A 41,088-nucleotide genomic window follows, 5' to 3' on the forward strand; every position below is an offset into this window, starting at 1 on the left:
CCCCCCCCCCCCCCCCCCCCCCCCCCCCCCCCCCCCCCCCCCCCCCCCCCCCCCCCCCCGCCCCCCCCCCCCCCCCCCCCCCCCCCCCCCCCCCCGGGCCCTTCGACGTCAAGCCGTGGGGCTTAGCTGAACGAGTCGCCGCAGGCGCAGGAGCCGGTGGCGTTCGGGTTGTCGATCGTGAAGCCCTGCTTCTCGATGGTGTCGACGAAGTCGATGGAGGCGCCGCCCAGGTACGGGGCGCTCATGCGGTCGGTGACGACCTTGACGCCGTCGAAGTCCTTCACGACGTCGCCGTCGAGGGAACGCTCGTCGAAGAAGAGCTGGTAGCGCAGGCCGGAGCAGCCGCCGGGCTGGACGGCGACGCGCAGCGCGAGGTCATCGCGGCCTTCCTGCTCCAGCAGGGTACGGACCTTCTCGGCGGCGGCGTCGGACAGGAGGATGCCGTCGCTCACAGTGGTCTTGTCGTCCTGTACGGACATCTGCATTCACTCCCGAAGTGGGCGGCTCCCCGCCGGTGGCTGGGGAAACGTCGGACTCTTGCCGTCGATGGCAACCAGCGGGACCGCGGTTTCATTCCGGGTCCGGCGCCTCGTTTTCTCGATTCATGCTCGCACACCCCGGCGGCCCGGTGGACCCCGCGACGAGGACCGGTGGAGTGGCGTACCCCGCACGGGGCGAATGCGTCACATCGACACTATCGGCATCGTCAAAGTGACGTGAAGCAGCTATGATAGATAGCGTCAAATAGACGAGAAGTGTCGATCAAAACCCCCCGCAGTCCCAGATTTCCTTGTCGCAGAACAGAAAGGGTGCGTGTCGTGACCACCGCCCAGCCTTTGGACGTCCAGCCGACGCCCCTTGCCCTGCTGCTGCTCGGCCGTGAGGCCGACCCCAAGAGCGAGCGCGGGGTGGAGTGCCCCGGCGACCTTCCCTCGCCGTCCGACCCGGACCTGGTCTCGCGCGCCCGCGCCGCCAAGGAGAAGCTCGGCGACAAGGTCTTCATCCTCGGCCACCACTACCAGCGTGACGAGGTCATCGAGTTCGCCGACGTCACCGGCGACTCCTTCAAGCTGGCCAAGGACGCGGCCGCCAAGCCGGAGGCCGAGTACATCGTCTTCTGCGGCGTGCACTTCATGGCCGAGTCCGCGGACATCCTGACCTCGGACGACCAGAAGGTCGTCCTGCCCGACCTCGCGGCCGGCTGCTCGATGGCCGACATGGCCACCGCCGAGCAGGTCGCGGAGTGCTGGGACGTGCTGACCGAGGCCGGGATCGCCGGTACGACGGTCCCCGTCTCGTACATGAACTCCTCCGCCGACATCAAGGCCTTCACCGGCAAGCACGGCGGCACGATCTGCACCTCGTCCAACGCGAAGAAGGCCCTGGAGTGGGCCTTCGAGCAGGGCGAGAAGGTGCTCTTCCTCCCGGACCAGCACCTGGGCCGCAACACCGCGGTCCGCGACATGGGCATGTCCCTGGACGACTGCGTCCTCTACAACCCGCACAAGCCGAACGGCGGCCTGACCGCCGAGCAGCTGCGGAACGCCAAGATGATCCTGTGGCGCGGCCACTGCTCGGTCCACGGCCGGTTCTCGGTGGACTCGGTCAACGACGTGCGCGAGCGCATCCCGGGCGTGAACGTGCTGGTGCACCCCGAGTGCAAGCACGAGGTCGTGGCGGCCGCGGACTACGTCGGCTCGACGGAGTACATCATCAAGAAGCTGGAGGCGGCCCCGGCCGGCTCCAAGTGGGCCATCGGCACCGAGCTGAACCTGGTGCGCCGACTGGCGAATCGATTCGCCCCGGAGGGCAAGGAGGTCGTCTTCCTCGACAAGACGGTCTGCTTCTGCTCGACGATGAACCGCATCGACCTCCCGCACCTGGTGTGGACCCTGGAGTCCCTGGCCGAGGGCAACCTCGTCAACCGGATCCAGGTCGACAAGGAGACGGAGAGCTTCGCGAAGCTCGCGCTGGAGCGGATGCTGGCGCTCCCGTAGGGAGGTCGCGCCCGCGCCGCGAACGCCCGAAGGGGCGCCCCGATGGGGCGCCCCTTCTGCGTTGGGCCCCCGGGCCGCCCCCGTCGGGCGGCCCGGGCCCGGCCCACCGGGCCGGTCAGGCGTCGGCCGGGGCTTCCTCCCGGGCCGGGGGAACCACCTTCAGCTTGGCCACGCGGCGCGCCGAGCGCTTCGCGCGGCGGCGTTCCTTGCGGAGCTCGATCATCGTGTAGAGCGTCGGCACCAGGAGCAGGGTCAGCAGGGTCGAGCTGACCAGGCCGCCGATCACGACCACCGCGAGCGGCTGCGAGATGAACCCGCCCTCGCCGGTGACGCCCAGCGCCATCGGGAGCAGGGCGAAGATCGTCGCCAGGGCCGTCATCAGGATCGGGCGCAGGCGGTGGCGGCCGCCCTCGACGACCGCTTCGACGACGCCCAGGCCCTGTGCCCGGTACTGGTTGACCAGGTCGATCAGGACGATCGCGTTGGTGACCACGATGCCGATGAGCATCAGCATGCCGATCATCGCCGGGACGCCCATCGGGGTGCCGGTGGCGATGAGCAGGCCCAGCGCGCCGGTGGCCGCGAAGGGGATGGAGACCAGCAGGATCAGCGGCTGGACCAGCGAGCGGAAGGTCGCGACCAGCAGCATGAACACGATCGCGATGGCCGCGAACATGGCCAGGCCCAGCGAGGCGAAGGCCTCGTCCTGGTCCTCGGAGACGCCGCCGATGGCGGCGGTGGCGCCCTCGGGCAGGTCCAGGGCCTTGAGCTTGGTCTGGAGCGCCGAGCTGACCGCGCCCGTGTTGTCGCCGACCGGCTTGGCGGTGATGGTGGCGGCGCGGGCGCCGTCGATCCGGGTCATCGCGACCGGGCCGGGGACCTCCTTCACCTCGGCGATGTCGCCGAGCTTGGCGGGGCCGACCGGGAGGGCCTGGAGCTCGGCCAGGGTCGCGGCCGGCTGGGCGGAGCGGATGACGATGTCCCGCTCGGTGTTGTCGAGCACGGCCTTGCCCACCGGGTTGCCGCGGACGGCCTGGGCGACGACCGCGCCCAGCGCGGCCTGGTTGAGGCCCGCCTCGGCGGTCTTGGGGGTGGCGGTGACGGAGATCCGGGGCACCGACTGGGCCAGGTCGCTCTGGACGTCGGTGACGTCCTCGAGGGTGGCCACCTCGGCGCGGACCTGTTCGGCGGCCTTGGCGAGGACGGCGCCGTCGCCCGCCTTGACGACCACGCTCAGGTTCTGGCTGCCGAAGCCGCCGCCCGCCGAGATGGAGGTGTCGCCGATGCCCTGGAGCTTGCCGAGGGCGTCCTGGATGCGCTGCTTGACGGCGTCGGACTGGCCGGCGTCGTCCAGGGTGACCTGGAAGGAGGCCTGGTTGGTGCCCGTACCGCCGCCGAAGGCCGCGAGGAATCCGGAGGAGCCCACGGTGACCTGGTGGTCCTTGACGCCCTCGATGGACTCCAGGGCCTTCTCCACCTTGCGGCTCGCCTCGTCGGAGGCGGCCAGCGAGGTACCGGCCGGCAGTTCCTGCTTGACCGTCAGGACGTCCTGGTCGCCCTGGTCGAAGAAGTTCGTCTTCAGCAGCGGGGTCATCCCGAAGGTGGCGACGAGGACGACGGCCGCGATCGCGACACTGGTCATCCGGCGGCGGGTGGCGAAGCCGAGGACCCGTACGTAGAAGCGCTGGAGGCGGCTGTTGGCCTCCTTCTCCTCCGCCTCGCGGCGGGCCTTCGCACGGCTCTCCGCATCCGCCGACGAGACGCCCTTGGGGGCGCGCAGGAACCAGTACGACAGCACCGGCACGACCGTCAGGGACACCAGCAGCGAGGCCAGCAGGGCGGCGGTGACGGTGAGCGAGAAGGAGCCGAAGAGCTCGCCGATCATGCCGCCGACGAGGCCGATCGGCAGGAAGACGGCGACGGTGGTGAGCGTGGACGAGGTGACCGCGCCGGCCACTTCCTTGACGGCGGTGGTGATCGCGGCCTCGCGCTCCTCGCCGTAGCCGAGGTGGCGCTTGATGTTCTCCAGGACCACGATCGAGTCGTCGACGACCCGGCCGATGGCAATGGTGAGGGCGCCCAGCGTCAGCATGTTGAGGGACAGGTCGCGGGTCCACAGCACGATCAGGGCGAGGACCACGGACAGCGGGATGGAGACCGCGGTGACCAGCGTCGAGCGGATCGAGGCCAGGAAGACCAGGATCACGATGACGGCGAAGGCGAGGCCGAGCAGGCCCTCGGTGGTCAGGCCCGAGATGGAGCGGGCGACGGCCGGGCCCTGGTCGCTGACGACGGTCAGCTCGGCGCCGGAGCCGAGCGTGGAGCGCAGCTCGGGGAGCTTGTCCTTGACGGCGTCGGAGATGGCGACGGCGCTGCCGTCCTTGTCCATGGTGAGGACGAGGGCGAGGCTGGGCTTGCCGTTGGTACGGGTGATGGAGTCGGCCTTGGCCGGCTCCTGCTTGACGGCGGCCACGTCACCGAGGCGGACGGCGGGCTTGCCGGGGCCCGCGGTCAGCCGGAGGTCCTCCAGCTGGGCGAGCGAGGTGTAGCCGGAGCCCACGCGGACGGTGCGGTTCTTGCCCTGCTCGTCGAAGGAGCCGGCGGGGACGGTCGTACCGCCCGCCTTGAGGCCCTCGGCGAGCGCGGCGCCGTCGAGGCCGGCGGCGGCGAGCTTGGCGTTGTCGGGGGTGATGGTGACCTGGAGGTCGCGCACACCGTCCACGCTGACCTGGCCGACGCCCTCGATGTCCTCCAGGACGGGGACGACGGAACGGTTCAGCTGGTCGGCGAGCGCCTGCTGGTCCTTGTCGGAGGTGACGGCGAGGACGACGGTCGGGATGTCGTCGGTGGAGCCGGCCACGACCTGCGGGTCCACCTCGGCGGGCAGCCGGACGCGGGCCCGGTTGACGGCCTGCTGGACGTCGGCGACGAGCTGCTTGGTGCCGCTGTCGCCGTAGTCGAAGCTGGCGCGGATGAGGGCGTTGCCCTCGCTGGCGGTCGAGGTGATGCCAGTGATGCCGTCGACGCCCTTGAGGGTGTTCTCGATCGGCTCGATCACCTGCTTCTCGACCACGTCGGGCGAGGCGCCCTGGTACGGCGCGAGCACGGAGACCATCGGCAGCTCGATGGAGGGCAGCAGCTGCTGCTTGAGCTGCGGGATGGCTATGGCACCGAACAGGAGCGCCACGATCGACACGAGGCCGACCAGCGCTCTCTGGGCGAGGCTGAAGCGGGACAGCCAGGACATGGGTGTGGGATCTCTCTGCTGGTCGTTCGCGAGGGCCCCTCCAGCCTTCCGCACCCGGCGGGCCCGGTGCGTCGCTCCCAGGTGCCGTCCTTATGTGCGGCATACCGCGTCCGCAGTACTCCGCTCTACTGCGGTCCGCCGCGGGTCAGTCGGCGCGCGGCCGGACCAGTCCCGATTCGTACGCGATGACCACCAATTGCGCCCGGTCGCGGGCCCCGAGCTTGGCCATGGCCCGGTTGACGTGGGTCTTCACGGTCAGCGGGCTCACCTCCAGCCGGGCGGCGATGCCGTCGTTGGACAGCCCGCCGGCGACCTGTACGAGGACCTCGCGCTCGCGTCCGGTCAGCGCGGCGAGCCGTGCGGCGTGGGCGGAGCCGGCGGCGGGGGCGCTGGCGCGGCCGCCCTGGGCGAGGAAGCTGGCGATGAGGCCTTTGGTGGCGGCCGGGGAGAGCAGGGCCTCGCCGGCGGCGGCGACGCGGATGGCGTTGAGGAGTTCCTCGGGCTCAGCGCCCTTGCCGAGGAAGCCGGAGGCTCCGGCGCGCAGGGCCGCGGCCACGTACTCGTCCACCTCGAAGGTGGTCAGCATGACGACGCGGACGTCCGACAGCTCCGGGTCGGCGCTGATCATGCGGGTGGCGGCGAGACCGTCGGTGCCGGGCATCCGGATGTCCATGAGGACGACGTCGGCCCGCCGCTCGCGGGCGAGGGCGTACGCCTGGGCTCCGTCCGAGGCCTCACCGACGACCTCCATGTCGGGCTCGGAGTCGACGAGCACCTTGAACGCGCTGCGCAGCAGCGCCTGGTCGTCGGCGAGCAGGACCCGGATGCGGGCGGGGGCGGCGTCGGCGGGATCGGTCATACGGTCAGGGTAGGCGGCGGACCGGTGCACCGGTCCGCCAGGTGGCGGCTCCCCAACGGCCCGCGCCGGCAGGGCCCGTGGGCGGGCGCGGCCGGCTTCAGCCGAGGGCGAGGACCAGCAGGACGGCGGTCGCGGCGACCTCGCAGACGGCGCCGAAGACGTCCCCGGTGACCCCGCCGAAGCGGCTGAGGCAGCGGCGGAGCAGGAGTTCGGCGGTGAGCAGGGCCGCGAGGACGGCGGCCGCGTGCTGGGCGGCGGCGAGCGGGCCCGCCGGGAGGGCTGCGAGGGCGGCCACCGCGACGACGGCGGCGGCCACGCAGGCGGCCGCCCGCTGCGGGACCACGCCGGCCACCGCCGCGCCGAGCCCCTCGGGCCGGGCGGCGGGGACCCCCTCGCGGGAGGCCAGGGTCATCGCGAGGCGGGCGGCGACGGCGGCGAGTACGGCGGCCAGGGCGCCCCGGGTCCAGCTGTCGGCGTACGCGTTGGCCAGGGCGGCCACCTGGACGAGGAAGACGACGAGGAGGGAGATGACCCCGAAGGGGCCGATGTCGGACTGCTTCATGATCCGCAGGGCGTCCTCGGCGGGCTTGGCGCTGCCGAGCCCGTCGGCCGTGTCGGCCAGGCCGTCCAGGTGGAGCCCGCGGGTCAGCGCCGCCGGTACGGCGACGCTGACGGCCGCGGCGAGCAGCGGGCCGCCGCCGAGGAGCAGCAGGAGCGTCCCGGGGACGGCGGCGAGCAGGCCGACGGCGAGGCCGGCGAGCGGGGCGCAGGCCATGCCGGTGCGGGCGGCGGGCCGGTCCCAGCGGGTGATGCGCGCGGGGAGAACGGTCAGCGTGCCGAAGGCGAAGCGGATCCCGTCGGACAGGGAGGCGCGTTCCCCGGGCGGCCGCGGCAGTGGATCATCGGTCGAGTCTGTCATCGGCGCGAACGCTACCCGCTTACGGTGAGCGGTAAATTGCTCAATACGTGTCATATCGGGAGCTGGTGTCGTGGGTCACTGGTGGGAACGCAACATCATCGAGCCGGGCAAGCTCCCCCTGCTGCTCGCCCTGCTGTCCTTCGTGCTGTCTTTCCTGGTCACACGGGTGATCACGAGGCTGATCCGGGCCGGGCGGGGGCCCTTCAAGAACATCACCCCGGGCGGGCTGCACGTCCACCACGTGGTGCCGGGCGTGGTCCTCGTGATCATCGGCGGGTTCGGTGCGGTCGGCAGCGCCGGGCACAGCTTCGGCGCGGGCCTGTCGGCGGTCCTCTTCGGCCTGGGGGCGGGCCTGGTGCTGGACGAGTTCGCGCTGATCCTGCACCTGGACGACGTCTACTGGAGCGAACAGGGCCGCAAGAGCGTGGAGATCGTGGTGCTGACGGCCGCGGTGGTGGCGCTGGTGCTGGGCGGCTTCCTGCCCTTCGGGGTCAACGAGCTGTCGCCGGAGGAACGGCACAGCCGCGGGCTCGTCGTCATGAACACCGCCACCAACTTCTTCCTCGCCCTGATCGCCCTGTGGAAGGGGAAGCCGCGCACCGCGATATTCGGGCTGGTGATCCCCTTCGTGGCGCTCATCGGGGCGGTGCGCCTGGCCCGGCCCGGTTCCCCGTACGCCAAGCGCTTCTACGCCAGGCGTCCGCGCGCGCGGGCGAAGGCGGGGCTGCGGGCCTTCCACCACGACCGGCGCTGGGCACGGCCGCGGCGCAAGTTCGAGAACTTCATCAGCGGGCTCTCCGACCCGGAGAAGCATCCCGCCGAGCGGCGCGAATAGCGCGAAGGGCCCGCCCCCGTGCGGTACGGGGGCGGGCCCTTCGCGGTGTCGGTGTGCCCCGGCCGCTTCAGCCCGGGATGAGGCCGTCGTCGCTGAGCATGTCCCGCACCTCGTCGAGCGTGGCCCCGGGCGCGGGCAGGATCAGCTCGGACGGCTCCAGCGCCTCGTCCGGCAGCGGGCTGCCGAGGCGCCTCACGGCGTCGAGCAGCGCGCCCAGCGTGCGCCGGAAACCCTCCTGGTCGCCGGATTCCATCTCTTCGAGGAGCTCGTCGTCCAGCTTGTTCAGCTCGGCGAAGTGCTCGTCGGCCAGCTCGACCTGGCCCTCCCCCATGATGCGGACAATCATGACGGGCCCCTGTCCTACTGCTTGTCGAACCGGTGCTGGGTCTGGTGCGGCTGCGCGGTGCCCGGGGCGCCGCCCTCGATGGCCTGCTGCTGCGCGGACGGGCCGCCGGCCAGCTCGGCCTTCATCCGCTGGAGCTCCAGCTCGACGTCACTGCCGCCGGAGAGGCGGTCCAGCTCGGCCTGGATGTCGTCCTTGGAGCCGAGACCGCTCTGGTCGTCCAGGGCGCCGGAGGCGAGGAGCTCGTCGATCGCGCCGGCGCGGGCCTGGAGCTGGGCCGTCTTGTCCTCGGCCCGCTGGATGGCGAGGCCGACGTCGCTCATCTCCTCCGAGATGCCGGAGAAGGACTCCGCGATGCGGGTCTGCGCCTGGGCGGCCGTGTAGGTGGCCTTGATGGTCTCCTTCTTCGTACGGAAGGCGTCCACCTTGGCCTGGAGGCGCTGTGCGGCCAGCGTCAGCTTCTCCTCCTCGCCCTGGAGGGTCTGGTGCTGCACCTCCAGGTCGCTGACCTGCTGCTGGAGGGAGGAGCGGCGGGACAGGGCCTCGCGGGCCAGGTCCTCGCGGCCCAGGGCGAGGGCCTTGCGGCCCTGGTCCTCCAGCTTGGCGGACTGGCTCTGGAGCTGGTTCAGCTGCAGTTCCAGACGCTTGCGGGAGGTCGCCACGTCGGCGACGCCGCGGCGCACCTTCTGGAGCAGCTCCAGCTGCTTCTGGTACGAGTAGTCGAGGGTCTCGCGCGGGTCCTCGGCCCGGTCCAGGGCCTTGTTCGCCTTCGCGCGGAAGATCATCCCCATACGCTTCATGACACCGCTCATGGGCTTCGCGCGCCCCCTTCTAGACGGACTGTGCTCCAGGTCACCGACAGGACCCACAGTACGGGCCCTGTCTCTATTACCGCACTGTTCGAGTACGGATGCGCTCCTCCTCCAGGACGAGTACCCCGGTGCCGTATCAGGCGTAAGGAGTAGGTGATCCCCGAGACCCCCGAGGACCGGAATCCCCGGCACCGGAAAGAGGCCCGCACTCGGTAGACGCCCGCCGTTGCCGGATCGTTCCCCGCCGGGGTGGGGCCCGTGGCCCCGACCACGTACGCTTGGGTTTTGTGTTTGGTAGCCGCTCCTCCAAGGAAGAGAAGGCCTCCGCCACCGACAAGGTGAGCGCCGGCCCCTCGCAGCCCCGTGACCCGCAGGCCCCGAAGGGCCGCCCGACGCCGAAGCGTGCTGTGGCCCAGTCGCAGCGCAAGGCCGTGGTGGCCTCGACCGGCAACCGCAAGGAGGACGCCAAGCGAGCCCGCGAGCGTCGCCGCGAAGAGATGGCCAGGCAGCGCGAAGCGCTGGCCAACGGCGACGAGCGCTATCTGCCCGCCCGCGACAAGGGACCGGTGCGCCGGTTCGTCCGCGACTTCGTGGACTCCCGCTTCTCGGTCGCCGAGATGTTCCTGCCGCTGGCCGTGATCATCCTCGTGCTGAGCATGATCCGGGTGCCCTCTATCCAGAACATCGCGCTGATGCTGTGGCTCGGCGTGATCGTCCTGATCATCCTCGACTCCATCGGCCTGTGGTTCCGGCTGCGGAAGGCGCTCAACGAGCGCTTCGCGGACGAGCCGCGCCGCGGCGCCGTCGCCTACGGCCTCATGCGCACCCTCCAGATGCGTCGCCTGCGCCTGCCCAAGCCGCAGGTCAAGCGCGGAGAGCGGCCCTGACCGGAGCGACGCCCGGAGCATCAGGGGCATCGTCGGGGGAGGGCTTCTCAGGGGGAGCCCGGCTGTGGCTGGAGGGACTGGGCGGACTGCGCAACGCCGTCCGCCAGGAACTCGTGGGCCGGCAGGTCGAGGAACAGATCACGCACCGCTTCCCGGTCGGGCAGCGGCTGCGGGTCCTCGACGTCGGCATGGGCCAGGGCACCCAGGCGCTGCGCCTGGCCCGGGCGGGACACCGCGTCACCGGCCTGGAGCAGGACGCCGCCATGCTGGCGGTCGCACACGCGGCGCTGGCCGCCGAGCCGGCCGGGATCCGCGACCGGGTCGAGCTGGTGGAGGGCGACGGCCGGGAGACCGGCGCGCACTTCGGACCGGGCAGCTTCGACGTGGTGCTGTGCCACGGGGTGCTGATGTACGTGTCGGAACCCGACGCGATGCTCGCCGGACTGGCGCGCATGCTCGCCCCCGGCGGGCTGCTGTCGCTGCTGGTGCGCAACGGCGACGCGCTCGCGCTGCGGCCCGGCCTGTCGGGCGACTGGACGGGGGCGCTGGCCGCCTTCGACACCGTCGACTACACGAACCGGCTGGGCCTGGACGTACGGGCCGACCGGCTGGCCGACCTGACCGCGACCCTGTCGGGCATCGGCGCGCCGCTGCACACCTGGTACGGGGTCCGCGTCTTCACCGACGGCACCGAGGCCGCGGCGGAGCTGCCGCCGGACGAGGAGCTGGAGCGGCTGCTGGCCGCCGAGGAGCGGGCCGGGCGCACCGATCCCTACCGGGGGGTGGCGGCGTTGCTGCACCTGTGCGGAGTGCGCGGGTAGCGCGGCAGCGCGCCTTGTACGTGCGGAACCCCGGGGGGACTCCCCCGGGGTTCCGTCGTATTCCGAGCGTCGCTCGACCCCGTCGCGGACCTGCCCGGCCGCTGCGCGGAGCTGCTCCGCGGGTAGGCGACGGGCGCCGCAGGCCACCCGCAGGGGCACCGGCGGCGGGCCGCAGGGCCTGACCCCCGGCCGGGGGTCAGGCCTCGGTGGCCGCCCGCAGGCTCATCGGGTAGATCTGGGTACCGTCCTCGAAGAGGGTCACCGTCTCCGCTCCGCCGTCCAGGAGCTCCTTCCAGACCTCTCCGATCCAGGACTCCGCGTCCCCCTGCGTGGTGAACTCCTCCGGCTCCACCGCCGGGGCCACCTCGCTGCCGTCGGCCGCCTCGAACCGCCACGTCCACGCCATGTCCGCCTCCGTTGCTCGTCCGCGATCTCACGCTTCTCGCCTTGAGTGTGCCCGCAGAGTAGCCGGGCGCGCACCACTACCGGCGACGCGGGAGGATCTCTGTGTGGAACTCACTCTGCTCGGCACCGGTACCCCTGAAGGACTGCCCCGCCCCGGCTGTCCCTGCGCCGCCTGCGCGGTCTCCGTGGGCAGCCGGTCCCGCGGCGCGACCTCCGTCCTCGTCGACGGGGCGCTGCTGCTCGACCTGATCCCCGGGGCGGTACTGGCCGGGGCCCGTGCGGGGCATTCGCTGGCCGGCGTACGGCAGGTGCTGCTGACGCACCCGCACGACGGGCCCGCCGTCGAGCTGCCGCCCGGACTGCCCGCCGCCGGGCGGGTGCCGGACGGGCGGGAGCTGTCGGTGATCAGCGGGCACCGGGTGCGGGCGGTGCCGATGGACGCCCCCGGCACCGGGTACGAGGTCACCGGACCCGACGGCAGCCGGCTGCTGTACCTCCCGCCGGGCGGAGCCCCCGCCGGGACCGCCCGCGCAGACGCGCAGCGGCCGTACGACCTGGTCCTCGCGGACGTGCTCGGCCGGCCGGAAGCGCTGGCCCGGCTGCGCGCGAGCGGCGCCGTCGGCCCGGCCACCGACGTGATCGCCGTGCACCTGGACCACGACACCCCGCCGGGCCCGGAACTGGAGCGCCGGTGCGCCGCGGCCGGGGCGCGGGCCGTGCCGGACGGCACCACCGTGGTGGCCGGCGAGTACCGGGCGGTACCGGACGTACCGCGCCGCACCCTGGTGCTGGGCGGGGCCCGCTCCGGGAAGTCCTTCGAGGCCGAGCGGCGCCTGGCCGGCTTCCCCGAGGTGGTCTACGTCGCCACCGGCGGCACCCGCGACGGCGACGCGGAATGGGCCCACCGGGTCGGCCTCCACCGGGAGCGGCGCCCGGCCACCTGGCGGACGGTGGAGACCTGCGAGCTGGTGCCGCTGCTGGAGCGGGGCGGCCCGGCGCTGCTGATCGACTGCCTCGCGCTGTGGCTCACCGACGCCATGGACCGGGCCGGCGCGTGGGACGACGCGGTGTGGGCCGCCGAGGGCCGCAAGCGGCTGCGCGCGCGGGTCGACGAGCTGGTGGCGGCGGTCCGCGCGACCCGCCGCCCGGTGGTGCTGGTGAGCAACGAGGTGGGGGCAGGAGTGGTGCCCGCGACCGCGTCGGGGCGGCGGTTCCGCGACGAGCTCGGCCGCCTCAACAACGCGGTCGCGGGCGAGTGCGAGCACGTACTCCTGGTGGTCGCGGGGCAGGCTCTCGTCCTCAAGGGACGACCGAGGTGAAGCGGAGCCGGTACACCCCCTGAGGGAGGGCCCGGGCGGCTGTAATCTCTGGCAGATGACCACGCTGAATCTCGACGACTTCTCCGATCTGATCGAACGCCCCGACGGGGGCGTCCGGCGTGACGCCGAGGAGCGTCGTGAGCGGCTGGCCGTGCCGCCCGGCGCCCTGGGCCGGCTCGACGAGCTCGCCGAATGGCTGGCCGCCGCGCAGGGCCGGGTGCCGGTCAGGCCGATCCAGCGGCCGCGCGTCGTGCTGTTCGCCGCCGACCACGGCATCGCCGCCCAGGGCGTCTCCGCCCGGCCCGCGGGCAGCGCCCACGAGCTGGTGCGCGCCGTCCTCGACGGGACCAGCCCGGTCTCCGTGCTGGCCGGCCGGTTCGGCGCGGGCGTGCGCGTCGTGGACGCGGGCCTGGACTGCGACCCGGAGCTGCTGCCCGAGGACGTGGTACGGCACCGCGTACGGCGCGGCAGCGGCCGGATCGACGTCGAGGACGCGCTGACGGCCGAGGAGGCCGAGGACGCGCTGCGGCTCGGGATCCAGATCGCCGACGAGGAGGCCGACTCCGGTACGGACCTCGTCGTCCTCGGCGACCTGAGCGTGGGCGGCACCACGGTGGCGGCCACGCTGGTGGCCGCGCTCTGCGGGACGGACGCGTCCGTGGTCACCGGCCGCGGCGGACTGCCGATCGACGACCTGGCCTGGATGCGCAAGTGCGCCGCCATCCGCGACTCGCTGCGCCGGGCCCGCCCGGTGCTCGGCGACCAGCTGGCGCTGCTGGCGGCGGTCGGCGGCGCGGACGTCGCCGCGATCACCGGCTTCCTGCTGCAGAGCGCGGTGCGCCGTACGCCGGTCATCCTCGACGGGGTCGTCTCGGCGGCCTGCGGGCTGGTGGCCCAGCGGGCCGCCTTCCGCGCCCCCGACTGGTGGCTGGCCGGGCAGTCCAGCGGGGAGCCGGGCCAGGCGAAGGCCCTGGACCGGATGGCACTCAACCCGGTGCTCGACCACGGCGTCACAGTAGGAGAAGGAACCGGGGCCCTGCTGGCGCTCCCCCTGGTCCAGGCGGCCGCCGCGCTCGCGGCGGAACTCCCGGAGAGGGCTGCTGCGGAACAGCCGACGGACTGAGACACCGGGCACTACGGGCCTGACCAGTCCGCAGTGCTCGCACTGCGCTGCGGACCGGTGACGCCCCATATCATCGCTTTTCATGGGAGAGGTCCGCTTGACCAGCGTAGAAACCGACCGGAGCCCCGATCAGGCTTCCGGCAAGGGTTCCAACAACAAGAAGGAGCAGGGAGGGGAAGCGGCCGCGAAGCCGGAGAGCCGCAGGGGCACTCCCAGGTCGCGGCGCGGTGCCGCCTTCGCCGTCTGGTACCTGCGGATCGTCACCTTCGTGAACTTCCTCAGCGCGGTGTGGCTCTCGCTCGGGCAGGACCTGCGCCGGCACAACACCGCCGACTTCTACACCCCGTACCTGCTGACGGCCGGGTTCGCCTCCGGGCTGTTCTCGCTGCTGCTCGCGGTCACGATGGGCCGCCGCAAGCGGGCCGCCTGGATCCTGAACCTGGTGGTCAGCGGGATGCTGCTGCTGGCCTTCGCGGTCGCCGCCTTCGCGCCCTGCACGAGCGGCGAACTGAGCATGTGCTACCCGGAGTTCCGCCAGCACGCGCAGAACTGGGTCTCGCTCGCCCTGACCGCGGCCTTCGTCGGCGCCCTGCTGCTGGGCCGCCACGAGTTCTACGCGAAGGGCGACCGCTCCAACCCGAAGCTCGCCACCGCGGTCGCCGCCGTCGGCCTGCTCCTCACCTCGCTGATCGCCGCCCTGCTCGTCGGCGCCACCAACACCGACGCCGACCGCGCCGACGCCACGTTCCTGGCGCGCTGGCGGTACGGCGTGATGCGGCTGATCACGCTGGCGCCCGACGACAAGGCCTACCGCGCGATCACCACACCCGCCTGGGTCGACGTGGCCATCAACGTGATGTCGATGCTGCTGCTCCTCGCCGTGCTGTTCGCGGCGTTCCGCTCGCGGCGCGCCGTCGACCCGATCACCCCCGAGGACGAGGAGCGGCTGCGGGCGCTGCTCGCCAAGCAGGGCGACCGCGACTCGCTCGGCTACTTCGCGCTGCGCCGCGAGAAGTCCGTGATCTGGTCCCCGACCGGCAAGGCCGCCGTCACCTACCGCGTCGTCGGCGGGGTCTCGCTGGCCTCCGGCGACCCCATCGGCGACCCCGAGGCCTGGCCCGGCGCGATCGAGCCGTGGCTGGCCGAGGCCCGCGAGCACGGCTGGGTGCCGGCCGTGATGGGCGCGAGCGAGGAAGCCGGGCAGATCTACGCCCGGCACGGCCTGGACGCCCTGGAACTGGGCGACGAGGCCATCGTGGAGACCGACGAGTTCACGCTGGAGGGCCGCGCCATGCGCACCGTCCGGCAGGCGTACAACCGGGTCAAGCGGGCCGGCTACACGGTCCGCATCCGCCGACACGCCGACATCCCCGCCGACGAGATGGCCGTGCTGCTGGAACGGGCCGACGACTGGCGCGACGGCGCGACCGAGCGCGGGTTCTCCATGGCGCTGGGCCGCCTGGGCGACCCGGACGACGGCCAGTGCGTGATGCTGGAGTGCACCGACGGCAACGGCGACCTGCGCGCCGTGCTGTCCTTCGTGCCGTGGGGACCCAAGGGCCTGTCCCTGGACCTGATGCGCCGTGACCGGGACTCCGAGAACGGCCTGATGGAGTTCATGGTCATCGAGCTGCTGGAGCGCTCGAAGGAGATCGGCGTCACACAGGTCTCGCTCAATTTCGCGATGTTCCGTTCCGTCTTCGAGCGCGGGTCCAAGCTCGGCGCGGGTCCGGTGCTGCGCATGTGGCGCTCGCTGCTGAGCTTCTTCTCCCGCTGGTGGCAGATCGAGTCCCTCTACCGGGCCAACGCCAAATACCGCCCGATCTGGGAGCCGCGGTTCATGCTCTTCGAGAAGAGTTCGGACCTGCTGCGGATCGGCATCGCGGCGGGTCGGGCCGAGGGCTTCCTGGAGGCACCCGGCCTGCCCAAGTGGCTGCACCGCAAACACCTGGAGACGATTCGTTGACGTCGTGGAAGACGGAGGTCCGGCAGTTCGCCCGCCGTGAGTGGGGCCCTCTGCTGCTGACCGTGCGGGACGCGCTCGTCCGCGACAGGTGGCGGGCCGTCCCGATGACCCTCGGGGCGGTCGCCCTGACCTCCGTCTTCCAGATCGTCCAGAACACCTCCTGGGGCTTCCAGCCCGTACAGGACCTGGGGTCCGTGAAAGCCGCCGACCCGCTGTGGCTGGCGCTGCTGCGGACCCCGCTGTCCCTCTTCGTCCCCGCCCTCGACCTGCCCGTGTGGGGGGCGCTCGCGCAGATCCTGCTGGTCTTCGGCATCGCGGAGATCTGCATCGGCTGGTGGCGCACCCTGCTCATCGGCTACGTCGCCACCATCGCCGGGACCACGTACGCCCGGATCGGGCTCTCCCTGGGCCCCGACCACCCCTTCGGGCTGCCGGTGTCCGACCGGGTCGTCAACGACACCGGGCCGTCGGCGGCGGTGGTCGGCCTCGCGATCTACGTGTGCTGGCGCTACCGGGCGTACCTCACGGCGGCTCTGGTGATCCTCGTGATAATCGGCGAGGTGCTGGTCAAGAACAACCTCGCCGGCAAGGAGCACCTGGCGGCCATCGCCGCCGTCATGGCGGTGTGCGTGGTCCGCGCCAAGTGGGGACCGGCCCGCTCGCGGACCCCGCTCGGCCCCCGGCCGCCCGCGCCCCCCTCCTCGCCCGCACCCCCGGGATCCGCACGGCTCTAGCGGGAGCCCGTACCGTGTCCGGGTGACGACAGACCTCGGGCCCTTCGCCGCCACCCGGCAGTGGATGCGTGCGCATCCGCTCGCCACCGACGCCGTGCTCGCGTTCGGGGCGCTGGTCTCCATGGTCGTCGGGTCCTTCGCCGACCCGCACGGGCCGCACGGCCCGACCTTCGGCACCCGTACGCCCGAGCCCCTCTCCCTGCTGCTGATGCTGCTCGGCGCGGCCGCCCTCGTACTGCGTCGCCGCCGGCCCCGTACGGTGCTCGCCGTCACCTGCGGACTGTCGCTGCTGGAGCTGACCACCGGGGAGCCCCGGGCGCCCGTCGCTATGAGCGCGGTGATCGCCCTGTACACGGTGGCCGCACTCACCGACCGGCCCACCACCTGGCGGACCGGGCTGCTGACGATGGCCGGGCTCACCGGGGTGGCGATGCTGGCCGGGCCGATGCCCTGGTACGCGCAGGAGAACATCGGCATCTTCGCCTGGACCGGGATGGCCGCGGCCGCCGGGGACGCGGTGCGCAGCCGGAGGGCCTTCGTCGACGCGATACGCGAGCGGGCCGAACGGGCCGAACGGACCCGGGAGGAGGAGGCCCGCCGACGGGTCGCCGAGGAGCGGCTGCGGATCGCCCGGGACCTGCACGACGTGGTGGCCCACCACATCGCCCTGGTCAACGTCCAGGCAGGGGTGGCCGCGCACGTCATGGACAAGCGGCCCGACCAGGCGAAGGAGGCCCTCGCCCACGTACGGGACGCCAGCCGCAGCGCGCTGAACGAGCTGCGCGCCACCGTCGGACTGCTGCGCCAGTCCGGCGACCCGGAGGCGCCGACGGAACCCGCGCCGGGGCTGGCCCTCCTGGACGAGCTGCTGGACACCTTCCGGCACGCGGGGCTGCCGGTGGCGGCGACCGTCCAGCTGGGTCCCGGCACCGAGCCGCTGCCGGCGGCCGTGGACCTGGCGGCGTACCGGGTGATCCAGGAGGCGCTGACCAACGTCCGCAAGCACGCGGGCCCGGGGGCACAGGCCGAGGTCAGCGTGGTCCGCGTCGGGGCCTCGGTGGAGGTGACCGTACTGGACGACGGGGGCGACTCGGCGGACTCGGCCCCGGGCCAGGGCGACCCGGGCGGCGGCCACGGCCTGCTCGGCATGCGCGAACGTACGGGCGCCCTGGGCGGCTCCTGCTTCGCGGGCCCGCGCTACGGGGGCGGGTTCCGGGTGCACGCGATCCTGCCGGTGTGAGGGGGCGGGGGCGGGGGCGGGGGCGTACGGGGCTTGCGGTGCGGGCCCGCTATCTACCCTCGACCCCCCGGGGCGGGACGGTGGGGTGGGGAGCGGTGTCCTGGCGGGGCGGTCTCACAGCCGGTTTGGGGGTTTCCCGTCAGTCCCATCGTCCTTCCGTGTCGGGCCGGCCCGTCACGGGCGCTCCCTTCGGTCGCGTCACTGCGTGATCGCCTTCGGCGACCCCTGACAGCCCGTCCCGCCCCGGAAAGCCGAAAGACTGCCGGGAAACCCCCAAAAGGACGGCACGGTCGATGGGGAAGGGACGGGTCTCTCAGCTGTGAGGCGGCGGGGACCGGGGCAGGCCGGCCGGGCATCCGAGCCCTCAAGGGCCGAGATCCCGGGCCGGGGCCCGCCTGTGCGCACGAGAGGTTGATCAGAGCGACCTGCGGACCACCCAGGCGCGCCAGATCGCTACGCGCTCCCGTCGCCTCGGCGTCCGACGACCGTCCGGGGCCGGTACCCGCACCAGAAGATGAACAGAGGAGCGCGGGAAGCCGACAGGCGCGTGAGATCGCTACGCGCTTCTGTGCTCTCGGCGGCCGGAGGCCGTCTTGGCCTGGTGTAGACGGGGGCTCTACGGTCATGGTCAACACGTGCGCCCGGGCGCGGAAGGTCGCGTGGGAAGCGGGAGTGGTCACCGCTCAGACCCCCGCCCCAGGATCCCGGATGTGCCGCCGGGGCTCGCTGGTGATCGACCGTTCGGGCAGGGGTTTCAGGGACGCTTTCCAGGCATCGAGTCGGTCGAGGGTGGCAGGACGTGCCAGGCTCTCTCAAGTGGCAACGTGTGGCCGGTCATCGACTGGATGTCGCTCTCGAGTGCCGCGCGGGAGCGCAGGGCCTGAAGGTGTTGGGTGGTATAGCGCTGGTGGGCAGTGGAGCTGGACCATAGCGTGGTGACCAGGTGGCGGTCCGCCTCCAGCCGGGTGACGACACCCGTGAGCATGCCGCCGGCCGCTGCCATGCCTGGGGCCCACACCGTGCGCTGGACGTCGAGGAAATGCTCCTGGCGTCCGGGCAGTAGTCGGCAGTCGGCGACCCGTAGGAGAGTGGCGCGTTCAAGAGCACGGGGCAGGGCTGTCTCCCCCGGCATCTCCAAGACGACCTCTCCGGTGGCGACCTCGATCGCGGAGTAGCCGGCGCTCTGCCGGTTGCCGGCGAACACCGAGTCGTGCCGCTCCTGCATGAAGCCCAGGTACGCCTCCGCGTCGGTCCACAGTCCCAGCAGATGAGCACAGTCGGTGGCCGGGTCCCAGCCACCGACCTGCCCGACCAAACCTGGTTGATCACTGATCGTCGACCAGACGCGCTGGGCCGCAGAGAACTCTCCCCGCGCGGTCACCGGCACCTTGCAACTGATCCATTTGCCCCACATGGGCAGCTTCCCTCCCAGGCGCGAACACGACGAACCGACGTAAGGAATCATCGATCGCAGACCCCGACCGACGTATCGGCCGGCGGACGCAGCAAACCTGGGACCAGCGAAGTAGGACCTGAGGCGTAGCCGGAGGCCTCCCAGCAGGAGCCGAGCCGCCGACACGCACTCGGGGCACTCACCTACTGGCGGACGGGTCTGATGGACGGGTATGAACGCGCGGTCAGGGGCGGGGTCGTGCTGACTTTCCCCGACCGGTTCACCTCACTGGAACAGCTGGTGGCCGCCTTGGCCGTCGTGTGCTCGGACGAGCACGACCGGGCCCGCCGCGTATTCGGTGAGGGCTGCGAACGGCGGTTGCCGATTCTCGGTGATGGGGGCCACGACGGCATGTGCCTTCGAGGAGGACCCGATGAGTGAGCAGTACGAGTACGTCCCCCACCGCTTGCTCCGCTGCCAGGTCCGCGACATCGCCTCCGGCACCGAAGGCGTCCTCATGGCCGTGATCAACGAGAACGTCTCGGACACCGGCATCGAGCACTGGATGGAGCTCGCCTACATCCGGGGCGCCTCCGGCCGCGAATTCACCACCGCCGCCACCAACGTCGTACCCGCCCCAGACCAGCCCCGGACGGTCGTGGGCCGCCGAGACGGGAGAAGCACGTAGCGATCTCACGCGCCCATCCGATCCCTGGGCTGCTCTGATCAACCTCTGGTGCGGGTACCGGCCCCGGACGGTCGTCAGACGCCGAGACGACGGGAGCGCGTAGCGATCTGGCGCGCCTGGGTGGTCCGCAGGTCGCTCTGATCAACCTCTCGTGCGCACAGGCGGGCCCCGGCCCGGGATCTCGGCCCTTGAGGGCTCGGATGCCCGGCCGGCCTGCCCCGGTCCCCGCCGCCTCACAGCTGAGAGACCCGTCCCTTCCCCATCGACCGTGCCGTCCTTTTGGGGGTTTCCCGGCAGTCTTTCGGCTTTCCGGGGCGGGACGGGCTGTCAGGGGTCGCCGAAGGCGATCACGCAGTGACGCGACCGAAGGGAGCACCCTTGACGGGCCGGCACGAACCGGAAGGACGATGGGACTGACGGGAAACCCCCAAACCGGCTGTGAGACCGCCCGAAGGGATCCCGCCCCCGAAGCCCGCCCCGAAAGACGAGGAGCGTCAGCACGCCCTGCGCCACACCCCCAGGTCCGGTTTCTTCTCCAGGGAGCTCAGTTGCAGACGGCGGGACTGCTTGCAGAAGCGGGAGGCGGGGAGTTCGTACTCGACGTGGAAGACGGCCTTGCCCGCCTTGATGAAGGGGGTCAGCTCCCCGCACTCGTCGTACTGGGCGCACTGCTCGTTGACCGCGAAGTCGTAGTCGGCGACCAGCTGCGGGATCTGGTCGAGGTCGTTCTTGAGGCCGACGGCCAGGCCCCGGTCGTGGGCGAGCCTCGCGATGAGCCGGTTGTACGCCAGCTGGTGCTCGGCGGTGAGCGGGAAGCCCGAGTCGTTGCGGTAGGCGTCCATGTTGTCGGGCTCGACCGCGTCGAAGGACTTGTCGCGGCACATGTCGAAGCGTTTCGCCATCAGCGGTTCCAGCTCCGCCGTGCGGCGGATGTCGATCCAGCGCTCGCCCTTCCAGCCGTTGCCCTTGCCGAGCAGTGAGTCGGGGAAGTCGCCCGCGTCCGGGCGGAAGTCCTCCCAGGCGCCGGTGGAGATGTAGCAGATGGTGCGGCGGCCGTCCTTCTTCAGCGCCTCGACCTCCTCCTTGGCGGTGTTGAACCCGTCGACGTCGTACACCGGCACGTCCACGGAGGTGTCCAGCTTGCCGGTGAGCTGCCACTGCCAGGGCGTGCCGGGGCGGGGCTGCCAGCGCTCGCCCGGGGCCTGGGACGGCCAGGAGGGGCCGGGATCCGGGCTCTCGTCGTCGTCGGGCCCGGCGGTGCAGGCCGCCGCGAGCAGCAGCAGGCCGGCCGCCAGGATCGTGGCGAAACGCTTCATCCGGCTGCCTCCAGGGCGTACGGGAGGGTGCCCCACGGGTGCGCCCCGGTGCCGGGGACCGCGCAGTGCACGCCCGCGTGGCGCTCGGCGGCGAGTTCGGCGGCGGGCGCGTCCGGCGGGACCGCGTACACGAGGTGGCAGAACCGTCGGGCGGGGTGGTCGGCGGTCCACGGCGGCGGGGTCGCGGCCTTGTCGCGGTAGGCGTCCCAGGGGCCTTCGAAGGTGACGAGCAGGTCGGCGAGCCGGACGTACCCGGGGTGCGGGTGGACGCCGTGGTTCAGGACGAGGGTACGGGCGCCCGCCGCGCGGGCGGCGACGGCGAGCCGCCCGTAGTGCGGCAGCAGGTGCGGGTCGGCGGCGGCCTGGTCGAGGAACGCCCCGTCGGCCCCGTACCAGTCGCGGTGGCGCAGCAGGTCCTGGACGACGGCTGCGTGCGGGCGCCGCCCGTAGTCGGTGTCGGTGTAGCCGAGGACGGGCACGCCGGCGTCGCGCAGCCGGGCGGCGACGGCGGCGAACCGTTCGTCGGGGGCCTGGCCGGGCCCGCTGTCGGGGTTGAGCACCACCGAGTGCAGCTGCCCGGCGGAGCGGATGAGCCGCTCCCACTCCTCGGGCCGGTCGGCGGGGTGCTCGTAGAGCGGCACCAGCAGCATGGGGTCCTTCGTCTTCTCGTATGGAGGTCAAGGGGGGTCAGCGGTGTGCCGTGGCCCGGCCGAGGAGCAGGCAGACCAGCACCACGAGGGCCGTCGCCGCGGTGCCGGCCACCGCCAGCTGGACCAGGCGGGGCTGTCCGATCCCGGCCAGCAGGGCCAGGCTCTGGGCGAAGGCCGCGCCGGAGCAGACCACGGCGGCGGGGCGGACCGCGCCGAAGGACTGAAGGAGCAGCCCGGTCCACATCACGGCGCCGAGCAGCAGCAGGGTGGCGACGCGGAGTCCGGTCAGGCCGGGGGCGTGCGGCCACAGCAGGGTCCCGGTGACGCCGAGGGCGAGCAGCACCGCCAGGTACACGGCGAGGCAGCGGGCCAGGGTGCCGAGCATCCGGCGCCAGAACGCCCGCGGCGAGCGGGCCGCCCGCAGCCCGGCGAGGCTGCCGCTGCGGAAGCGGTGGAGCAGCCATTCGGCGGGGCCCATGCTGAGGGTGAGGGCCACCGCGGAGGGCGCGGCAACGGCCTCGGCGGGGCCGCCGCTGAGCACCTCCCCCAGCGCGGCGTACAGCACGAGCAGGCCGGTGCCGAGGCCGAACACCCCGTAGGGCGCCGAGTCCCCGATCCGGGGTCCGCGCCGGGCGTGGTCCTCCTCGGCGCCGCGCAGCATCCGCCAGCGCACCGGGCCGCCTTCGCCCGGGCGGCGCTCCGCCCAGCGGTGGATCCTGCGCACCCCGGCCCGTACGCCGGCGGCGAGCGGCAGCTCCCGCAGGGCGAGGGTGCAGGCGGCCAGCAGGGACACCAGCAGCAGGGTGACGCGTACGGGCACGGGCGGGTTGGTGAACAGCGAGAGGACCGCCCCGGCGGCCATGGGGGCGAGCGCGGCGAGCAGCACCCGTTCGCGGCCCAGCACCAGCAGCACGGTGGCGGCGCCGACGTAGACGGCCTGGCCTGCGGCGAAGGCGTACGAGAACGGCGGCCCGCCGGGGACGGCGAAGGCGGCGGCGGTGCCGAGCAGCGCCCCGGCGGGGGCGCCGACGAGCAGGGTCCGTCCGGCGGCGGCCCGGTCGCCGAGGCCGAGCCAGGAGTAGGCGCGGTGGGACAGGCTCTGGTCCCAGACCCAGCCGATGAGGGCTCCGGCGAGCAGGGTCAGGGTGCCGGCGGGCAGTCCGAGCCGGTCGGGCGGGCCTTCGAGCAGGGGTGCGCCGAGGACGTAGGCGAGGCCGGGGAGGGCGAAGATCAGCCCGCGCAGCAGGCAGGCGGTGAGGGAGACCTTCCAGGGGTCGGGGAGCCGGTCGGGCTCGGGGAAGGAGCGGGGGACGCGGGCGTAGAGCTCCTCGGCGAGGGCGAAGGAGTCCTGGCGGCCGTAGGTGAGCCGGATGTACTCGTCGGTCATCCCGTCGGATTCGAGGATGGCGGCGATCTCGTCGGGGTGGACGGCCGCGCCGACGAACACGCCGAGGCGGTCGGCGAGTTCGTCCATGGGGTCGGCGGCCGGGGCCCCGGGCCCGCCGGGGCGGGGCCGGGGCAGGTCGGGGAGGGTGTCGGTGCGGCAGGCGGGGGCCGGGCGGCCGACGTGCACCCAGGAGCCTTCCGGGCCGGGCGGCTTGAGCCAGAGGGATCCGCTCACCACATGCTCCCGTCGGCGGCGAGTTCCTTGTTCCAGGGGTCCTTGTGCCAGGGGTCGGCGAGCTGCCGCTGGGTCCAGTCGTCGCCCGTGCGGACGGGCAGGAGGGGCCGGCCGGCACGCGTTTGACCGGCGAGTTCGCGGTAGATGTGGCGGAAGCCGTCCACGGACTGGTGGAGGGTGAACTTCTCGACGACCCGTTTGCGGGACATCCGGCCCAGTTCGGCGCGGCGCGCGTCGTCGCGGAGCAGGGCGAGGGTGGCGCGGGCCATGGTCTCGGGCTCGCGGGGCGGGACGACGAGGCCGGTGTCGCCGACGGCCTCGCGGACGCCTCCGACGTCGGTGGAGACGGTGGTGCGGCCGCAGGACATGGCCTCGATGATGCTGAAGGGGAAGCCCTCGCTGATGCTGGAGAGCATGACGACGGAGCCGGCGGCGTAGGCCTTGGCGACCTGGTCGATGCGGCCCTCGTACGAGATGCCGTCTGCGACGCCGAGTTCGGCGGCGAGTTTCTCCAGGCGCAGCTTGTAGTCCTCGCAGCCGGCCGGGACCGGGCCGAAGAGGCGCAGGCGGAGGGCGGGGAGCTCCTCGCGCATGAACGCGTAGGCGCGGATCAGGGTTTCGAGGTCCTTGATGGGGTCGATGCGGCCGCACCAGCTGAGGGTGGGTACTTCCGGTTCGGGGCCGGCCTCGGGGAAGGCGTGCGGGTCGACGCCGTTGTAGACGGTGCGGATCCGTTCGGCGTCGGCGCCTCCGCGTTCCTCCCAGCGGCGGTTGTACTGGTTGCAGGGGGTGATCAGGTCGGCCTGCCGGTAGCCCTCGGAGTTGAGCTCGCGGTAGAAGCCCAGCATCAGGGCCTTGACGGGCCAGCGCTGGGCGGCGCTGCGGTAGCCGAGGTAGCGCTCGCGCAGGTAGATGCCGTGCTCGGTGAGGAGGAAGGGCACTCCGTCCAGGCGTTTGGCTGCGAGGGCGGGGAGGGTGGCGAGGCCGCTGCTGACGGCGTGGGCGACGCTGTCGGGCGGGATCCGCACCGACAGCGGGCGCAGGGCGTGCTCCAGCAGGTCGGTGGCGGTGAGCGCGTCGTGGATGGTGGGTTCGGCCGCGGCGGTGACCAGGCCGGGGCGGGTCCATACGGTCATCAGCAGGCGCAGTACCGCTTCGGAGCGCAGGGCCGGGGCGAGGCGGCCGGCGCGGGCGAGGCGGGCGAGTTCGCCCAGGGCCTCGGAGAACCCGCCGTGGTCGGGGTCGATCAGGGAGAGCAGGAAGGTTTCGTACGTTTCGGTGAAGCTGCGGCGGGCCTTGCCCCGCAGGGCCGAGCGGCGGGTCCGGGCCGGCGGCGGGCCCCAGAGCGGGACGGCGGTGTGCCGGTAGACGTTGCGCGGCAGCTCCCAGGTGACCGGCTCGCGCCCGGAGCCGGTCAGGGCTATGACGTTGAAGTCGACCTCCGGCATGCCGCGTACCAGTTGGTCGCACCAGGTGCTGACGCCCCCGTGGACGTGCGGATAGGTGCCTTCGGTGAGCATGGTGACATGACGCCCATGGCTCATGCGGTGTGTCCCCCCAGGACGTAAAAGGGGCCGGCGCCCGTGGTGCGTGCGTGGAGCGCCGGCTCTGGGTGTTGCGTGTGCCCCGAGTCGTCCGGGCGGTACGGGCAGTACGGCCGGTGCGAGTCGTGCGGGTGGTGCGGGTGGTGCGGGTGGGTCAGAGGAGCTTGAGCGTGACCTGCGACTGGAGCAGCTCGGGAGCCGTCCAGGCGGACCGGGTGCCGGCGTAGGCGGTGCCGAAGTCGGCGGTGCCGAGCAGCAGCTGCTTCTTCGTCCCGTTCGGGGCGGTGACCGGGGCGACGACTCCGGAGGGCGCCTTGACGACGACGTCCTTGCCGATCTTGTAGGCGGTCACCTTGCCGGCGGCGATGGCCTTGTCCCAGGCCGCGCGGCGCTGGAGCTCGACGCCGGTGTCCTTCATGCTCTGGTTGACGATCGGCGCGCTGGGCGCGTAGAGCGCGCGGTAGGTGTCGAGGACCTGGTTGAGCACCGGGTACAGGGTGCGGTCCTCGGCGAGGTTCGACTGGTGGACGTAGTGCGGCCGCGGGTCGTTGGCCAGCACGTGGCGCATGGCGGTGCGCGCCTCGGCCGGGACGATGTGGTCCAGGTAGCCGGTGCTGGTGTCCAGCGGGGCCGGCAGGCAGGTGGAGGTCGCCGGGTTGTCCTCGCAGATGCCGCTGCCGCCGTGGGCGCGGCTGGTGTAGATCCAGTTGTACTCGTCGGCCATCTCCGCGTTGGTGCCCGTGTTGTAGTACACGTTCATCGGGTGGCGGGGGACGGTCAGGGCGGCGCCGACGGCCCGCTGTTCGGGTTCGCGGGAGTTGTCGCTGCCGGCCCACTTGACCCCGTTGTCGGCGAGGGCGCCGGCCAGGTTGGGGTTGTCCTGCGGCTGCTGCGGGAGGGTCTTGAGGCCGGAGTGCTCGCCGGTGACCAGCTCGGAGCGGTCGGTGGTGATGCCCTTGGAAGCGGCCCAGTTGTTGTTGTCGCGGATCTGCGCGGAGATCTCGGCCCGGCTCATGTAGTTGACGGCGCCCTGGGCGTTCTTCGTGCAGCTCCAGGGGTTGGCGCTGGTGTCCTGGACGCAGCCGAGGAACGGGTGCTTGTAGGTGTGGTTCATCCAGCGGTACTTGGCGCGGTCGGCGACGAGCTGGGCGGTCAGGGCGTCGGTGCCGCCGTTCTCGGCCTTCCACTCCTCGCCGGCGCCCGCGTTGAAGAGCATGTCCAGCTTGAAGTTCTTGGACGTCTGCCACTGCGCCGCGTACTGGGCGTCGGCGGCGGTCATCCGGATGGTGCTCTCCTTGCCCTCGCCGCCCGCGCAGGCGTAGTCGCCGGGCGTGCAGTTGAGCTCCTTGCTCCAGCGGGCGTCGGGGGCGAAGACGTCGTCGACGTGGACCGCGAAGTAGCTGCGCTCCTGGCCGAGGTGGACGCCCTGCGTGAGCCACTCGACGATGCCCCGGGCCAGCAGCCGGAACTGCTGCTGGTGCTGGTTGTAGCCGAAGGTGACGACCAGTTCGCTGCGCCCGTCGTGGGTGTACTCGCCGACGAGGGAGGCCCGGCCGCCGGTGACGGGGGCGTCCAGGTAGCTGGTGTAGCCGGTGCGCGGCTTGCCCATGAACCCGTAGCTCTCCGGAATCACGGCGGAGTTGTCCTCGAAGGCGACCTGACCCCCGAGGTAGCCGAAGGGGCCCGCCTTGCCGGCCGCGGTGACGGCGGCCTGGGTGCCGTCGAGCTGCCCGCTGTAGCCGCCGTTGTCGGTGTACTCCAGCCCGACCCCCGGGTGGGCCCAGGTGTAGGCGTCGACCTGGCGGATCCCGTACGTCGTCTCGTACGCGGTGAGCGCCGCCATCTCGGCGGAGCCCTCGCCGAAGGGGTTCTCGTTGGGCAGCACGACCCCCTGGTACTTGGCCCGGGGCCGGCCGTCGACGGTGTCGGCGAGGAACGCCGCGTCGATGACGGGGCGGCCGGCACTGGCCAGGTCGAGGCGGGTGTAGGGAACCCCGGTGTCCTTGAGCTGCGCGGTGATCGCCCCGACCGAGCTGCCGCCGTCGTCGACGACGAGCACCTTCAGGTCGATGCGCGGCGTCACGGCCGCCGCCTGGGCGGTCGCGGCGGGTACTGCCACGGACATCAGGGCTGCCGCCGCCATCGCTGCGGCTGCCCTGTTCATCCGGTTCTTGTTGACCATTTCGGCCTTCCCCCCGCAGGCATCCCTCGACGACGGCCCGTGGCGGACGGCCGGGCCGGGGAGGCACTGTGGAAATCATGCAAAAGGACCCCACGTCCCCTTGCGAGAGTGATTCGAGTCTCTCGGACCCCGTCAGCTCTAAAGGGCAAACCTGGAGCAGAGTCCACAGATGGGTGAACCTGGCAGCGCGTTGATCGAACAACTTGACAAACCTTGTAGTGACGTACGGACGAGTACCTGCGCGTAGGCTCGTTTCCGGCGGCCGCCGGGCCCGAATACGATCGCTGCGGAGCGGCCGGTGACCCCGACGCGACCCAAGCGCCCACTAACACAAACGGAAGCGAGACTTCACCACCGTGACTGCTCTGACTCTCAGCACTGCCGGCGCTGCGACGCTGCGCGCCGACGCCCTCGTGGTCGGCGTCGCGAAGGGCCCGAAGGGGCTCGTCGTGGCCGCCGGCGCCGAGGCCGTGGACAAGGCGTTCGACGGAAAGCTCGCCGCCGTGCTCGAATCGCTCGGCGCCACGGGCGCCGAGGGCGAGACCACCAAGCTGCCCGCCCCGGCCGGCCTCAAGGCCCCGGTCGTGCTGGCGGTCGGCCTGGGTACGGCCCCTGAGCAGGACGAGTCCTTCGACGAGGAGGCCCTGCGCCGCGCCGCCGGCTCCGCCTCCCGCGCCCTGCACGGTTCGAAGAAGGCCGCGTTCGCCCTGCCGCTGGACGACGCCTCCGCCGTCACCGCCGTCGCCGAGGGCGCGCTGCTGGGCGCGTACGCCTTCACCGCCTACCAGGGCGGCGAGAAGAAGAGCGGGAAGGCCGACAAGAACGGCGGCCCCAAGCAGCCGCTGGCCGAGGTCGCCCTGCTCGGCGCCAAGCCGCGCGACAAGGAGCACAAGGCCGCGGCCGAGCGCGCCACCGTCGTCGCCACCGAGGTCAACGTCGCCCGCGACCTGATCAACACCCCGCCGAACGACCTCACCCCCGAGGCCTTCGCCGCCGTCGCCTCCGCGACCGCGAAGGAGAACGGCGTCAAGGTCCAGATCCTCGACGAGAAGGCCCTGGTCAAGGGCGGCTACGGCGGCATCATGGGCGTCGGCAAGGGCTCCGAGAACCCGCCGCGCCTGGTGAAGCTCTCCTACACCCACGCCAAGGCGGAGAAGACCCTCGCCTTCGTCGGCAAGGGCATCACCTACGACTCGGGCGGCATCTCCCTGAAGCCGGCCGGCCACAACGAGACGATGAAGTGCGACATGTCCGGCGCCGCCGCCGTCTTCGCCGCCGTCATCGCCGCCGCCAAGCTGGGCCTCCAGGTCAACGTCACCGGCTGGCTCGCGCTCGCCGAGAACATGCCCTCCGGCTCCGCCACCAAGCCCGGCGACGTGCTGCGCATGTACAGCGGCAAGACCGTCGAGGTCCTGAACACGGACGCCGAGGGCCGCCTGGTCCTGGGCGACGCGCTGACCAAGGCCTCCGAGGACAACCCGGACGCGATCGTCGACGTCGCCACCCTCACGGGTGCGATGGTGCTGGCGCTCGGCGACCGCACCTTCGGGATCATGGCCAACGACGACGCCTTCCGCACCTCGATCCACGAGATCGCGGAAGAGGTCGGCGAGGCCTCCTGGCCGATGCCGCTCCCCGAGGACCTGCGCAAGACCATGGACTCCCCCACCGCCGACATCGCCAACATGGGCGTGCGGATGGGCGGCGGCCTGGTGGCCGGCCTCTTCCTCCAGGAGTTCGTCGGCGAGGGCATCACCTGGGCGCACCTGGACATCGCGGGCCCGGCCTTCCACGAGGGCGCCCCGTACGGCTACACCCCCAAGGGCGGCACCGGCTCCGCCGTGCGCACCCTGGTGCGGCTGGCCGAGCGCACCGCCACGGGCGACCTGGGCTGACGCACCCGCCCCCGTCGCGCGGGCGGTCCGCGTACCACCTCGTGAGACGCCCCCTGTGACGCGCGCCGCGCCCCGGGACCCCGATCAGGGTCCCGGGGCGCGTTCGCTCTGGAAGAAACGTCGAGGATCAGTAGGTTTCTACGCACGGGTAACCCGGATCTCGGGCAGAACGACGGTCCACACCCGGGGCCCGGCGTCCCGCGTTCCCCCGACAAATGCGAAGATGGGTTCTCGGCAGGACAGGGCCCCCACCACAGGGCCGAAGAAACAAGCGGCCGATTACCAGCCGCCGCCCGGTCACAGAGGACCGGTGCCCGGCGCACATGCATGGAGGACGTGACGTGGCGAACGACGCCAGCACCGTTTTCGACCTAGTGATCCTCGGCGGTGGCAGTGGCGGTTACGCCGCGGCTCTCCGCGCATCCCAGCTGGGTCTCGACGTTGCGCTGATCGAGAAGAACAAGCTCGGCGGCACCTGCCTGCACAACGGCTGCATCCCCACGAAGGCTCTGCTGCACGCCGGTGAGATCGCCGACCAGGCACGCGAGGCCGGACAGTTCGGTATCAAGGCCTCTTTCGAGGGCGTTGACATCGCAGGTGTGCACAAGTACAAGGACGAGGTCATCTCGGGCCTGTACAAGGGCCTGCAGGGCCTGGTCGCCTCCCGCAAGGTGACCTACATCGAGGGTGAGGGCCGCCTGTCCTCCCCGACCTCCGTCGACGTCAACGGCCAGCGCATCCAGGGCCGCCACGTCCTGCTGGCGACCGGCTCCGTGCCGAAGTCGCTGCCGGGCCTGAACATCGACGGCAACCGGATCATCTCCTCGGACCACGCGCTGGTCCTGGACCGCGTGCCCCAGTCCGCGATCATCCTGGGCGGCGGCGTCATCGGCGTCGAGTTCGCCTCGGCGTGGAAGTCCTTCGGCACCGACGTCACCGTCATCGAGGGCCTCAAGCACCTCGTTCCGGTCGAGGACGAGAACAGCTCCAAGATCCTGGAGCGCGCCTTCCGCAAGCGCGGCATCAAGTTCAACCTCGGCACCTTCTTCGACAAGGCCGAGTACACGGAGACCGGCGTCCGCGTGACGCTGGCCGACGGCAAGACCTTCGAGGCCGAGGTGCTGCTGGTCGCCATCGGCCGCGGTCCGGTCTCCCAGGGCCTGGGCTACGAGGAGCAGGGCGTCGCGATGGACCGCGGCTACGTCCTGGTCGACGAGTACATGCAGACCAACGTGCCGACCATCTCGGCCGTGGGCGACCTCGTCCCCACCCTGCAGCTCGCGCACGTCGGCTTCGCCGAGGGCATCCTCGTCGCGGAGCGCCTGGCCGGCCTGAAGGCCGTCCCGATCGACTACGACGGTGTCCCGCGCGTCACGTACTGCCACCCGGAGGTCGCCTCCGTCGGCATCACCGAGGCCAAGGCCAAGGAGATCTACGGCGCGGACAAGGTCGTCGCCCTGAAGTACAACCTGGCGGGCAACGGCAAGAGCAAGATCCTGAAGACCGCGGGCGAGATCAAGCTCGTCCAGGTCAAGGACGGTGCCGTGGTCGGCGTCCACATGGTCGGTGACCGGATGGGCGAGCAGGTCGGCGAAGCCCAGCTGATCTACAACTGGGAGGCCCTGCCGGCCGAGGTCGCGCAGCTCATCCACGCGCACCCGACCCAGAACGAGGCCCTCGGCGAGGCCCACCTGGCCCTGGCCGGCAAGCCGCTTCACGCACACGACTAATCGTCACGGGCGCGACGACCACTTCCGCACTTTCGTTAGGAGCAACTGAAACCATGTCGGTTTCCGTAACCCTTCCGGCGCTCGGCGAGAGCGTCACCGAGGGCACTGTCACCCGTTGGCTCAAGGCCGAGGGCGAGCGCGTCGAGGCCGACGAGCCGCTGCTCGAGGTCTCGACCGACAAGGTCGACACCGAGATCCCCTCCCCCGTCTCCGGCATCCTGGCCTCCATCAAGGTCGCCGAGGACGAGACCGTCGAGGTCGGCGCCGAGCTGGCCGTCATCGACGACGGCTCCGGCGCCCCGGCCGCGGCTCCGGCCCCGGCTGCCGAGACCGTTGCCGCTCCGGCTCCGGTCGCCGAGGCCCCGGCCGCCCCCGCACCGGCCGAGACCCCGGCTGCCCCGGCCGCCGCCGCTCCGGCCGCGTCCGGCACCGATGTCGTGCTGCCCGCCCTGGGCGAGTCCGTCACCGAGGGCACCGTCACCCGCTGGCTGAAGGAGGTCGGCGAGTCCGTCGAGGCCGACGAGCCGCTGCTCGAGGTCTCCACGGACAAGGTCGACACCGAGATCCCCGCGCCGGTCTCCGGCACCCTGCTGGAGATCCTGGTCGGTGAGGACGAGACCGCCGAGGTCGGCGCCCGTCTCGCCGTCATCGGTGTCGCGGGCGCGGCTCCGGCCGCCGCCCCCGCCGCCGCTGCCCCGGCCCCGGCCGCTCCGGTCGCCCCGGCCGCTCCGGTCGCCGCCCCGGCTCCGGTCGTGGCCGCCCCGGCCGCCGCCGCTCCGGCTCCGGCCGCCCCCGTGGCCGCTCCGGCCCCGGTCGCCGCCCCGGCCGCTCCGGCCCCGGTCGCCGCCCCGGCTCCGGTCGCCCCGGCCGCTCCCGCTCCCGCCGCCGTCTCCGGCGACGAGGGCGCGTACGTGACCCCGCTGGTGCGCAAGCTCGCCTCGGAGTCCGGCGTCAACCTGTCGACGGTCACGGGCACCGGTGTCGGTGGCCGTATCCGCAAGCAGGACGTCCTGGCCGCCGCCGAGGCCGCCAAGGCCGCGGCCGCTGCCCCGGCTCCGGCCGCCGCCGCTGCCGCCCCGGCCGCCAAGGCTCCGGCCGCGGTGTCCGAGCTGCGCGGTCAGACGGTCAAGATGACCCGCATGCGCAAGGTCATCGGCGACAACATGATGAAGGCCCTGCACTCGCAGGCGCAGCTCAGCTCCGTGGTCGAGGTGGACATCACCAAGATCATGCAGCTGCGCGAGAAGGCCAAGGCCGGCTTCCTCGCCCGCGAGGGCGTCAAGCTGTCCCCGATGCCGTTCTTCGTCAAGGCCGCTGCCCAGGCGCTGAAGGCCCACGCGGTCGTCAACGCCCGGATCAACGACGACGAGGGCACCATCACCTACTTCGACTCGGAGAACATCGGCATCGCCGTGGACTCCGAGAAGGGCCTGATGACCCCGGTCATCAAGGGTGCCGGTGACCTCAACCTGGCGGGCATCTCCAAGGCCACGGCCGACCTGGCCGGCAAGGTCCGCGGCAACAAGATCACCCCGGACGAGCTGTCCGGCGCGACCTTCACCATCAGCAACACCGGCTCGCGCGGTGCGCTGTTCGACACGGTGATCGTTCCGCCGAACCAGGTCGCGATCCTGGGCATCGGTGCCACGGTCAAGCGCCCGGTGGTCATCGAGACCCCCGAGGGCACCGTCATCGGCGTCCGCGACATGACGTACCTGACCCTGTCCTACGACCACCGCCTGGTGGACGGCGCGGACGCGGCCCGGTACCTCACCGCCGTCAAGGCGATCCTGGAGGCCGGCGAGTTCGAGGTCGAGCTCGGCCTGTAGGGCCCGGCGCACAGCCCCGGCTGTCGCTCGCGGCGCCCCCGTCCGGATTCGTCCGGGCGGGGGCGCCGTCGTTGTAACGAGCCTCACCCTGCGTCCCTGACCGCGAACGCATCGGAGCAGGCCGGGGCGGCCTTATTGTCTAGGCATCAGGCCCCGCGTGTCCGCACACACAGGAGTTGAAACCCGATGATCACCCCACCCGTCGTGCACTCGCTGCGCGAGCAGATCCGCGAGCACATCGTGGAGGGGATCGTCAGCGGCCGCTGGAAGCCCGGTGAGCGGATCGTCGAGCGCAGGATCGCCGTCGAGCTGGAGGTCAGCCAGACGCCCGTGCGCGAGGCGCTGCGCGAGCTGGAGACCCTGCGGCTGATCGAGTCGGCGCCGAACAAGGGCGTCCGCGTACGGAACCTCTCCGCGGCCGACCTGGAGGAGATCTACCCGGTCCGGGCCGGCCTGGAGCAGATCGCGGCCGAGCTGGCCGCCCCGAAGCTGGCGGCCGACTGCTCGGCCCTGGAGCCGCACGTGGCGGCCCTGTGGGAGGCCGACCGGATCCAGGACGGCACGGCGCAGGTGCGGCACACGGTGGGCTTCCACCGCGAGATGGTGCGGGCGGCCGGGAACAGCGTGCTGCTGCACACCTGGGAGAGCCTGGGCATCGAGGTCTTCACCGCGCTGTCCATCCGGTGGCTGGGAACCGTCCAGAAGTCCTACGCGGAGGAGCACGAGGCCCTCGTCGCGGCGTTCCGCAGCCAGGACCCCGATATCGGCGTCCTGGTGAAGCGGCACGTCCTGGGCTGCGCCCCGCGCAGCGCGTGACCCCTGTCCGACCCAGTCTGACCTGGGGTTTTTAGCGATCCTCCAGCGGATCGCAGGCCCGGTGGCATGTACTGATGAAACCGGCACCGGGTGCCTGAGTTCATGGCACCGGGTGCCGACTTTCGTCACAGCGTCGAATATTCGTCACTTTTATTTGATCGATCATCGATCAGGGATTTACAGTCACTGCGGGCCCCAACCGGGTCCATCGACCCTGTCCTGCCCGTCAGGGTTTTCTTCACCACCTCCTCTCCTTTGTCCGGAAGGCGGCGCACACCGATGTCCGACCCCGTAGGAAAGCTTCCGAGCGAGCTCGACCAGCTCCCGGACCGCGACACCGAGGAGACCGCCGAATGGGCGGCCTCTCTCGACGCCGTCGCCAAGGCCGCCGGTACGCGCCGCGCCGAATACCTGCTCCGCCGCACCCTCCAGCACGCCGAGGCCGCCGGCCTCGCCCTGCCGAAGCTGCTGGAGACGGACTACGTCAACACCATCCCCACCTCCGCGGAGCCCGAGTTCCCGGGCGACCAGGAGATGGAAGCCAAGATCACCGCCTGGAACCGCTGGAACGCGGCCGCCATGGTGACCCGCGGCTCCAAGTACGGCGTCGGCGGCCACATCGCCACCTTCGCCTCCGCCGCGTGGCTGTACGAGACCGGCTTCCAGCACTTCTTCCGCGGGAAGGAGGCCGACGGATCGGGCGACCAGCTCTACATCCAGGGCCACGCCTCCCCCGGCATCTACGCCCGCGCCTTCCTCGACGGCCGGATCTCCGAGCAGCAGCTCGACAACTTCCGCCAGGAGTCCGGCGGCAACGGCCTGCCGTCCTACCCGCACCCGCGGCGCCTGCCGTGGCTGTGGGAGTTCCCCACGGTCTCCATGGGCCTCGGCCCGCTCTCCGCGATCTACCAGGCGCGCTTCAACCGCTACCTGGAGAACCGCAGGATCAAGGACACCTCCAACTCGCACGTCTGGGCCTTCCTCGGCGACGGCGAGATGGACGAGCCCGAGTCGACCGCCGCCCTGGCCCTGGCCTCCCGCGAGCAGCTCGACAACCTGACGTTCGTCATCAACTGCAACCTGCAGCGCCTCGACGGCCCGGTCCGCGCCAACTTCCGCGTGGTCCAGGAGCTGGAGGCCCAGTTCCGCGGCGCCGGCTGGAACGTCATCAAGACCCTGTGGGGCACCGCCTGGGACGAGCTGTTCCAGCTCGACACCACGGGCGCCCTCGTACGCCGCCTGCGCGAGGTACCGGACGCGCAGTTCCAGACGTACGCGACCCGCGACGTGGCCTACATCCGCCAGCACTTCTTCGGCGTCAACGCCGAGCTCGTGCAGCTGGCCGGCGTACTGTCCGACGCGAAGATCGCCGAGTGCTTCCACACCTCCCGCGGCGGCCACGAGCCCCGCAAGGTGTACGCCGCGTACAAGGCCGCCCTGGAGCACAAGGGCGCGCCGACGGTCATCCTCGCGCAGACCGTCAAGGGCTACACGCTGGGTGCCGGGTTCGAGTCGAAGAACGCGAACCACCAGATGAAGAAGCTGACGATCGACGAGTTCAAGGACATGCGCGACCTCCTTGGCCTCCCGATCCCGGACAGCGCCTTCGCCGACGGCAAGGTCCCGTACGGCCACCCCGGCGCGAACAGCCCCGAGGTGCGGTACCTGAACGAGCGCCGCGCGGCCCTCGGCGGCCCCGCCCCGGCCCGCAAGGTCCACCACGTGGCCCTGCCGGCTCCGGCCGACCGCTCCTTCGCCCCGCTGATCAAGGGTTCCGGCAAGCAGGAGATGGCCACCACCATGGCCTTCGTCCGCCTCGTCAAGGACCTGATGCGGGACAAGGAGACCGGCAAGCGCTGGGTGCCGATCGTCCCCGACGAGGCCCGTACCTTCGGTATGGAGTCCCTCTTCCCGTCGGCCGGCATCTACTCGCCGCTGGGCCAGACGTACGAGCCGGTCGACCGCGACCAGCTGATGTACTACAAGGAGGCCAAGGACGGCCAGATCCTCAACGAGGGGATCACCGAGGCCGGCGCCATGGCCGACTTCATCGCCGCCTGCACGTCGTACGCGACGCACGGCGAGCCGATGATCCCGTTCTACATCTTCTACTCGATGTTCGGCTGGCAGCGCACCGCCGACCAGATGTGGCAGCTCGCCGACCAGCTCGGCAAGGGCTTCATCGTCGGCGCCACCGCCGGCCGCACCACGCTGACCGGTGAGGGCCTCCAGCACGCGGACGGCCACTCGCACCTGATCGCGTCCACGAACCCGGCGTCGCTCAACTACGACCCGGCCTTCGCGTACGAGATCGCGGTGATCGTCAAGGACGGTCTGCGCCGGATGTACGGCGAGCAGCCGGAAGACGTCTTCTACTACCTGACGGTCTACAACGAGCCGAAGGTCCAGCCGGCCATGCCCGAGGGCGTGGAGGAGGGCATCCTCAAGGGTCTGTACCGCTTCAACACGGCCGCGGGCCTGGAGGCCTCCCCGGCCGCCGACGCCCCGAAGATCCAGCTGATGGCCTCGGGTACGGCGATCCACTGGGTCCTGGAGGCGCAGCGGCTGCTCGCCGCCGACTGGAACGTGGCCGCCGACGTGTGGTCCGCCACCTCGTGGGGCGAGCTGCGCCGTGACGCGCTGGAGTGCGACGAGGCGCTGCTGCGCGGCGAGGAGCGCACCCCGTACGTGACCCGCGTGCTCGAGGGCGCGCCGGGCCCGGTCCTGGCGGTCTCCGACTGGATGCGCCAGGTCCCGGACCAGATCAGCCAGTGGGTCCCGCAGGACTACACCTCGCTGGGTACGGACGGCTTCGGTCTGTCCGACACCCGTGAGGGCGCCCGCCGCCACTTCGGTGTCGACGCCCAGTCGATCGCGGTGGCCGCGCTGGCCCAGCTCGCCCGCCGCGGCGAGGTTCCGGCGTCCGCCGTCAAGGAGGCCCGGGAGCGCTACGGCCTCTGAGCCGTTTCCCGCCCGGTGCCGAAGGCCGGTGTCCACCCCCCAACGGGGGTCGGACACCGGCCTTTGGCCGTATGAGCGGTGGCGGCGTGGGGGTGGACCCGTGATGCTGGAGCGGTGATGGACGAGACGGAGTTCTGGGAGATCGTCGACCGTACCCGCGAGGCCGCCGAGGGCGACCCCGAGGAACATGCCGAGCTGCTCGTGGAACGGCTGGCGCAGCTCGATCCCGACTCCGTGCTGGACTTCGCGCGGCACTTCGAGTCCCGGTACAACCGGGCGTACACCTGGGACCTGTGGGGCGCGGCGTGGGTGTTGCTCGACGGCGCGAGCGACGACGCGTTCGACTACTTCCGGTGCTGGCTGATCGGGCAGGGCCGGGAGGTCTTCGAGGGCGGGGTGCACGATCCGGACCGGCTGGCAGAGCTGCTGGGCGAGTTCGACGAGGAGATCGACGGGGACGGCGAGGAGCTGGGGTACGCGGCCGACGAGGCGTACGAGCAGCTCACCGGGGTGGTGGCCCCGGACCTGGGCATCCCGTTGCAGGCGGAGGAGCCGGAGGGCACCCCGCTGGACTTCGAGAACGAAGCCGTGCTGGCGGAGCGCTTCCCCCGGCTCTGGGACCGCTTCCGCGGCTAGGCCACGGCTAGGCCACGGCTAGGCCGACTCCCCCGGATCTCGCCTGACGACGCGGGCTGGACCGGCGAGATCCGAAAGAGACGGCCTAGTAGTGCGTACCGCCGTCGATGCGGATCTCGGTGCCGGTGATGAAGGCGCCGTCCTCGGAGCCCAGCATCGCGACGACGCCGGCGACGGTCTGCGGGCCGGCGAAGCCCTGGCCGATGGCCGGGGCGAGCTTGGCGAACAGGCTCCAGTCGGTGTCCTCGGGCAGGCCGGGGCCGGTGCCGGTGGTCATGCCGCTCTCGATGGAGCCGGGGGCCACGGAGACGAAGCGCAGGCCCTGCTTGCTGTACTCGGCGGCCAGCGCGTGGGTCATGGACTGGATGCCGCCCTTGCTGGCCGCGTAGGCGGACATGTAGGGGTGGGCGAAGCTCGCCGAGGTGGAGCTGAAGTTGACGACGACGCCCCGCTCGCCGGCCAGCAGGGCGGGGAGCGACTCGCGGATCATCAGGAAGGTGCCGGTCAGGTTGACCGAGATCACCTGGTTCCAGAGGTCGAGCGTGGTCTGGTGGGTGTGCGCGGAGCGCAGGATGCCCGCCGCGTTGACCAGTACGTCGATGCCGGTGAGGGCGTCGACGGCGGCGGCGACGCCCGTCTTGACGGCGGCCTCGTCGGATATGTCCAGCACTGCGGTGGTCAGCCGGTCGCCGTGGCCCTCGGTGGCCGCCTGTTCGGCGGTGGCCTTCAGGCCGGCCTCGTTCACGTCGACGGCGTGGACGCGGCCGCCCTCGGAGAGAATGCGGTGGACGGTGGCCTGGCCGATGCCCGAGCCGCCGCCGGTGATGAGGACGCGACGTCCTTCGTAACGGTTCATGGGGCGAGCCTACCGAGTGTGTGACACGTTTTGCCAGACTGGCACGGAATGCATTCTTCGGCTGGTCCTGGCGTAGGCTTCACCCGTGAGATCTCCCCGCCCGTACTCCCCCCAGAGCGGCCCCGGAGCCCAGTCGCTGACGGAGCGCCGCAAGGCCGCCACCCAGCTGGACATCGCCCGCGCCGCGTGCGAGCTGTTCGCCGCGCACGGACCCGACGGCACCACCGCCGAGGACATCGCCCACCGGGCGGGGGTCGCGCTGCGCACGTTCTACCGCTACTTCCGCAACAAGCAGGAGGCCGTGGCCCCGCTGCTGGCGGGCGGCGGCGACGCCTGGCGGGCGCTGCTCGCCGAGGAGCGCCCGGGCACACCCCTGGCGGAGGCGCTGGAGCGCGCGGTGACGCGCTCGCTGAGCGACTCGCAGGCCGTGGAGGAGGGACTGGAGGTCACCCGCGGCCTGCTGCGCGCGGCCGCCTCCGACGAGGCGCTGCGGGCGGTCTGGTACCGGGTGAACCAGGACTCCGAGGAGCGTCTGGTCCCGGTGGTGGCCCGGCTGGCCGGCCCGGAGGCGGACCCGATGTCGGTACGCCTGCTCGCGGCGGCCGCCACGGACGCGATCCGGGTCTCACTGGAGCTCTGGTCCGCCGGCGACGCCCCGGTCGCGGGCCCCGGCTCCCCCGCGGACCTCGCGGTCCGCGCCCTGCGCGAGCTGACCGGCGCGATGCCCCTGCTCCGCTGAGCGCGGGGCAGGGGCACCGTGGGTGCGGGGTCGGGCGCGGCGGTCAGCGCCAGCCGCCCCAGTCGTCGTACCAGTCGCCGTCGCCGTGGCCGTGCCAGTCGGCGTTGTCCCAACGGCCCCGGTCGTTGTCGTTCCAGCCGTGGTCGTGGTCGCTCCAGCGGCCGTTCCCACCGCAGTCGTCATCGTCCCAGTGGTTCGAGTGGCGGTAGTCCGAGCGCGAGTCCCAGCCACCGTCGTGGGCGGAGGCGTTCGCGACCGGCAGCAGACCCAGGGTGAGTCCGGCGGCCCCGGCGACAACGGCTCCAACGATCCTACGGCGCATCTTCATGCACCTCCGAACATGTATCGCTTATCGGGCTTTTAGGTCCTATCCACCGTCACTCCGGTCAGCCGGGCTGTCAAAAGCAGAAGGCCCCCGCCACTCTCCGAAAGAGAGCGGCGGGGGCCTTCCCTGCCTACGCTGACCTGGGCTTCTTACAGGTCGAAGTAGAGCTCGAACTCGTGCGGGTGCGGACGCTGCGCGATCGGGGCGATCTCGTGCGTGCGCTTGTAGTCGATCCAGGTCTCGATCAGGTCGGGGGTGAAGACACCGCCGGCGAGGAGGTACTCGTGGTCCTCCTCCAGGGCCTTGAGGACGTCCTCCAGGCTGGTCGGGACCTGCGGGACGCTCGCGTGCTCGTCGGGCGAGAGCTCGTAGAGGTCCTTGTCGATCGGCTCCATCGGCTCGATCTTGTTCTTGACACCGTCGAGGCCCGCGAGGAGCAGCGCCGCGAAGGCGAGGTACGGGTTCGAGGACGGGTCCGGCGCGCGGAACTCGACGCGCTTGGCCTTCGGGTTCGAGCCCGTGATCGGGATGCGCATGGCGGCGGAGCGGTTGCGCTGCGAGTACACCATGTTGACCGGCGCCTCGAAGCCCGGCACCAGGCGGTGGTAGGAGTTCACCGTCGGGTTGGTGAAGGCGAGCAGCGACGGGGCGTGCTTGAGGATGCCGCCGATGTAGTAGCGGGCGGTGTCCGACAGGCCCGCGTAGCCGGCCTCGTCGTAGAACAGCGGCTCGCCGCCGGCCCACAGGGACTGGTGCACGTGCATGCCCGAGCCGTTGTCGCCGAAGATCGGCTTCGGCATGAAGGTCGCGGTCTTGCCGTTGCGCCAGGCGACGTTCTTCACGATGTACTTGAAGAGCATCAGGTCGTCGGCCGCGGCGAGCAGCGTGTTGAACTTGTAGTTGATCTCGGCCTGGCCGCCGGTGCCGACCTCGTGGTGCTGGCGCTCGACCTGGAGGCCCTGGGCGTCCAGTTCGAGGGAGATCTCGGCGCGCAGGTCGGCGAAGTGGTCGACCGGGGCGACCGGGAAGTAACCGCCCTTGTAGCGGACCTTGTAGCCGCGGTTGTTCTCCTCGGAACCGGTGTTCCAGGCGCCGGCCTCGGAGTCGATGTGGTAGAAGCCCTCGTTCGCGGAGGTCGCGAAGCGCACGCTGTCGAACACGTAGAACTCGGCCTCGGGGCCGAAGAACGCGGTGTCGGCGATGCCGGTCGACGCGAGGTAGGCCTCGGCCTTCTTGGCGATGTTGCGCGGGTCGCGGCTGTAGGCCTCACCCGTGATCGGGTCGTGGATGAAGAAGTTGATGTTGAGCGTCTTGTCCTTGCGGAACGGGTCCAGACGCGCGGTGCTGATGTCGGCACGCAGCGCCATGTCGGACTCGTGGATCGCCTGGAAGCCGCGGATCGAGGAACCGTCGAAGGCGAGCTCCTCCGCCGGGTCGAACGCTCGCGCCGGAATGGTGAAGTGCTGCATCACACCAGGCAGGTCGCAGAAGCGGACGTCAACGAACTTGACGTCGTTCTCCTCGATGTACTGCTTCACTTCGTCGGCGTTCTTGAACATCCAACTCCTCCTACTCCCGCTCCCCGGGGCAGGGACGGGCTTTATAGCTCGTGGTGCGTCAGTGCGGTGCCGCACGCTGACCCGACCATAAGCAGACGGGATTTCCCAAGCATGACCCATTTGTTTCGCACAAGTTAACCAGGGTCCGGTCCAGGTCCCGTGGAGGACCACCGGTACCGTGGTGGAGTGGACAACAGGCAAGCAATCGGTTCCTGGCTCTCCGGCCCGCGCGCGGCCGCCGAGGAGATGGGCGTCGACTTCGGCTATCCGGGCCAGCGGCTCGGCCTGCCCCAGTCGGGACCCGGCTCCGCGGCCCGCTTCGGACGCCGGCTCGGCGCCGTCCTCATCGACTGGATCGGCTGCCAGCTGATCGCCTACGGGCTCATCACCCACGGCGATCTGGCCGCCGCGGGGAACTGGACGCTCGCGCTCTTCCTCTCCCTGACCCTGCTGACCGTGGGCACCGTGGGATTCACCCCCGGCAAGCGGATGCTCGGCCTCCGGGTGATCGGGCAGGGCGGCGGCCGCCTGGGCATCCCCCGCGTGGTGCTGCGGACCCTGCTGCTCGCCCTCGTCGTCCCGGCGCTGATCTGGGACCGCGACGGGCGCGGACTGCACGACCGCCTCGCGGGCGCGGTCCAGGTCCGGATCTAGCGGTACACCACCGGCACACCGCCGTCGGCGCGTAGAGGCGTACGCGTGCGGCGGCCGTGGCCGGAACACACCGCTCGTATACACACAGGGGCGGGGGGGGGGGGGGGGGGGGGGGGGGGGGGGGGGGGGGGGGGGGGGGGGGGGGGGGGGGGGGGGGGGGGGGGGGGGGGGGGGGGGGGGCGGGGGG

34 protein-coding genes are annotated in these 41,088 nt (G+C 71.8%); 18 read left to right on the plus strand and 16 right to left on the minus strand.

Translation table 11 applies throughout. From position 1 onward, the window contains the following. Window positions 1–122 precede the first annotated feature (122 nt). Window positions 123–479 (minus strand): HesB/IscA family protein, encoded by a 357-nt coding sequence (locus ACZ7IF_RS36295; protein WP_030029080.1) that lies wholly within the window; start codon window positions 477–479, stop codon window positions 123–125. A gap of 339 nt (window positions 480–818) precedes the next feature. Between ACZ7IF_RS36295 and nadA the strand changes: the two genes are divergently transcribed. After that, complete coding sequence (gene nadA, locus ACZ7IF_RS36300) at window positions 819–1,997, plus strand: quinolinate synthase NadA (RefSeq protein WP_470980789.1); 1,179 nt, start codon at window positions 819–821, stop codon at window positions 1,995–1,997. A gap of 115 nt (window positions 1,998–2,112) precedes the next feature. On the opposite strand, the gene ACZ7IF_RS36305 is transcribed toward nadA, so the two are convergent. The 3 genes from ACZ7IF_RS36305 to cobS form a co-directional block, all read right to left on the minus strand. After that, entirely contained in the window at window positions 2,113–5,244 is a 3,132-nt protein-coding gene (locus ACZ7IF_RS36305) for an efflux RND transporter permease subunit (RefSeq protein WP_470980792.1), read from the minus strand. A gap of 145 nt (window positions 5,245–5,389) precedes the next feature. Continuing rightward, complete coding sequence (locus ACZ7IF_RS36310) at window positions 5,390–6,103, minus strand: response regulator (RefSeq protein WP_470980795.1); 714 nt, start codon at window positions 6,101–6,103, stop codon at window positions 5,390–5,392. A gap of 97 nt (window positions 6,104–6,200) precedes the next feature. Next, window positions 6,201–7,022 carry an adenosylcobinamide-GDP ribazoletransferase gene (gene cobS / locus ACZ7IF_RS36315; protein ID WP_470980798.1) on the minus strand — a complete coding sequence of 274 codons (822 nt, stop codon included), beginning with the start codon at window positions 7,020–7,022 and terminating at the stop codon, window positions 6,201–6,203. A 70-nt stretch (window positions 7,023–7,092) separates the two neighbouring features. On the opposite strand from cobS, the gene ACZ7IF_RS36320 reads away from it, so the two are divergent. Continuing rightward, window positions 7,093–7,857: a hypothetical protein gene (locus tag ACZ7IF_RS36320; protein WP_470980801.1), complete on the plus strand. Its 765-nt coding sequence runs from the start codon at window positions 7,093–7,095 to the stop codon at window positions 7,855–7,857. A 67-nt stretch (window positions 7,858–7,924) separates the two neighbouring features. On the opposite strand, the gene pspAA is transcribed toward ACZ7IF_RS36320, so the two are convergent. Continuing rightward, window positions 7,925–8,203, minus strand: coding sequence for a PspA-associated protein PspAA (pspAA, locus tag ACZ7IF_RS36325; RefSeq protein ID WP_470980804.1), 279 nt, complete (start codon window positions 8,201–8,203; stop codon window positions 7,925–7,927). A 14-nt stretch (window positions 8,204–8,217) separates the two neighbouring features. Further along, window positions 8,218–9,012, minus strand: coding sequence for a PspA/IM30 family protein (locus tag ACZ7IF_RS36330; RefSeq protein WP_470980806.1), 795 nt, complete (start codon window positions 9,010–9,012; stop codon window positions 8,218–8,220). Window positions 9,013–9,290: 278 nt separating this feature from the next. Here ACZ7IF_RS36330 and ACZ7IF_RS36335 point away from each other — a divergent pair, with 278 nt between their 5' ends. Both ACZ7IF_RS36335 and ACZ7IF_RS36340 read left to right on the plus strand, forming a co-directional pair. Beyond that, the gene (locus ACZ7IF_RS36335) at window positions 9,291–9,899 is read left to right on the plus strand and encodes a DUF3043 domain-containing protein (protein WP_470980808.1); all 609 of its coding nucleotides are present in this window, start codon (window positions 9,291–9,293) and stop codon (window positions 9,897–9,899) included. A 113-nt stretch (window positions 9,900–10,012) separates the two neighbouring features. Beyond that, window positions 10,013–10,720: a class I SAM-dependent methyltransferase gene (locus tag ACZ7IF_RS36340; protein WP_470980811.1), complete on the plus strand. Its 708-nt coding sequence runs from the start codon at window positions 10,013–10,015 to the stop codon at window positions 10,718–10,720. 196 nt (window positions 10,721–10,916) lie between these two features. Here the strand turns inward: ACZ7IF_RS36340 and ACZ7IF_RS36345 are convergent, their stop codons facing one another. After that, window positions 10,917–11,126, minus strand: coding sequence for a hypothetical protein (locus ACZ7IF_RS36345; protein ID WP_470980814.1), 210 nt, complete (start codon window positions 11,124–11,126; stop codon window positions 10,917–10,919). Between the two features lie 103 nt (window positions 11,127–11,229). On the opposite strand from ACZ7IF_RS36345, the gene ACZ7IF_RS36350 reads away from it, so the two are divergent. From ACZ7IF_RS36350 to ACZ7IF_RS36370, 5 genes are all read left to right on the plus strand, one after another. Beyond that, the gene (locus ACZ7IF_RS36350) at window positions 11,230–12,444 is read left to right on the plus strand and encodes a bifunctional adenosylcobinamide kinase/adenosylcobinamide-phosphate guanylyltransferase (RefSeq protein ID WP_470980816.1); all 1,215 of its coding nucleotides are present in this window, start codon (window positions 11,230–11,232) and stop codon (window positions 12,442–12,444) included. A 55-nt stretch (window positions 12,445–12,499) separates the two neighbouring features. Further along, window positions 12,500–13,567 carry a nicotinate-nucleotide--dimethylbenzimidazole phosphoribosyltransferase gene (gene cobT / locus ACZ7IF_RS36355; protein ID WP_470980819.1) on the plus strand — a complete coding sequence of 356 codons (1,068 nt, stop codon included), beginning with the start codon at window positions 12,500–12,502 and terminating at the stop codon, window positions 13,565–13,567. 82 nt (window positions 13,568–13,649) lie between these two features. Next, window positions 13,650–15,533, plus strand: a complete 1,884-nt coding sequence (locus ACZ7IF_RS36360) for a phosphatidylglycerol lysyltransferase domain-containing protein (RefSeq protein WP_470980822.1) — start codon at window positions 13,650–13,652, stop codon at window positions 15,531–15,533. Further along, window positions 15,530–16,267 (plus strand): hypothetical protein, encoded by a 738-nt coding sequence (locus tag ACZ7IF_RS36365; protein WP_470980825.1) that lies wholly within the window; start codon window positions 15,530–15,532, stop codon window positions 16,265–16,267. Before ACZ7IF_RS36360 ends, ACZ7IF_RS36365 begins: the two co-directional genes overlap by 4 nt. A 22-nt stretch (window positions 16,268–16,289) precedes the next feature. Then, window positions 16,290–17,507: a sensor histidine kinase gene (locus ACZ7IF_RS36370; RefSeq protein WP_470980828.1), complete on the plus strand. Its 1,218-nt coding sequence runs from the start codon at window positions 16,290–16,292 to the stop codon at window positions 17,505–17,507. A 754-nt stretch (window positions 17,508–18,261) separates the two neighbouring features. On the opposite strand, the gene ACZ7IF_RS36375 is transcribed toward ACZ7IF_RS36370, so the two are convergent. Further along, the gene (locus tag ACZ7IF_RS36375) at window positions 18,262–18,921 is read right to left on the minus strand and encodes a DUF4937 domain-containing protein (RefSeq protein ID WP_470980831.1); all 660 of its coding nucleotides are present in this window, start codon (window positions 18,919–18,921) and stop codon (window positions 18,262–18,264) included. A gap of 412 nt (window positions 18,922–19,333) precedes the next feature. Here ACZ7IF_RS36375 and ACZ7IF_RS36380 point away from each other — a divergent pair, with 412 nt between their 5' ends. Further along, complete coding sequence (locus ACZ7IF_RS36380; RefSeq protein WP_470980833.1) at window positions 19,334–19,588, plus strand: hypothetical protein; 255 nt, start codon at window positions 19,334–19,336, stop codon at window positions 19,586–19,588. Window positions 19,589–20,082: 494 nt separating this feature from the next. On the opposite strand, the gene ACZ7IF_RS36385 is transcribed toward ACZ7IF_RS36380, so the two are convergent. The 5 genes from ACZ7IF_RS36385 to ACZ7IF_RS36405 form a co-directional block, all read right to left on the minus strand. After that, window positions 20,083–20,904, minus strand: a complete 822-nt coding sequence (locus ACZ7IF_RS36385) for an endo alpha-1,4 polygalactosaminidase (protein ID WP_470980835.1) — start codon at window positions 20,902–20,904, stop codon at window positions 20,083–20,085. Then, window positions 20,901–21,554, minus strand: a complete 654-nt coding sequence (locus ACZ7IF_RS36390; RefSeq protein ID WP_470980838.1) for a spherulation-specific family 4 protein — start codon at window positions 21,552–21,554, stop codon at window positions 20,901–20,903. Before ACZ7IF_RS36390 ends, ACZ7IF_RS36385 begins: the two co-directional genes overlap by 4 nt. A gap of 37 nt (window positions 21,555–21,591) precedes the next feature. Next, window positions 21,592–23,175: a hypothetical protein gene (locus ACZ7IF_RS36395; RefSeq protein WP_470980841.1), complete on the minus strand. Its 1,584-nt coding sequence runs from the start codon at window positions 23,173–23,175 to the stop codon at window positions 21,592–21,594. Further along, window positions 23,172–24,719 carry a GT4 family glycosyltransferase PelF gene (gene pelF / locus ACZ7IF_RS36400; protein ID WP_470980844.1) on the minus strand — a complete coding sequence of 516 codons (1,548 nt, stop codon included), beginning with the start codon at window positions 24,717–24,719 and terminating at the stop codon, window positions 23,172–23,174. Before pelF ends, ACZ7IF_RS36395 begins: the two co-directional genes overlap by 4 nt. Before the next feature lie 154 nt (window positions 24,720–24,873). Beyond that, window positions 24,874–26,901: a hypothetical protein gene (locus ACZ7IF_RS36405; protein ID WP_470980846.1), complete on the minus strand. Its 2,028-nt coding sequence runs from the start codon at window positions 26,899–26,901 to the stop codon at window positions 24,874–24,876. Window positions 26,902–27,257: 356 nt separating this feature from the next. On the opposite strand from ACZ7IF_RS36405, the gene ACZ7IF_RS36410 reads away from it, so the two are divergent. The 6 genes from ACZ7IF_RS36410 (at window position 27,258) to ACZ7IF_RS36435 (ending at window position 36,768) form a co-directional block, all read left to right on the plus strand. Beyond that, the gene (locus tag ACZ7IF_RS36410; protein ID WP_470980849.1) at window positions 27,258–28,796 is read left to right on the plus strand and encodes a leucyl aminopeptidase; all 1,539 of its coding nucleotides are present in this window, start codon (window positions 27,258–27,260) and stop codon (window positions 28,794–28,796) included. A 341-nt stretch (window positions 28,797–29,137) separates the two neighbouring features. Next, a complete protein-coding gene (lpdA, locus tag ACZ7IF_RS36415; RefSeq protein ID WP_042800828.1) occupies window positions 29,138–30,526 on the plus strand; it encodes a dihydrolipoyl dehydrogenase in 1,389 nt (462 codons plus the stop codon). A gap of 53 nt (window positions 30,527–30,579) precedes the next feature. Further along, window positions 30,580–32,355 (plus strand): 2-oxoglutarate dehydrogenase, E2 component, dihydrolipoamide succinyltransferase, encoded by a 1,776-nt coding sequence (sucB, locus tag ACZ7IF_RS36420; protein ID WP_470980852.1) that lies wholly within the window; start codon window positions 30,580–30,582, stop codon window positions 32,353–32,355. 189 nt (window positions 32,356–32,544) lie between these two features. Then, window positions 32,545–33,171, plus strand: coding sequence for a GntR family transcriptional regulator (locus ACZ7IF_RS36425; RefSeq protein WP_470980874.1), 627 nt, complete (start codon window positions 32,545–32,547; stop codon window positions 33,169–33,171). Between the two features lie 279 nt (window positions 33,172–33,450). Then, window positions 33,451–36,132 (plus strand): pyruvate dehydrogenase (acetyl-transferring), homodimeric type, encoded by a 2,682-nt coding sequence (aceE, locus tag ACZ7IF_RS36430; RefSeq protein WP_470980855.1) that lies wholly within the window; start codon window positions 33,451–33,453, stop codon window positions 36,130–36,132. Between the two features lie 114 nt (window positions 36,133–36,246). Next, on the plus strand, window positions 36,247–36,768 hold the full coding sequence (locus tag ACZ7IF_RS36435) for a DUF4240 domain-containing protein (RefSeq protein WP_470980858.1): 522 nt from the start codon (window positions 36,247–36,249) through the stop codon (window positions 36,766–36,768). A gap of 85 nt (window positions 36,769–36,853) precedes the next feature. Here the strand turns inward: ACZ7IF_RS36435 and ACZ7IF_RS36440 are convergent, their stop codons facing one another. Next, window positions 36,854–37,624, minus strand: a complete 771-nt coding sequence (locus ACZ7IF_RS36440; RefSeq protein WP_470980861.1) for an SDR family NAD(P)-dependent oxidoreductase — start codon at window positions 37,622–37,624, stop codon at window positions 36,854–36,856. Between the two features lie 85 nt (window positions 37,625–37,709). On the opposite strand from ACZ7IF_RS36440, the gene ACZ7IF_RS36445 reads away from it, so the two are divergent. Next, complete coding sequence (locus ACZ7IF_RS36445) at window positions 37,710–38,363, plus strand: TetR/AcrR family transcriptional regulator (RefSeq protein WP_470980864.1); 654 nt, start codon at window positions 37,710–37,712, stop codon at window positions 38,361–38,363. A 43-nt stretch (window positions 38,364–38,406) separates the two neighbouring features. Here ACZ7IF_RS36445 and ACZ7IF_RS36450 read toward each other — a convergent pair whose 3' ends face one another. Next, complete coding sequence (locus ACZ7IF_RS36450; RefSeq protein ID WP_470980867.1) at window positions 38,407–38,685, minus strand: hypothetical protein; 279 nt, start codon at window positions 38,683–38,685, stop codon at window positions 38,407–38,409. Between the two features lie 152 nt (window positions 38,686–38,837). Then, a complete protein-coding gene (gene glnA, locus ACZ7IF_RS36455; protein ID WP_470980870.1) occupies window positions 38,838–40,247 on the minus strand; it encodes a type I glutamate--ammonia ligase in 1,410 nt (469 codons plus the stop codon). Window positions 40,248–40,433: 186 nt separating this feature from the next. Here glnA and ACZ7IF_RS36460 point away from each other — a divergent pair, with 186 nt between their 5' ends. Continuing rightward, window positions 40,434–40,901, plus strand: a complete 468-nt coding sequence (locus ACZ7IF_RS36460) for an RDD family protein (protein ID WP_470980872.1) — start codon at window positions 40,434–40,436, stop codon at window positions 40,899–40,901. The last annotated feature ends 187 nt before the right edge of the window (window positions 40,902–41,088 follow it).

The organism is Streptomyces sp. NPDC037421, from assembly GCF_055602105.1.

Bases quoted from the DNA above. Each gene is read 5' to 3' on its own strand.
- ACZ7IF_RS36345 (WP_470980814.1), bottom strand. From the start codon at position 11,126: ATGGCGTGGACGTGGCGGTTCGAGGCGGCCGACGGCAGCGAGGTGGCC.
- ACZ7IF_RS36305 (WP_470980792.1), bottom strand. From the start codon at position 5,244: ATGTCCTGGCTGTCCCGCTTCAGCCTCGCCCAGAGAGCGCTGGTCGGC.
- ACZ7IF_RS36385 (WP_470980835.1), bottom strand. From the start codon at position 20,904: ATGAAGCGTTTCGCCACGATCCTGGCGGCCGGCCTGCTGCTGCTCGCG.
- ACZ7IF_RS36450 (WP_470980867.1), bottom strand. From the start codon at position 38,685: ATGCGCCGTAGGATCGTTGGAGCCGTTGTCGCCGGGGCCGCCGGACTC.
- ACZ7IF_RS36440 (WP_470980861.1), bottom strand. From the start codon at position 37,624: ATGAACCGTTACGAAGGACGTCGCGTCCTCATCACCGGCGGCGGCTCG.
- ACZ7IF_RS36310 (WP_470980795.1), bottom strand. From the start codon at position 6,103: ATGACCGATCCCGCCGACGCCGCCCCCGCCCGCATCCGGGTCCTGCTC.
- sucB (WP_470980852.1), top strand. From the start codon at position 30,580: ATGTCGGTTTCCGTAACCCTTCCGGCGCTCGGCGAGAGCGTCACCGAG.
- pelF (WP_470980844.1), bottom strand. From the start codon at position 24,719: ATGAGCCATGGGCGTCATGTCACCATGCTCACCGAAGGCACCTATCCG.
- ACZ7IF_RS36360 (WP_470980822.1), top strand. From the start codon at position 13,650: ATGGGAGAGGTCCGCTTGACCAGCGTAGAAACCGACCGGAGCCCCGAT.
- cobT (WP_470980819.1), top strand. From the start codon at position 12,500: ATGACCACGCTGAATCTCGACGACTTCTCCGATCTGATCGAACGCCCC.
- aceE (WP_470980855.1), top strand. From the start codon at position 33,451: ATGTCCGACCCCGTAGGAAAGCTTCCGAGCGAGCTCGACCAGCTCCCG.
- ACZ7IF_RS36390 (WP_470980838.1), bottom strand. From the start codon at position 21,554: ATGCTGCTGGTGCCGCTCTACGAGCACCCCGCCGACCGGCCCGAGGAG.
- ACZ7IF_RS36405 (WP_470980846.1), bottom strand. From the start codon at position 26,901: ATGGTCAACAAGAACCGGATGAACAGGGCAGCCGCAGCGATGGCGGCG.
- pspAA (WP_470980804.1), bottom strand. From the start codon at position 8,203: ATGATTGTCCGCATCATGGGGGAGGGCCAGGTCGAGCTGGCCGACGAG.
- ACZ7IF_RS36330 (WP_470980806.1), bottom strand. From the start codon at position 9,012: ATGAGCGGTGTCATGAAGCGTATGGGGATGATCTTCCGCGCGAAGGCG.
- ACZ7IF_RS36375 (WP_470980831.1), bottom strand. From the start codon at position 18,921: ATGTGGGGCAAATGGATCAGTTGCAAGGTGCCGGTGACCGCGCGGGGA.
- ACZ7IF_RS36380 (WP_470980833.1), top strand. From the start codon at position 19,334: ATGAGTGAGCAGTACGAGTACGTCCCCCACCGCTTGCTCCGCTGCCAG.
- cobS (WP_470980798.1), bottom strand. From the start codon at position 7,022: ATGACAGACTCGACCGATGATCCACTGCCGCGGCCGCCCGGGGAACGC.
- glnA (WP_470980870.1), bottom strand. From the start codon at position 40,247: ATGTTCAAGAACGCCGACGAAGTGAAGCAGTACATCGAGGAGAACGAC.
- ACZ7IF_RS36295 (WP_030029080.1), bottom strand. From the start codon at position 479: ATGTCCGTACAGGACGACAAGACCACTGTGAGCGACGGCATCCTCCTG.